A 57671-nucleotide genomic window follows, 5' to 3' on the forward strand; every position below is an offset into this window, starting at 1 on the left:
TTGCACGCACATCGCGTTGATCTTCTCGATCCCCACGCCATGCTCACCGGTCACCGTGCCCCCCAGCGCCACACAGGCTTCGAGAATGTCGCTGCCGAACGCTTCGGCGCGGTGCCACTCGTCGAGATCGTTGCCGTTGAACAGAATCAGCGGGTGCATGTTGCCGTCGCCGGCGTGAAAGACGTTGATACAGCGCAGGCCGTATTGCACTTCCATCGCTTCGATGCGCTTGAGCAGCGTGCCGATGGTCCGGCGCGGGATCGTGCCGTCCATGCAGTAATAGTCCGGCGAGAGTCGTCCGGCGGCGGGGAAGGCGTTCTTGCGTCCGGACCAGAAGCGCAGACGTTCGGCTTCCGATGTGGACACCTGGATGCGCGTGGCGCCCGACGCCCGCAGCACCGCCGAGACCCTTGCGATTTCCTCCGCGACTTCTTCGGGCGTGCCGTCCGACTCGCACAGCAGAATGGCGGCCGCGTCCAGATCGTAGCCTGCGTGAACGAACGCCTCCACTGCCTGGGTGGCTGGCTTGTCCATCATCTCCAGGCCGGCCGGGATGATGCCCGCCGCGATGATGGCGGCGACGGCGTTGCCGCCCGCCTCGACATCATCGAAGCTGGCCATGATGACTTGCTGCACCTGCGGCTTCGGCACGAGCTTCACGGTAATTTCCGTGACCACGCAGAACATTCCTTCGCTTCCGATGAACACGGACAGCAGGTCGAGTCCCGGGGCGTCGAGGGCGTGCGAGCCGAATTCCACGATCTCGCCGTCCATCGTTACGGCGCGCACACGCAGGACGTTATGCACCGTCAGGCCGTATTTCAGGCAATGCACGCCGCCGGAGTTCTCTGAGACGTTGCCGCCGATCGTGCAGGCAATCTGCGACGATGGATCCGGTGCGTAGTAAAGCCCATAAGGCGCGGCCGCTTCGGAGACGGCGAGGTTGCGCACACCGGGCTGAACGGTGGCGGTACGTGCGTAGGGATCGACTTCGATAATGCGTTTGAATCGGGCGAGCGACAGCACGATGCCGTCGGTGATCGGCATGGCGCCGCCCGACAGCCCCGTGCCGGCGCCGCGCGGCACGACGGGCACATTGTGCGCGTGGCAGGCCCGCAGGATGCGGCAAACCTGATCCTCGTCGGCAGGCAATACCACGGCAAGCGGGAGCTTGCGGTAGGCCGCCAAGCCATCGCATTCGTACGGCGTGATCTGTTCGCGGTCGGTCAGCCACTGAGCGTCGGGCACGGCGGCACGCAGTGCCGCCAGCCGGGCGGCGCGCGTGGTGTCGTCAATCGTCTCGAAGACCGGCTCGTCGTCGACGCGCATGGGCACCGGCGGCGAAGCTGACGACGACGGGACCGGGCGCGGCGGACTCAGCGGCGCGGAGGGAGGCGGGGGCAACGCATTCGATGTCATCAGGCGGGCTCTCGGACCATCGTTAACGTGGGGCGACGTTTCGCGGATTGTTGGTCTACTGGTAGACTGGTCGACCAGTTGTCGAATGATGCTATCGTAAAGGGAATGATCCGATTTCGACTACAGGGTAAACCCTTGGTATGAGGGGCATCCCTGAGCGAAGCCGGGCATCTGGCTGCGCGCCTGCCCTGAGCGAAGCGTCATCCTGTATCGTCGTGTCTGTGATTTTTCCGTCGAGAACCGAAGCCGACATGTCGTCCAACGAGTCGTCCTTGCCTATGTCTTCCTTCCCTGCCAGCGAATCTTCGGGCACCGCCGCGAGTTTTGCGCCGGTCACGCCGCCGCCGCGTCTGCGTCTGTCCGACATGGTGTACGAACAACTGGAGACGATGGTCGTCGAAGGCCGGCTCGCCCCCGGCTCGGCGCTGCCGTCCGAGCGCGATCTGGCGCAGCAGATGGGCGTGTCGCGCCCGTCCCTTCGCGAAGCGCTACTGCGACTGGAGTCGCGTGGCCTGATCGTGGGGCGCGCCGGTGGCGGGTATCTGGTCGCCAATGCCAGCCAGCCGCTGCTCGCGGAACCGTTGTCTCAATTGATGTCGCGACACAGCAAGACCGTCGACGACGTGCTGGAAATGCGCGAAGTGCTCGAAGCCAAGGCGGTCGAGCTGGCGGCCGCACGGGCAACGCCCGAGGACATCGCGCGGCTCGCACAAGCGCTGGAAGCGCTCGAAGCGGCCTATGCCGCAGGGCGCGATGGTCTGGACGGCGAGGGCGAGGCCAAGGGACAGTCGTTGCTCACCCGCGTACCCGAACTCGACGCGCATTTCCATCTGGCGCTGGCGGAAGCCACGCACAACCTTGTGCTGGTGCACCTGATGCACGCGATCTTCGAGCTGTTGCGCGGCTCGGTGGTCGACAACTACCGCGCCATCGTCGGCCATGGCGCGGATCTGGCCGAGCTGATCGAACAGCACCGTCGCATCTTCACCGCCGTGGCGTCGCACGACGCCACCGTTGCGCAACGTTCGCTGCGCGAACATCTCACCTTCATTCGCAACCACTCAGGCGACGTCGAGCCGGTCTAACGCAATTTTTCTTGCCGGCGAGTCACCTCGCCGACGGTTGGCGGCCCCCCCTAAAACATCATCGTTTTCCCTGAGCCTGCACCCGGCGGTGCGATACCGCCTGAGGGGGTGTCACGCCTCGTTCCGGCGCGCAATGTCCTGCAAGGCCCCGATTTCCGTGCGTTTGCCGGTTATCGGGCGCTTACCCCGACGCCGTCCAGGCGTCCGAATCGGGGCCGACGGCAACCGGAATGTGGGCGCTCTCGGGTTGACAGTGCCCCGGTCATGGACTACTTTTGGAACCATAAAAATACTTAATTCGATATATTGAATCTTGTATATCAGATGAAGAGCGTCAAAATGGTCCCGATAAGACTCGTGAATTCCTTCGGGCAAGGGCTGAATTGACGCCGTATTTTCTGGAGACATTCGTTGGGTAAGCACGCATTTCCTTTCGGGCAGCATTCATGCGACGGTTTATCCGCACCGGCTGCCCTGTCGTATCCGCCGTTGGCGTCTGAGTTGGTGGTTCAGCGCTACGGTCTTCCTCATCTCCCTGCCGCCCGTTGTGGGCAGGCGATCCGGCGATCACGCGTCTGCGAGGCGCGCTCGCCTGAGTGATGGGACGTGGCCTGCGATGTGACTCATGGGAATCCATCGCGACCCGCTGACAGCGCAGGCCGTTTCCCACTCGAATTGATTCACCCGTCACCCTTCGGCAGCCGGCAACTTGCCGGCGCGGGCCTAAAGCCTGCGTCGCCGCGCCGAAGTGGGGGCCGGAAGCGTCCTTTGGCGCTTCCGAAAGTCAGTCAGCCGGGGCTCAAGCCCTGCGAGCGCGCCGCCAGGCAGCGTTCCGTGATCAAGCGGCCACGCATGAGCCGCATGTAGCGCCAGGAGGCGTGTCGTATGCGCGATTCCCCCACGTTGGGGCGCGAGACGGCACGCGATGACGGCGGGTACCGCACAACGAAGCGCGGGCCGGCGTCAATCGTCTGACAGGAACAGGAGGCAAGTCATGCAAGCAAATGGACAACCGGAGGAGAAGACCTCTTTTCTGGGAGGGCGCTGGTCACAACTGGTGATCGGCATCATCTGTATGGGCCTGGTGGCCAATCTGCAATATTCGTGGACGTTGTTCGTCGAGCCGATGCAGGCGAAGCATCACTGGGGTGTCGCGGCCATTCAGGTGGCGTTCTCGATCTTCATCGTGGTGGAAACCTGGCTCGTGCCGATCGAAGGCTGGCTGGTTGACCGCTTCGGGCCTCGGCCGGTGGTGGCGGGTGGCGCGATTTGCGTTGGCCTGTCGTGGATCATGTACTCGTACGCCGAAACGCTCGCCGTGCTGTACACGGCGGCCGTGATCGCGGGTATTGGCGCTGGGTGCGTGTATGGCACCTGCGTGGGTAACGCACTGAAGTGGTTCCCGGACAAGCGCGGTCTGGCCGCCGGTCTGACCGCCGCCGGGTTCGGCGCCGGTGCCGCGATCACGGTGATTCCGATTGCCAATATGATCCGCGGATCGGGTTACGAGGCAGCGTTCTTCAACTTCGGCATCGTGCAGGGCGTGGCGATCTTCATCCTCGCGTTGTTGCTCGTGAAGCCGCGTGCGCCGAAGGGCCTGACCGTGTCGCGCCGCACTCTGTCGACGAAGGTGGACTACAGCTCGGGGCAGATGATTCGTACGCCGGTGTTCTGGGTGATCTATGTTTGCTTCGTCGCCGTGGCCGCTGGCGGTCTGATGGCGACGGCGCAGATCGGCCCGATCGCGAAGGATTTCGGTATTGCATCGATGCCGATGACCCTCTTCGGTGCGACGCTGCCGCTGCTCACGATGACGCTGTCGATCGACAATCTGTGCAATGGCTTTACACGCCCGCTGTGCGGCTTCGTCTCGGACAAGATCGGACGTGAGAACGCCATGTTCATCATCTTCCTGGGTGAAGGGCTGGCGATGCTGGGCTTGATGCACTTCGGTCAGAACCCGTACATGTTCGTGTTCTTCGCCGCGATGACGTTCCTGTGCTGGGGCGAGATCTTCTCGATCTTCCCGGCGCTGTGTGCGGACACGTTCGGTAGCAAGAACGCGGCGTCGAACGCGGGTACGCTGTACACGGCCAAGGGTACGGCATCGTTGCTGGTGCCGCTGGCCTCGGTGCTCGCCGTCGGCGGTCACTGGGATCGTGTGTTTATCGCGGCGGCGATCATCAGCATCGCCGCGGCCGTGGGCGCGAAGTTCGTGCTCGCGCCGATGCGCCGACGCTGGATTGAAAGCGTGAACAGCAACGAGGTGCAGACCTCGGCGAATCGCCCGGTCGCGATGGGGGCGCCCGCAAGCGAGTAAGCACGTTGTTCAGGAAGTCAGAGAGCGGGGCGCCGGAGACGGTGCCCCGTTTTTGTTTGCGCGCTCGGCGGGAGGGGGTGTTCGACCGATGCTGCGGGCGCCACCGAAAACAAAAAAGCCTCGCCGATCGGCGAGGCTTTCTGCGTTTTGGCTCCTCGACCTGGGCTCGAACCAGGGACCTACGGATTAACAGTCCGGCGCTCTACCAACTGAGCTATCGAGGATCAAACTTGGGTGCCGCACGCCGCTGTCACGGCGCATCGACTAAAACAAAAGCCTCGCGTGCGCGAGGCCATCGCTTTGAAATGCTTGGCTCCCCGACCTGGGCTCGAACCAGGGACCTACGGATTAACAGTCCGGCGCTCTACCAACTGAGCTATCGGGGATCAAAAGAGAAAGAGATTATAGGGGCGGCCTTCGCACACTGTCAACACCGGGTGCGCATTTTTCTGCGCGTGGCGCGCGACGTCCGCCCAAGTCGCCCGAGGCTTAGCGCTCGAGCAAATGAAGCTTTTCGGTGACGTCCTTCCACTGATCCGCGTCGGGCAGGGACGGCTTGGTCTTGGTGATGCTCGGCCAGTTCGGGGACAGTTCCACGTTCAAGGCGATGAAGGCTTGCTGGTCGCCCGGCACGTCTTCTTCGGCATAAATGGCGTTCACCGGGCACTCGGCCACGCAGACGGCGCAATCGATGCACTCGTCCGGATCGATGGACAGGAAGTTCGGGCCTTCGCGGAAGCAGTCCACGGGGCAGACGTCCACGCAATCGGTGTATTTACATTTGATGCAGCTTTCGGTGACAACGTGCGTCATGCCAACAACTCCAGAGTAGGGCGCGAAACGGCTTCGAACGGCCGTTAAAGGCGTTATTGTAACGCAGCCAGGGGCGGCAGGTGCGAGAGCCGAAGCGCTTCGCGCGCACGCCGCGGCGTCACCCGGTGCCCGGCGCGGACGTCATGCGTGCCACCGCTTTGCGGTACGATGTCTGCTCTTCCTGCGCGCCGCGTCGTGGCTGTCTTGCCGATCGGCAGCGTGCGCTGCTTTCTGTTGCGTGTTCCTCGCGAAGTCTGTCGTCATGATCATCACGTCGCTGCTCGATACCGATCTCTACAAGTTCACGATGATGCAAGTGGTGCTGCATCATTTTCCCGCAGCGCAAGTCGAATACCGCTTCAAGTGTCGCACCGAAGGTGTGGACCTCACGCCGTATGTCGACGAGATTCGCGACGAGATCCGCCTGCTGTGCGGGCTGCGTTTTACCGAGTCCGAACTTCGTTACCTCGGTGCGATGCGCTTCATCAAGAGCGATTTCATCGACTTTCTCGACCTGTTCCATCTGAACGAGAAGTACATCACGGTGCAGCCCTCGCCAAAGGGCAACGGCGAGATCGACATCACGATTCGCGGGCCGTGGCTGCATACGATCCTCTTCGAGATCCCGGTGCTCGCCATCGTCAACGAAGTGTATTTCCGCAACACACAGCGCAAGCCCGCCTACGACGAAGGCCGTCAGCGGCTCAAGGACAAGATCGGCATGCTGGCGGGCCGCGTCGATTATCGCGACTGCAAGATCGCCGATTACGGTACGCGACGCCGCTTCTCGAAGGAGTGGCACGAGGAAGTGATTCTCACGCTGCGCGACGAACTGGGCGAACAGTTCGCGGGCACGAGCAACGTGTACTACGCGCTCAAGCTCGGGCTCACGCCGCTCGGCACGATGGCCCATGAGTACCTTCAGGCCTGTCAGGCGCTCGGGCCGCGTCTGCGCGACTCACAGATCTTCGGCTTCGAGACGTGGGCGAAGGAGTATCGCGGCGACCTAGGCATCGCGCTGTCCGACGTCTACGGTATGTCCGCCTTTCTGCGTGACTTCGATATGTATTTCTGCAAGCTGTTCGACGGTGCCCGTCATGATTCCGGCGATCCGTTCGTCTGGGGTGAGCGCCTGCTGGCGCACTACGCAGAGAATCGCGTCGACGCGCATACGAAAACCATGATCTTCTCGGACGGCCTCGATATTCCGAAGGTCCTGCAGCTTTTCGAGCGGTTCCGCGACCGTTGCAAGCTCGCCTTCGGCGTGGGAACGAACCTCACCAACGATCTGGGCTATCAGCCGTTGCAGATCGTCATCAAGATGGTGCGCTGCAACGGTCAGCCGGTGGCGAAGCTCTCGGACTCGCCGGGCAAGAATATGTGCGACGACGATGCTTATCTGGCGTATCTGCGTCAGGTATTCGAGATCGCGCCGGCGTCAGCGGCCGGCGTGTGACGTTCGATGCCTGCCGCCTGGTCCGAGCGTCGCGCCAGAGCATTCCGATAGTGCGCGAACGCGCGTCGCGCCCGCAAGGGCAGCCGTTATAATTGCGCATCGCCCGCCGAACTTGCAACGGTGGCCTTTCGAGAGACGATAAGCGACGACGTTGGCCGCACACCGGCACGTCGGCTTCACAGGACAGCCCATGGATACCTCCGACGCCCGCAATCGCATCTTTGCCCGCATCCGCAATGCTCAGCATCGTCCCGATGCCGCGCGCGCGAACGAGCAGGCGGCGGCAGAGGACTACCTGGCACGGCATCCGCAGGGACCGCGTCCGGCCATGTCGGACGATCTCGTCGCCACGTTCATCGACAAGGCGCAGGCGCTCTCGACGACGATCGCGCGCGTGCCGGGCATGAGCGACGTGCCGCCCGCGGCCGCGACGTATCTGCAGGCCAACGGCCTCACGGACCAGGCGGTGGCGTGGCCGACCTTGCGCGAACTCGATTGGGCGAATGCGGGGTGTCGCGTGGAATTCCGCAAGCCGCAGGGCGACGATCTGGTCGGCATCACCGGTTGCTTCTGCGCCATCGCTGAAACCGGCGCGTTGATGATGATGTCGGGCCCCGAGACATTTGCGTCGGCCACCCTGTTGCCCGAAACGCATATCGCGGTTGTGCCCGCGTCGCGCATCGTCGCCGGCCACGAGGACGGCTTCGCGCTCATGCGTAGCGAGCGCGGTCAACTCTCTCGGGCCACGAACTTCATTGCGGGCCCGTCGCGGACGGCCGACATCGAACAGACGCTGGTGCTGGGCGCCCACGGTCCCTACCGAGTGCATCTCATCATCGTCGACGGTGCCTGAGGCACGACGCCGTCGCATCGGCCCGCGACCGCGGGCCAACACCCAATGACTCCTTGCACCAGCGCGAATGTCGATACGCGATGGGGGGAAGGCTTTCGAGAATCGCCCGCCCGCTTCGGTATTTGATCCGCCGGGCCGTGCGGGACCTTGGTTTGAGATATTTCCCAAGGTTGCGCCATTTCGGGCACTCCTGCTTTGCGGGCGACTCGTACATCGTCGACGATCAATCAATAGGAACCAAGAACAATGCATAAGGGGATAGGGCGCATATTGGGAGCGGCGGGGCTGGCATTGGCAAGCCCCGCGGCGTTTGCTGCCGGGCCGGACGGCGCACAACTCGTCGCCTGGTGGGGCGTGCCGTTTGCCGGACTGCTGCTCTCGATCGCGATTGGGCCGCTGCTGGCGCCGGCGTTCTGGCATCACCATTTCGGCAAGATCGCGGCGTTCTGGGGCGCGGCATTCCTGGTGCCATTCGCATTGGTGTTCGGCGTGGGCGCGGCCTGGTATGGCGCTGTGCATGCCGTTGTCGCGGAGTACATACCGTTTGTCGTTCTGCTTACGGCGCTGTTCACCGCGGCCGGCGGCATCTGCGTGCATGGCAACCTGCGCGGCGGGCCGTGGCTCAACACCGGGCTGCTGACGCTGGGCACCGTGCTGGCCAGCATCATGGGCACGACGGGCGCGGCGATGCTGCTGATCCGTCCGCTTATCCGCGCAAACGACAACCGCAAACACAACGTGCACGTCGTCGTGTTCTTTATCTTCCTTGTGGCGAACGCCGGAGGCTCGCTGACGCCGCTGGGCGATCCGCCGCTGTTCCTTGGCTTCCTGCAAGGGGTCGACTTCTTTTGGACGACCGCGCACATCTGGCCTGAGACGCTGTTCATCTGCGCGGTGCTGCTGGTGCTGTTCTTCCTGATCGATAGCTACTACTTCCGGCAGAAGAGCGAGCCTCTGATCGAGGCAATGGATCCGACGCCGCATTCCGCGCCGCTGCGACTCGAAGGCAAGCGCAACTTCGTGCTGCTTGCCGCTGCCGTGGGGCTCGTGCTGATGAGCGGGGTCTGGAAGCCGGGCGTCGAGTTCGACATCTTCGGTACACCGGTCGCGTTGCAGAACCTCGCGCGCGACGTCGGGCTGATCGTGGTGACGTTGATGTCGCTGGCGATCACGCCGCGCACGGCGCGCGAGGGTAACGACTTCAATTGGGCGCCGATGAAGGAGGTCGCCAAGCTGTTCGCCGGTATCTTCCTGACCATCATCCCGGTGGTTGCCATTCTGCGAGCGGGGGAAGCCGGCGCGCTTGGCTGGGTCATTCGTCTTGTCACGGGGCCGGGCGGTGCGCCGGACAACGTCATGTATTTCTGGGCGACGGGCCTGCTCTCGTCGTTCCTCGACAATGCGCCGACGTATCTCGTGTTCTTCAATACCGCTGGTGGCGATGCCGCAACGCTGATGACCACCGGTGCGGCAACGCTCGCGGCGATTTCGGCCGGTGCGGTGTTCATGGGCGCTAACACCTACATCGGTAACGCGCCGAACTTCATGGTGAAAGCCATCGCGGAGCAACGCGGCATTCGCATGCCGAGCTTTTTTGGCTATATGCTGTGGTCGGGCGCGATTCTGCTGCCGCTGTTCGTATTGACGACCCTGATATTCTTCTGAGCCGCGATGGTGTGACGCGGTCAACCTTTGCGAGACAACTGGTGAAACCGAAGATCCTGGTAGCCCGAGCCATTTTTCCCGACGTGATCGAGCGTCTGGCGCAGTATTTCGAGGTCGAGCGCAACGACGCCGATACCGTGTATTCGAGCGACGAATTGCGCGCACGTCTGGCCGACAAGGCCGGCGCGATCACCACGGCGAGCGAGCGCATCGACGCATCGGTGCTCGCCGGTGCGCCACAGCTGCGTGTGGTGGCCAATATGGCCGTGGGTTACAACAACTTCGATATCGAGGCGATGACCGCCGCTGGCGTCATGGCGACGAACACGCCCGACGTGCTCAACGAGACGACGGCCGACTTCGGCTGGGCGCTGTTGATGGCGACGGCCCGTCGCGTGACCGAGTCCGAGCGGTGGTTGCGCGAAGGACATTGGGATAAGTGGGCCTACGATATGTTTCTCGGCGCCGACGTGCACGGCAGCACGCTGGGCATCATAGGCATGGGCCGTATCGGACAGGCGATTGCGCGCCGCGCAATGGGCTTCAACATGCGTGTTGTGTACCACAATCGGTCGCGTCTCGATGCGGCAACGGAAGCGGCATGCCAGGCAAGCTTCGTCGACAAGGACACGCTGCTGCGCACGGCGGATCACGTCATCCTCGTGCTGCCTTACTCGGCCGCAACGCATCACACGGTGGGTACCGCCGAGTTGGCCCTCATGAAGCCGACGGCAACGCTGGTCAATCTGGCGCGCGGTGGCATTGTCGATGACGCGGCGCTCGCGGCCGCCCTTGCGGGCCGGCAGATTGCCGCTGCGGGCCTCGACGTCTTCGAGGGCGAGCCGAAGGTGCATCCCGATTTGCTCAAGGTGCCGAATGTCGTGCTGACGCCGCATATCGCGAGTGCCTCGGTGGCGACGCGTCGCGGCATGGCAAGTCTGGCGGCCGACAATCTGATTGCGGCGTTGGGATTCGGGGCGGCGGCGGGCAAGCCGCCGTGCCTGCTGAACCCGGCGGCGCGCCGATCGTAGCGGCACCCTGCAGGCATCGGCAGGTATGGGCCGGCATCGGCAGCAGGATCGAAGGGCATCAACGGGAGTCGCAACGCGATGGTAGAGATGGGGTGGGTGGCGCTGGCAGCGCTGAACTTGTTGGTGATGATCGCGATTGCGGTGAAGGTCTGGCAGCGCGGCGGCGATTCGACGTTGCGCGAGACGCTCGTCGACGCGCTGGCCCATGTCCGGGATGATTTGCTTCAGGCGGCCGATCGCAGCGAGCGTGGCCTGCGCCAGGAGTTCGCGGAAACGGCGCGTGCCGCACGCGGCGAGCAAAGCGCGCAGATGGCGCAGTTCCAGCAGACGCTGGCCGCGCAGATGACGAGCGTGGCGACGGTGCAGAACAACCAGATCGACGCGTTTGCACAACAGTTGGCGAAGCTTACCGAAACGAATGCTGCCCAGCTCGACGCGGTGCGTCAGAGCCTGGTGCTCAACGGACAGCAGATGCGCGAAGAGCAGGCGTCGACGTTGCGCCGCTTCGGTGAGGCGCAGCATGAACAACTCACACAATTGGCCGAGGGCAACGAGCGGCGCCTGGCCGAAGTGCGTGCCACACTCGAACAGAAGCTCAAGGACATCGAGGTCAACAACGCGGCGAAGCTCGAAGAAATGCGCCGCACCGTCGACGAAAAGCTCCATGCCACGCTCGAGCAGCGACTCGGCGAGTCGTTCAAGCTGGTCTCGGACCGGCTGGAGCAGGTGCATCGCGGCCTGGGCGAGATGCAGACGCTCGCCGCCGGCGTGGGCGATCTCAAGCGCGTGCTGACCAATGTGAAGACGCGAGGCATCTGGGGGGAAGTGCAATTACAGGCGTTGCTTGAGCAACTGCTGACGCCCGACCAGTTCGCCAAGAACGTTGCGACCAAGCCGGGCAGTGCCGAGCGGGTGGAGTTCGCGATTGCGCTGCCGGGACAGAACGGCGACAGCAACACGCCGGTCTGGCTGCCGATCGACGCCAAATTCCCGCGTGAGGATTACGAGCGCCTGCTCGACGCGCAGGAGCGTGCCGATTTGGCGGCAGTGGAAGAGGCATCGAAGGCGCTGGAGACACGCATCCGCCTGGAAGCGAAGTCCATCGCGGACAAGTATCTCGCACCGCCGCACACGACCGACTTCGCGCTGTTGTTCCTGCCGACGGAAGGGCTTTACGCCGAAGTGCTGCGGCGTCCGGGACTCTCGGATCTGTTGCAGCGCGACTATCGCGTGACCGTGGCGGGCCCGACAACGTTGACCGCGCTGCTCAACAGCCTGCAGATGGGCTTCCGCACGCTCGCGATCGAACGCCGTTCCAGTGAGGTCTGGCAGGTGCTCGGCGCGGTGAAAACGGAGTTCACCAAGTTCGGTGATGTGCTCGCGAAGACCAAGGCGCAACTGGAGACGGTGACCCGTTCGATCGACAGGGCCGAGGTGCGCACGCGCGCGATGGCGCGTCAGCTCAAGTCCGTGGAAGCCTTGCCCGGTGAACAGGCGGTCGAACTGCTCGGTGTGGAGATGGAGGCCGACGACGAGACGTGAGCGCCCGGTAGGGCGAGTCGCGCGGAGGCGCCTGCGGACGCGGGACGTTCAAGACGCGCCTGACAGTCCCGGCATGGATGACGTTCGCAGCGTTCCCGAATTTCCCAATCCGTGGCGTGCTCAGAACGCTCGGGGCGCTGGGGGTTCGCCGCGATTGGCGAACCGCTCGAGTGCTTCGCCTGTCATGCGCACCACGCGCCAGTCGGGCAGCACCGTCGCGCCTTGCGAGGTGTAGAAGTCGATCGCCGGCTGATTCCAGTCGAGCACGGTCCACTCGAAGCGTCCGCAACCTCGTTCGACGGCGATGCCGGCCAATTGACGCATGAGCGCCTGTCCTACGCCCTTGCCGCGCATCGACGGCTGTACGTAGACGTCTTCAAGGTACAGGCCGCGCCGTCCGAGGAACGTCGAGAAGTTGTGGAAGTACAGCGCGTAGCCGACCGCCTCGCCATCCCACTTCGCCATCAGGCATTCAGCTGCCGGCGCGGGCCCGAACAGTGCCTCGTGCACGCTCTGCGGCGTTGCTTCGAAAATATCCAACAACTTTTCATAGACGGCCAGTTCTCGCATCAGGCCGTAAATCGCGCCGACGTCGTCGGCCTTGGCGGTACACAGGGTCAAGGACATGGGGCAGGGAAATCCGTGTGAAGGTCAGCACTCTTCGTCGGGGATGTCGCTCAGGGCAACTTCGATGCCGCCGAAGCGCTCCGCCACCCAGTTGTAGGCATGGCAGGCGACCCAGAGCAGCACAAAACCGACGATGGCATTCAGGACCAGAGCGGAAATGAAGGCGAGACCCGGGAGTTCGCCGTAGCGGTAGAACGCTGCGAGGAAGGCCAGAAGCACCATCGGAATACTGAAAGTGAGATAGACCAGCACCAGCGCTTTGGCCGTCTGGCCAGGACTGATATACGTGATTTGCTTTTTTGTTGTCATTGACGTGTGCTTTCGGTTGGGTGCTGACATCGTCGAAGCGCCGACGCCGGCAATATATCGCAATTTCGCTGCTTCGCTTTAGGGGGGATTCGAGAGACTCGCGCTAAACCAATCCGTCGAACGCGATGACGTCGACCAATTCGCCCGCCGCGACATCGCCGCGAGCGGTGTCCAGCGTGACGAAGCAGTTCGCTTCGCTCATCGTGCGCAGAATGCCGGCGCTTTGTGCATCGGCCACCGTCACCTGCCAGCGGCCTTGCGCGTCGGCGGCGAGAATGCCGCGCAGGAATTCGGTCCGGCCGGGACGCTTGGCAATGGCCGTGGTCGTCGGCACCGGCAGGTTAGGCGTAACTTGCGGTTCGGCGCCCATCAGCGCGAACAGCCCGTCTCGAACCAGGTGGTAGAACGACGCCATCACGGCGGCCGGGTTGCCCGGCAAGCCGAAGAGCAGCGCGCGATGGCCGTCGGTCTCGAGTTCGCCGAAGGCGAACGGTCGGCCCGGGCGCATCGCCATCTTCCAGAAGACGACATTGCCCAGGCGCGTCATCATCTCACGGGTGAAATCGGCCTCGCCAACGGAGACGCCCCCCGACGTGATGACGGCGTCGGCGTCGCGGCAAGCGGTGCGCAGGGTGTCCTCGATCGCTTGCGGGTCGTCGCGCACGACGCCCAGGTCGAGCACCTCGGCACCCAGACGTTGCAGCATGCCGAACAGCGTGTAGCGGTTGCTGTCGTAGAGATTGCCCGGCGCGAGTGGTTCGCCCACCGAGCGGAGTTCGTCGCCCGTCGAGAAGAACGCGACGCGAATGCGGCGGCGCACCGGCACTTCGCCAATCCCCAGTGAGGCGAGCAGGCCGAGCGCGGCCGGGCGAATCCGCTTGCCCGCATGCAGCGCCGTGTGGCCGGCGGCCAGATCCTCGCCAACGTGACGCACGTGGCGTCCGGGCGTGACGGCGTTGGCCGCAAAGGTGACGATGTCGGTATCGCCTTCGCGCCGCACCTGTTCCTGGGGGACGACGGTGTCGCAGCCGGCGGGCAGCAAGGCGCCGGTCATGATGCGCACGCATTCGCCGGGCGCGGCCACGCCGTCGAACGGATGGCCAGCGAACGAGCGGCCGGCCACGCGCAGGCGCACGTCGCCCCCGGCGGCCAGTACGCTGCCGGCGAAGGCATAGCCGTCCATGGCGGCATTCTCGAAAGCGGGAACGTCGAGCGGCGACGTGACGTCGCGACCCAGCACACGGCCCAGCGCGCTGCGCACGGCGACCTGCTCGATGGCGGACACCGGACGCGCGGTGCGCGCAATGATGGCGCGCGCCGATTCGACCGTCATATGGTTGGGGTCGTAGTCCGGCAAGCCGGCCAGGGCTTCGTCAAGTGTAGTCATGGTGTGGCGTCGTCATCCGGCAAGTCCCCGGCATGAATCCCGTCAATGCGGTGGCGACAGATCGGGCCGCGTCGGTGTCCGCAATGTCAGGGCGCGCGCGGCGTGTCGGACGTATCGGGCCTATTGGAGGTATCGGGTTGGAGGTCGTCCAGCGTGTTGACATTGTAAAACGGACGCTCGTCGCCGAAGTGAACTTGTACGGCCTTGTGGCGTGCCAGCCACGCCCTGACGCGATGTTCGCCGGCCGCGAGCGTGGCGGCAAGATCGTCGGCGAGCGTGCGATGCAAGAGGGCGAAGACCGGATGCGGCCCCTGTGGCGTGACGGCATAGGCCGCCAGAGGCGGTGCGGCGGCGTCGGCGCCAGCGGCGCTCAACGCGGCCGCCAGTCGTTCGCCAAGATCCTCGGGGAGGTAGGGTGAGTCGCACGGTGCGGTGAGGAGGTAGTCCGAGCGCGTGGCGCGCAGGCCGGCCAACATGCCGGCGAGCGGGCCAGCGAAGTCCGGCGTCGCGTCGCACACGACTGGCTCGCCGAACGCGGCATAGGCATCGTGATGTCGATTGGCGCTAATCAGCAACGTCGCGACCTGTGGCCGCATTCGTTCGAGGACGTGCTCGACCAGCGTTCGGCCGGCGAATCGTTGCAAGCCTTTGTCGCGTCCGCCCATGCGTTGGCCTCGCCCCCCTGCGAGGACCAGGCCGGTCATGGCGCTACGAAGGATCGGCGCGGTAGTCATGGCGGCAGAATTCCAGGGCGATGGGCGGGCGGCGAACCGGTCAGGACCGATTGAGCGCGATGACGCGCCCGGACGCATCGAACCAGACGGCGCCGTTGCCCAGCATCACGCCCTGATCGCGCGCGAACATCAGGCGCGGCACGGCCGCGCCGATGGTGCGCACATAACCGTCGGTGAATATCTCGTTGTAGCGCGCGAGCAGCGATTTCGGGTTCCGAAGCATCATCGTCTTGCCGCGCAACGACACGCGCAACGGATAGCGAATCGATTGCGCAACGACGTCGCGCCGGTCGTCGAGAACCCCCTTGCGGAACTGCATGGCCGCACGATTGACCGTTTCGTCGTCGTCCACGCCGGCAACGCCGTAGAGGTGATCGAGCTTACCGTTCTGAACGCCGGCGAGCGCCAGCTCGAACGGCACCGAGCGCCCATTGCGAAGATCCTTCCATTGACCGGAAATGACCTCGCAGCTGGACGACACACCGCGTTGGCGGTCAACCTCGTCGTTGGCGGCGAAATCGCCGTCGAAGGTCGCTCGCGGCATGCCGCCCGCGTCGAACTCGGTCAGATGCAGACGCGACTTGTTCTCCAGCTTGCCCGTGAGGTACGTGTCGCCCAGCGATGAGGCATTGGCATAACGGCCTTCGAGCTTGCCGCCGAACGACGGACGCAGCACGAGCCGCAACGGATTGCGCTCGCCGAGCTGGCCGGTGTAGGTCATCACACGGTTTGCGACGTCGCGGCCGGCGGGGTCGCAATCGGCACGCGCCATCGCGGGCGCGAGGGCGGCCAACAACAGGGTCAGAGCGCTCAGGCTGACGGCGACGAAGCGTCGGGCCGCAAGGCGAGCGCGCGGGGGCGAGACACGCCGGGAAATCTTCAGGGAGTCTCGGACACAATGGGCGTCCGGGGCGTCAAAAATCATGAGTCGAGTGAGAGTTCGATATTACGAAAGCGTGCGGACGAGCGGACAGGCACCGTGCCCGGTCCGTTCAACCGCCGATGTAGGACATCTCCACTTTCGGAGGGGCGTTTTCGGGCAGGCCAGTCGCCGCCGTGCGCAAGGCGGAGTAACGGTCGGTGCGACCCTGCCAGATGTCGCCGATGACGGTCGAGATCTGCGCGTCGCTCGCGCCGTTGCGTAGCAGCGTGCGCAGGTCGTAACCGGCGCTCGCGAACAGGCATAGATACAACTTGCCTTCCGTAGACAGGCGTGCGCGCGAACAAGTGCCGCAAAAAGCGCGCGTGACCGATGAAATGACACCGACTTCGCCGCCACCGTCGCGATACTGCCAACGCTGGGCCGTCTCGCCGGGATAGTTCGGCTCGAGCGCCTCGAGCGGCAAGGCCTCGTTCAGCCGGGCGATGACGTCGGCCGACGGCAGCACTTCGTCCATCCGCCAGCCGTTCGACGTGCCGACGTCCATGTACTCGATGAACCGCAACATCACGCCGCTGCCGTGAAAATGCCGCGCCATGGGCACGATGTCGCCATCGTTGGTGCCGCGTTTGACGACCATGTTGACCTTGACCGGGCCCAGACCGACGCGTTGGGCTTGCGCAATGCCTTCCAGCACTGTGTCGACCGGAAAGTCGACATCGTTCATCTGCCGGAAAATCGTATCGTCGAGGCTATCCAGGCTGACCGTCACGCGCGTGAGCCCGGCATCCTTGAGCGATTGCGCCCGGCGCGCCAGCAGCGACCCGTTGGTGGTGAGCGTGATGTCGAGCGGTTTGCCCGACGGTGTGCGCAGGCGGGCGAGCATCTCGATCAGACGCTCGATGTGCTTGCGCAACAGCGGCTCGCCCCCCGTGAGGCGCAGCTTCTCCACGCCATGGTCGACGAACAGGCGCGCGGCCCGCTCGATTTCTTCGAACGACAGCAGGGAGGATTGCGGGAGGAATGCATAGTCCTTGCCGAACACGTCCTTCGGCATGCAGTAGACACAACGGAAGTTGCAACGATCCGTCACCGAGATTCGCAGGTCGTGCAGTGGCCGCGCCAGCGCATCTTCGAGATGGCCGGTGGCAGCGCGCACTTGCGCGGGCGCTTGCGGGGAATACGTCGCATAACGCGCGTCGCTACGCAGATCGGTAAGTCGGATGATCGTTTCGGTCATGGTAGGGCCTTGGCTTGCGTCTCCATTCTAACGAATTGGCCTGTTGGCCGCCGACGCCGACGAACTAAGCATCGGATATCGGTACCCAGGCATTCGCTGCGGGACGTCAAACCCGTTCTGAGCGTCACGATACGGGGCGGGCCGGGCGGGCACAAGTCGGGACAACGTGGGGTCGCAAGGCGAAAAGCGATCCCCAATGGCAAAAAAGGAGGCCGAAGCCTCCTTTTCCAACATCACGTCAGGCGGATGGTCGCCAGCGGAACGGGTGCCGCTGCCTGTGCGTCACGCTATGGCACGTTAGGCCACGTGATCCGACGAGCCGCGCGTTTCCACTTGCTCCATCGGGCCACTGCTGGCCGGCGTGGACGGACGGCGCTCGCGCGGCACATGCGGTGCCGGTGCAGCTTGCGCTGCGGCCTCCTTGGCGGCGCGGTGCTTGTCGGCGTCCGTGTGGACCCAGACCAGACCCACACTTGCGAGCGACGACTCCAGTTCGGTGCTTTCCAGCGCGGGCGCTACGGAGGTCGGGGCCGGCCGAGTCGTCGCGACTTCCGTCGCGGCAACGGTGGCTACCGCTGCGGTCGGTGCGGTCGGTGCCGGCGTTTGCACCGGCTTCGCCGTTTCGACCATCTCCACCGGCGTCGACGGTGCGGCGGGTGCCGTCGGCGCGGGGCTGACGTCTGCCGGGGTGCTGGCAATGGCTGCCGTGGCGGCGATCTCGGTCAGGGCCTCGGCCGGGACGGCAGGGTGCGCCGGGATCGGCGTGGCGGCAGGCAACGGCGCGCTGACCGGCGGGACCACCGGTGCGGCGACTTCCACTGCAGGCAGCGGTGCCACGTTGACCGGGGCGATCGGTTCGGCGATGACCGGCGACGAGACTTCCGGCAGCGCGAACGGCGCGGCTTCGGTCACGCGTGCCACGGGGACTTCCGCCGGCTCGACGTGAACCAGGGCGGGCGTCGATTCGACCTGCACCGTCGGCACATCGGCCGCCGTGACAGTCTCTGCCGCAATGACGGGCGCTGCAGCACGAGCCGGGACATCGATCGCGGTGGTGTCGACGGCTTCGTGCGTCAACACCGGGGCGTGCACACTTTCCTCGCCGGTCGATGTTGCGCCTTCGGCCTGCTCGCCTTCGCCATGGAGTTGCTGCTCATTGGCCTCACGCTCGCGACGGCCACCGCGGCGACCGCGACGACGGCTGCGGCGGCGCTCTTCACCCCCTTGCTCGCCTTCCTCGCCCGCGAGAAGCGGTGCGCCTTCGACCTGCGCCGTCAGACGATCCTGTTCGAGATCTTCCTGCTCTGCGACGAGCGGGGCGGCTTGGGCGATGCGTTGCGGCGTGGCTTGCTGGCCGTCTTCCCCTTCCCCTTCGGGCTGACGACGATCACGACGCTCGTTGCGGTCGCGACGATTGCCGCGTTCGCGACCTTCGCGCGGCTCGCGACCTTCCTCGGTACGCACGTCCTGAGCCGGCTGACGCGGCTGCGCTTCGTCGCGCTCACGCTTGTCACGGCCTTCCTGACGCTCGTTGCGATCACCGCGTTCGCTGCGCTCGGCACGTTCCGGACGGGCGGCGCGACCCTCACGGCCTTCGCGACCCTCGCGACCTTCACGACCTTCACGCGCCGGTTGGCCGGCGTTGTCCTTGCCGGACTTGCTGTCGTCGCGAGCATTGCCACGACGGTTGCGGTTTTGCTGATGCGGACGTTCGTGGCGCTCGCGCGGCGGACGAACGTTAGGCTTGGCCGGTTCTTCGACCTGAACCGGTGCCGGGGCCGCAGGCTCGAGACCCAGCAGGCGCTTCACGAAGCCGATGAAGCCACCGCTGCGTGCGGGGGCTGCCGGCGCGGGTGCGGTCGCGGCGACGGGGGCAGGGCGCGGTTGCGCGGCCGGTGCCGGCTGTTCAGGCGTAATGCCCTTGACGGCGGCTTCCTGGCGCGGGCGCACGTCTTCCTTCTTCTTGCTGTAAGCCGCCGGATCCTCTTCCAGGGCACGCGCTGCCTCTTCGGCGAGGACGTAGCTGGCCCTCGGGGTATCCAGACGCGGATCGTCGAAACGCAGGCGCTCGAGCTTGTAGTGCGGCGTTTCGAGATGCTTGTTCGGGATCAGCAGCACGCCGACCTTGAAGCGTGCCTCGATCTTGTTGATTTCCTGGCGCTTTTCGTTGAGCAGGAACGCGGAGACTTCGACCGGCACCTGGCAGTGGATGGCTGCCGTGTGCTCCTTCATCGCCTCTTCCTGGATGATGCGCAGGACTTGCAGGGCCGACGATTCAGCGTCGCGGATGTGGCCGGTGCCATTGCAGCGCGGGCAGGTCACGTGCGTGCCTTCCGACAGCGACGGACGCAGACGCTGGCGCGACAGTTCCATCAAGCCGAAACGCGAGATCTTGCCCATCTGGACGCGTGCGCGATCGTGCTTGAGCGAGTCCTTCACACGTTGTTCGACTTCACGCTGGCTCTTGGCCGACTCCATGTCGATGAAGTCGATCACGATCAGGCCGCCCAGGTCGCGCAGACGCAGCTGGCGCGCCACTTCATCGGCCGCTTCCAGGTTGGTGCGAAGCGCCGTTTCCTCGATGTCGGCGCCCTTGGTGGCGCGCGCCGAGTTCACGTCGATCGACACGAGCGCTTCGGTGTGATCGATCACGATCGCGCCGCCCGAAGGCAGCGGCACTTGGCGTGCGTACGCCGTTTCGATCTGATGCTCGATCTGGAAACGCGAGAACAGCGGCACGTCGTCGCGATATTGCTTCACGCGATTGAGGTGATCGGGCATGACCACCTGCATGAAGTTACGCGCTTGCTCGGAGATTTCTTCCGTATCGATGAGGATTTCACCGATATCGGGTTGGAAATAATCGCGGATGGCGCGAATGACGAGGCTCGACTCGAGATAGATCAGCGCCGAGTCGCGCGGCAGTTCGATGTTGGTGGCGGCGCCTTCGACGGCACGCCAGAGTTGCAGCAGGTAGTTCAAGTCCCACTGCAGCTCTTCGGCCGAGCGGCCGATGCCTGCGGTGCGGGCGATGATGCTCATGCCTTCCGGCAGTTCGAGCTGACCCATCGTCTCGCGCAGTTCCTGACGATCTTCGCCCTCGATGCGGCGCGACACGCCACCGCCACGCGGGTTGTTCGGCATCAGCACGAGGTAGCGGCCGGCCAGCGAGATGAAGGTCGTGAGGGCGGCGCCCTTGTTGCCGCGCTCTTCCTTTTCGACCTGAACGATGAGTTCCTGGCCTTCGGAGAGGGCGTCCTGGATGCGCGCATTGCGCACATCGGCACCTTCGCGGAAGTACGCGCGGGCGACTTCCTTGAACGGCAGGAAGCCGTGACGGCCTTCGCCGTAGTTGACGAAGCAGGCTTCGAGGGAGGGTTCGATACGGGTAATAATACCCTTGTAGATATTGCCTTTGCGCTGTTCGCGGCCGGCCGTCTCGATATCGATATCGATGAGTTTCTGCCCATCGACAATTGCCACGCGCAGTTCTTCCTGCTGCGTGGCGTTGAACAACATGCGTTTCATGAAAACGACTCCCACCCGCCGCAGTTGCCAATGTGCAGTGCGTCGGGCACGTATCACTCGAGTTATCCAACACGCGAGGTTCGAGCCGGGAGTGGAAGAATTGCCGGGGGGTCCGGGCGATGAGGCCAACGGACGCAATGGCGCCAGCGAATACGTTATCGCGCTCACCCGGATCCGCCGAGGCACCGGAAAATTCCGGCCCGGCGCGGATCACTTCGGGCTTGCAGTCCCTACCAAGAGATACTGGACGAGAAACTTCATCAGCGTTTTCTCGGGGCGCCTGCCGACACTTTTTCTTCTTGTGACGGCGCCTCACCAAGACTCTTGCGCGAACGATACTCAGCAAAGCGATCAGCCCAGACAATCGAACCCGGGCTGACCACCAAAAAATTCTATAACCACCAACTCTATCCGCATCCCGCGCGCTGCGACCGAAGCGGCCTATGGGCCCACTTCCTGCCGACGCTGCGTGATGTGCGTGCGCTCGCTGCTCCAGGGTCACCGGACGAGCAGCCTGCCCGGGGTGCAAGTAAAATACCGTTTTGAGGTCAGCACCGACAGAGGTGGGGATTTGGCATGATTCCCGCTACCGCCACCTCTGTTGGGCAAATTATATTCATAATGAATGAGTTAGGCAAAAATCGGCAGAAAATGGTTTCGCCGGCGTCTCCGCCGCAGGTTCGACTGGTCGAAGTCGACGACGGCTCGGCCGGCCAGCGGATCGATAATTTCCTCTTGCGCGAGTGCAAAGGCGTGCCGAAAAGTCACATTTACCGCATTTTGCGTAGCGGTGAAGTGCGCGTAAACAAAGGAAGAATAGATGCTACCTATCGCCTTGTGCTTGGCGATATCATTCGTATTCCGCCGGTTCGCGTTGCGGCGCCGGCTGCCGAAGCGCCGGCCTACGTTCCCGCCGCCACCTTCCCCGTGTTGTTCGAAGACGATTACCTCATGGCGATCGACAAGCCGGCCGGGGTGGCGGTGCATGGCGGCAGCGGCGTGTCGTTTGGGGTGATCGAGCAACTGCGCCGCGCTCTGCCGCACCTGAAGTTTCTTGAACTGGTGCACCGTCTCGACCGAGAAACATCCGGGATCCTGCTGCTCGCGAAAAAGCGCTCGGCGCTGGTCGGCATGCACGAGCAGATCCGGCACAACCGGATGGACAAGCGTTACCTGGCTTGCGTCACGGGCGAATGGCGGGACCGTCAGCGTGCGGTCAAGGCCCCACTGTATAAGTATGTGACGGCAGAGGGCGAGCGTCGCGTGCGTGTACAGGAAGACGGTCAGGCATCGCACACGGTATTTCGCATGATGGAGTCGTATCCGCCCTATACGTTGCTCGAAGCGGAACTGAAAACGGGGCGGACCCATCAGATTCGCGTTCACCTGGCGCATTGCGGTACGCCGATCGTCGGTGACGACAAGTACGGCGACTTCACGCTGAACAAGACATTGGCCCGTCCCGGCGCCCGTCCCGGCATCAAGCGGATGTTTCTGCACGCGTGGCGGCTGAAGTTCAACCATCCAGTTTTAGATACGCCGATTGCGTTGGAAGCGGCGTTACCGCCAGAATGTCAGCAATTTCTGAACCAACTTCGAGGCGCTTCTGCCGATGCCAAGCCCTGAGTTCGACCTGGTCGTGTTCGACTGGGACGGGACGTTGATGGACTCGACGCCCACCATTACCCGCTGCATCCAGGCCGCCTGCCGCGATCTGGGGCTGCCCGTGCCGTCCGACGAGATCGCGAGCCACGTGATCGGCCTCGGCCTGCGCGATGCCCTGCAAATGGCCGTGCCATCCCTTGACCCCGCGCACTATCCGCGCCTGTCTGAGCGCTATCGCTTTCATTATTTGATAGGCGACAAGGAGACCGTGTTGTTCACCGGAATCCGTGAGTTGCTCGAAGCCTTGCGCGCGCGGGGGCGTTTTCTTGCCGTGGCGACGGGCAAGTCGCGTGTCGGTCTGAACCGGGCGCTCGAAGCCGCCGGGCTGATGCGGATGTTCGACGCAACGCGTTGCGCCGATGAGACATTTTCGAAACCGCATCCAGCCATGCTGCAAGAGCTGACGCGCGAACTCGGTCAGGACCTGCGTCGCACGGTCATGATCGGCGATACCACGCACGATTTGCAGATGGCGCACAGTGCAGGAACGTCCGCCGTGGCCGTGGCTTACGGCGGTGCGCATCCGCGCGAGCAACTGGTGGCGCTGGAGCCCGCGTATTGCGCCGGGAGCGTGGCCGAGCTGCGCGACTGGCTGCTGGAGCGCGTGTGAGCGAGTCCGTCGTGCCGCTGCCGATCTGCGCGGGCGCCGCGCTCGAGGATGGGGGGCGCGGCGTGCGTTTCGAGGTATGCGTGAGCGGTCGTCGTACCCCAGCGTTCGTGATTCGCTATGGCGGGCACGTCTACGCCTATCTCAATCAGTGCGCTCATGTGCCGATGGAACTCGACTGGTCTGAGGGGCAGTTCTTCGAAACGTCCGGCTTATACTTGATGTGCGCGACGCACGGCGCAACCTATGAGCCCGATACAGGGCATTGCGTTGGCGGCCCGTGTCGCGGCGGTGCGCTGCAGCCCGTGCGCGTGGAGGAGCGCTCGGCTGACCCGAACGGGGGCGATGCCGCTCACACGACCGTCGTCTGGTGGCCCGATGCGTACATCGAAGCGCCCGGACCTTCGACACACTGACGACACGACATCCCGGTTTCAATCGCAGTTTTCGCTTTTTACCCAAAGTTCTCTGGATACTTTATGGCTGACGCCCTGCCGCCTGATTCGCCCCGCACCGAACCTGGTTTTCCTCCGCCCGGTGGGCGGTCGTCGTCGGCAGCGGGGGCCGGCGCGGGCCGCGATCCGGGCGAGGTGAAGCTCTGGGAGCGCGAAATGCTGGAAAAGGTGTTGATGGCCGGCATTCGCGAGCAACGCGCGTCGCGCCGCTGGAAAATCTTCTTCCGGCTGCTGGCGCTGGCGATCGTCGCGCTTGTCATCTGGTCGATTTCCGATTTCGATGGCGGTACGGCAACGGTCGGCGCGGGCTCCGGCAAACATACCGCGCTGGTCACGCTGAGCGGCGAGATCGCGCCCGACGGTCAGGCGAGCGCCCGGAAGATCAACGCGGCGCTCGAATCGGCTTTCGAAGACTCGTCGGCGGCGGGCGTGATTCTACGCATCAACAGCCCTGGCGGCAGCCCGGTTCAGGCCGGCATGATCTACGACGACATCATGCGTTTGCGGGCGAAGTACCCGAAGAAGCCGCTGTATGTCGTGGTCGAAGAGATTTGTGCCTCGGGCGGCTACTACGTTGCGGCGGCCGCCGACAAGATCTACGTCGACAAGGCGAGCATCGTCGGTTCCATCGGCGTGTTGATGGATGGCTTCGGTTTCACCGGGTTGATGGACAAGCTCGGCATCGAGCGGCGATTGCTGACGGCTGGGCGTAACAAGGGGTTCCTTGACCCGTTCTCGCCGCAGACGGATCAACAGAAGACGTATGCCCTCGACATGCTCGAGCAGGTCCATCAGCAGTTCATCGGCGCGGTGAAGAAGGGGCGTGGCAATCGACTGAAGGACGACCCGGATCTGTTCAGCGGCCTGTTCTGGACGGGCCAGCGTTCAATCGAGCTGGGTTTGTCGGACGGCCTCGGCACGGTCGATTCGGTGGCCCGCGACGTACTCAAGGCGCCGAATCTCGTCGACTACACCGTCAAGGAAAACTTGCCTGAGCGCGTGGCGCGACGTTTCGGTGCGGCCGTGGGTGCCGCGGCGATGAAGACGATGATGATGGGCGCGACCCTCTCGCTCAAGTAACGCCCACGCATCGCGGAACGCAAGCACGCAAGTGACAACGCCACGGAAGATCTCCGTGGCGTTGTCTTTTGCTGAGGCCGATAGCGGGCGTTACTGGCCCAGAAATAGGAAAATGGCGGGGCGCTTGTGCAGATCGATACGCGTCTGAGGCCATCCCTGGATCCGATGCGTGACAATCTGCTCGCCGTCCTGCGTGACGTCGACCGCGACGCACAGCAGGGTGGAGGCGTCGCAGGTCTGCAGTAGCGCATCGAGCATGGCCTTGTTGCGATAGGGCGTCTCGATGAAGATTTGCGTCTGCTTCTCCTTGCGCGAGCGTTGTTCGAGTTCGCGCAAGCGCTTCGCTCGATCGGCCGCGTCCGTCGGCAGGTAGCCGTGGAAGGCGAAACTCTGCCCGTTCAGTCCGCTGGCCATCAAGGCGAGCAGGATCGAACTCGGGCCGACGAACGGCACCACGCGCACCCCTTTCTCGTGCGCCCGTCGCACCAGCAGCGCACCCGGGTCCGCCACGGCCGGGCAGCCGGCCTCCGAGACGAGGCCGCCATCGGCACCGGCAAGCATCGGCGCGAGGAGCGCATCGATGGCCGCTGCCGGCGTGTTGACGTTCAACTCGCGAATGTCGATTTCCTGAATCGGCGTGGACACCCCGACCAATTTGAGGAATGCTCGCGTGCTCTTGGCCTGTTCGCCGACAAAATACGTCAGACCGGCCGTCACGTTGCGGACGTCTTCAGGCAGTACCGCCGGCAGGCCGCCGCGGGTGTTCGTGCCAAGCGTATTCGGGATCAGATACAGCGTGCCGCTCATGCTGGCGCTCCTGTTGCGTCGGGGCCGGGGCCTGGCAGGCGAATGCCGGTGTTCATCAACATGGTCGTGAGCGCAATCAGTGGCAAGCCGATGAGCGCGGTCGGGTCGTCATTCTCGATGGTTTCGAGCAGCATGATGCCCAGTCCTTCGGATTTGGCGGCGCCGGCGCAGTCGTAGGGTGTCTCGGCATGAAGATAGGCGGCGAGCACCTCGTCGGGCAGATTGCGGAACTTCACCCGTGTCACGACATCTTTGGCCTGACTTTCGCCGTTGCGGGCATCGTGCACGCACAGGGCGGAGTGAAACTCGACGACCTTGCCGCGCATGTCGCGCAACTGTGTCATGGCGTTCTCGAAATTGCCGGGTTTGCCGATCTGGCGGCCTTCGAACGTGGCGACCTGGTCGGCGCCGATGACGATGGCGCCCGGTCGGCGCCCAGCCACCGCCCGGGCCTTCTGACGGGCCAGGCGCAGCGAGGTATCGTGCGGCGTCTCGCCGGGGACGGGCGTTTCGTCGATGTCCGGGACGTCGACCGTAAAGGGCACGCGCAGGCGCTCGAGCAACTCACGTCGATAGCGCGATCCGGAGGCCAGGATCATGGGTGGCGGGGGATGTGCGGTCATCAGGTTTAAGTGTTTGACGAGAAACGAAAAACTATTTAGAATTCACGGCTTTTGCAATCTGGCGCTCGGTCCCGCCAGTCTGCGCGGTACGGGTCCAAACGTCCGGAAACGGTGTTGGATCAAGGCGCTGCGGGTGGCAGGGGACGTTGAAAACGCGCTCAGATGCGCCAAAGGCAAGGATGAGCGTGATGAACGAATATATCGTCGATCTGTTCGAATTCGCGCGTACCGGCCGGGTGGCGGAAGGTGACGTGCAACTTGCGGCATTGCCGCGCATGGTAACCGAAGTGCCTGCCGAAGTCTCGGCGTCGGGGCGCGCCCAGGGCGTGTTCCACTGGCGCGCCGCAGGCGTCGAGAAGCAGGTGCTGCGTGCCGACGGGAAGCCTGCGGTGGCGCAGTTCCTGACGCTGTCGGTCGAAGGCCCGATGTGGCTCGAATGCCAGCGATGCCTTACGCCGTACCAGGAGCCGCTCGATTCGGAGACGACCTTCGAGGTTGTGCGTGACGAAGCGGCCGCGGAAGCCCGGCCCCTCGATGAAGATGAGTTCGAGGCGTTGGTCGGCTCCAAACATTTCGATTTGCGCGAGCTGATCGAGGAAGAATTGCTGTTGGCTTTGCCGATCGTGCCCAAGCACGAGGTGTGTCCGACTGTGCACGAAAGCCTGGCCACGGGCGACGACGGGTTGACCGAACCTGCCCCGCCGCCCGAAGAAGAGGATAAGCCGTCTCCGTTCGCGGCGCTGGCAGCGCTCAAGCGCTCGCCGGACAAGGACGGAAAGTAACGTGCGGCCGGGTCTCCGGCGCACCAAAGTACAAGTTTGCGTTAGTCGCACAGGTCGGGCCGACAGGCCGACACCGTAGGGCGGCGCTCGAACTGTGTTAAAATTTCGCGATATTTTGAGGAGTTATCATGGCCGTTCAACAGAACAAGAAGTCGCCGTCGAAGCGCGGCATGCACCGTTCGCACGATTTCCTGACCGCGCCGGCGACTGCCGTCGAGCCGACGTCGGGTGAGACGCATATGCGTCACCACATCTCGCCGAACGGTTTCTACCGTGGTCGCAAGGTCATCAAGACCAAGAACGACTAACTCGGCCCTCCAGGCGATACGCGCCCATCATGGCGCTGTTTGATCGTCCGATGTGGCAAAAGCGGCACTCATCCTGCCGCTTTTTTTGTTACCTGTACCGCAAGCCAATCACGTCGACATGACAGTCACCCTGACGATCGATTGCATGGGCGGAGATCACGGCCCATCGGTGACGGTGCCGGCCGCGGTTCGCTTCGTGCAGTCCACCGACGATGTCGAACTTGTGCTGGTCGGACAGCAGGAGGTCATTAACGCGCAACTCGCAAAGTTGCGCGCGACGGATCACCCGCGCCTGTCCGTGGTCAACGCGACCGAAGTTGTCGCGATGGACGACTCCGTCGAGACCGCCCTGCGCAGGAAGAAAGACTCCTCGATGCGTGTGGCGCTCAACCTGGTCAAGGACGCGCGCGCGCAAGCCTGCGTATCCGCCGGCAATACCGGCGCATTGATGGCCGTCTCGCGCTATGTGCTCAAGACGCTGCCGGGCATCGAGCGGCCCGCCATCGCCACCGTGCTGCCGAACCAGAAGGGCGGTTACACCACGATGCTCGATCTCGGCGCGAACGTCGATTGCGAGCCGACCCATTTGCTGCAATTCGCCGAGATGGGTCATGCGCTCGTCGCGGCGGTCGATGGCAAGGAGCGTCCGTCGATCGGCCTGCTTAATATTGGCGAAGAAGTCATCAAGGGCAACGACGTCATCCGGCAGGCCGGCGAGCTGTTGCGCGGCTCCACGCTGAACTTCTACGGCAACGTGGAGGGCAACGATATCTATCGCGGCACGACCGACATCGTCGTGTGCGACGGTTTCGTGGGCAATGTTGCCCTCAAGACTTCCGAAGGCCTGGCACAAATGCTCGGCGACATGATCCGCGAAGAATTCACCCGTACGTGGTGGACGAAGGTGATCGCTGTCGTTGCGCTGCCGATTCTCTCCCGCTTCAAAAGCCGCGTCGATCATCGCCGTTACAACGGGGCAGCATTGCTCGGGTTGCGTGCGCTCGTGATCAAGAGCCATGGCTCCGCCGATGCCTACTCGTTTGAATGGGCCATCAAACGCGGCTATGATGCAGTTCGCAACGGCGTGCTCGACCGTTTGTCGCGCGCCATGCATGAGAATCAGACCCAGCTCCAGGACAACAAGCCGGTGGGCGCCATTCCGGCGCTCTGACGCCGGCGGCCTCGCTCCGGCGCTCTAACCGATCATAAGATGACTCAGTCCGCGATTCATTCCCGCGTCGTTGGTACCGGCAGCTACCTGCCGGCGCGCCGCGTGACCAATCAGCAGTTGGCCGACGAGCTGGCCACCCGTGGCATCGAGACGAGCGACGAGTGGATCGTTGCTCGCACCGGTATCCAGGCCCGCCATTTCGCCGCGCCCGATCAAACGAGCAGCGACATGGCGGTGGAAGCCGCCAGGCGCGCGCTCGACATGGCCGGCTTGAGCGCCAACCAGCTCGACCTCATCATCGTCGCCACGTCGACGCCGGATTTCGTGTTCCCGAGCACCGCCTGCCTCGTGCAGAACAAGCTCGGTATCGACAACGGCTGCGCGGCGTTCGACATTCAGGCGGTTTGCTCCGGCTTTGCCTACGCCATGGCGACGGCCGACAACTTCATTCGCACCGGTGCGTACCGCAACGTCCTCGTGATCGGTGCCGAGACCTTCTCGCGCATTCTCGATTTCACGGACCGCACGACCTGCGTGCTGTTCGGCGACGGTGCGGGCGCGGTCGTGTTGCAGGCGTCCAGCGAGCCGGGCATTCTGGCGAGCGCGCTGCATGCGGACGGCAGCCACGCGAACATTCTGTGCGTGCCGGGCAATGTGAGCGGCGGCGCGGTGCAGGGTGAAGCGTTCCTCTATATGGACGGCCAGGCCGTGTTCAAGCTGGCGGTGCGCGTGCTGGAAAAAGTGGCCAACGAGGCCCTTGAGAAGGCCGGTTTGGCGGCGTCGGCGATCGACTGGCTGATTCCTCATCAGGCCAACCTGCGCATCATGACGAGCACGGCCCGCAAGCTCGGACTGCCGGAAGAGAAGATGGTCGTGACCGTCGACCAACATGGCAATACGTCGGCCGCGTCGATTCCGCTGGCGCTCGACGTCGCGGTTCGTGACGGGCGCATCAAGCCGGGCCAGAACGTCATGATCGAAGGCGTGGGCGGCGGCTTTACGTGGGGCGCCGTGCTGTTCCGCATGTAAGTGGACCCGGCGCCAAGGCGCCACGCGGACCTGACGGTGGGCCTTCGGGGCGCCGCGTGGGGCGGCGCGCCCCACGCCGCCAGGTCGGTGCGCGACAGGGGGCCGCAATGTTTCTGAATCTGACTGCAAAACCAGGCGCTATGACATTCGCTTTCGTTTTCCCGGGACAAGGTTCCCAATCGGTGGGCATGCTCGATGCCTTCGCGGACAACGCGGTAGTGCGCGAGACCCTTGCCGAAGCTTCGGATGCCCTTGGGCAGGATATGGCCAAGCTGATCGCCGCCGGCCCGGCCGAAGACCTCAATCTGACGACCAACACTCAGCCGGTGATGCTCACCGCCGCCTACGCGATGTACCGCGCATGGTTGGCCGAGGGCGGTGCCAAGCCCGCGTTCGTTGCGGGCCACAGCCTCGGTGAATACACGGCGCTGGTCGCCGCGGGCGTCATCGCGTTCAAGGATGCCGTGCCGCTCGTGCGTTTTCGCGCGCAAGCGATGCAGGAGGCCGTGCCCGTCGGGCAAGGGGGCATGGCGGCCATTCTGGGGCTGGATGACGACACCGTTCGCAACGTCTGCGCCGAAGCATCGGCCGCGGGCGTCGTCGAGGCCGTCAATTTCAATGCTCCGGCACAGGTCGTGATTGCCGGCGCGAAGGCGGGCGTGGAAAAAGCCTGCGAACTGGCGAAGGCCGCCGGGGCAAAGCGCGCGCTCGTGCTGCCGGTGTCGGCGCCGTTCCACTCGTCGCTGCTCAAGCCGGCGTCGGATCGTCTGCGCGAATATCTGGCCGACGTGACGTTCAGCGCGCCGCAGATTCCGCTCGTCAACAACGTCGATGTCGCCGTCGAAACCGACGTGGCGCGCATCAAGGAGGCGTTGGTGCGTCAGGCCGCGGCGCCGGTGCGCTGGGTCGAATCGGTCAAATGGCTCGCGGCGCAGGGGGTGACCCAAGTCGTTGAATGTGGTCCGGGCAAGGTGCTGAGCGGCCTGACCAAGCGCATCGACGGCACGCTCACCGGGCTCGCGATCACCGATCCGGCGTCGCTCGGCGACGTGCGCGCGCAACTCTCGTAAGACACAGTCAAGGGTATTTCTCTCATGAGCAAGCAACTCGATAACCACGTGGCGCTGGTGACCGGCGCTTCGCGCGGCATCGGTCGTGCCATTGCCCTCGAACTCGCTCGCCAGGGGGCGACGGTTGTGGGCACCGCCACCAGCGAAGCCGGCGCGCAGGGCATTACCGCGTATTTCAGCGAGGCCGGTGTGACGGGCAAGGGCATCGTCCTGAATGTGACCGATGCCGAAGGCGTGGCTGCGGCACTCGACGACATCCTCAAGCAGTACGGCAAGCTCGACGTCCTCGTCAATAACGCCGGCATCACGCGCGATAATCTCGCCATGCGGATGAAGGACGACGAGTGGGACGACGTGATCGACACGAACCTCAAGGCGATCTTCCGTCTGTCGCGAGCGGTCATCAAGCCGATGATGAAGGCGCGCAGCGGCCGCATCATCAACGTGACGTCGGTCGTCGGCTCGGCGGGCAACCCGGGCCAGGCCAATTACGCGGCCGCCAAGGCGGGCGTTGCCGGGATGGCCCGTTCGCTGGCCGCTGAGATCGGCAGCCGAAACATCACCGTCAACTGTGTCGCCCCGGGCTTCATCGACACCGATATGACCAAGGCGCTGGGCGAAGCGCAGCACGAGGCGCTCAAGGCACGGATTCCGCTGGGCCGCCTCGGTGCGCCGGAAGACATCGCCAACGCCGTGGCGTTTCTCGCGTCGCCGCAGGCGGGTTACATCACCGGGACGACGCTGCACGTGAACGGTGGCATGTTCATGAATTAAGGGAATTTCGTCGGAATTGTGCTAATAATGCGCAATTTTGAGCGATATTGAACATTATTTGGCGCAGGCTAACTTTGCTTGGCAAACCTGTTAAAATGCGCGCACTTGTCTGAACTAACTACCCCGGAGGGTTTGAATGGATAACATTGAGCAACGCGTCAAGAAGATCGTCGCCGAACAACTTGGTGTGAACGAAGCTGACGTCAAGAACGAATCCAGCTTTGTGAACGATCTCGGCGCCGACTCGCTCGACACGGTTGAGCTGGTGATGGCACTGGAAGAAGAGTTCGAGACGGAAATCCCGGACGAGCAAGCTGAAAAGATCACCACGGTGCAGCAAGCCATCGATTACGTTCAAGGCAATTCCAAGGCCTAAGAGGCCCGCGGAGGATCGCCTGGACGGCCGGGGTGCCGACCGGTTCCCGGCGCCAGGCATGCCTGTCAGCCGCAGGGAGCACAGGGTCGAACCCTGTCGCCTCTGTGGCTTTTGTTTTGTAAGACCCAGCAGAAGAAGGGGAGTATCGTGAGTCGTCGTCGCGTCGTCATTACCGGTCTGGGCCTGATCTCGCCGGTCGGCAACACTGTTGCCGAGGGTTGGGAGAATCTGGTCGCAGGCCGTTCGGGCATCGCCAACATCACGAAGTTCGATGCGAGCGAATTCAAGGTGCAATTCGCCGGCGAAGTCAAAAACTTCGAGACCGAGAAGTATCTGTCGGCCAAAGAAGCGCGCCGCATGGATACCTTTATCCATTACGGCCTCGCCGCAGGCATTCAGGCGTTCGAAGACAGTGGCCTCGCCGTCACCGAAGCGAACGCGGAACGTATTGGCGTGCTGGTCGGTTCGGGCATTGGCGGTCTGCCGATGATCGAAGACACGCATGACGATTTGCTCAAAGGCGGCCCGCGCAAGATTTCCCCGTTCTTCGTGCCGGGCTCGATCATCAACATGATCTCGGGCCACCTGTCGATCAAGTACGGCCTGAAGGGGCCGAACCTGGCGATCGTTACCGCCTGCACGACCGGTCTTCACTGTATCGGTCAGGCCGCGCGCATGATCCAGTACGGCGACGCCGATGCGGTGCTTGCCGGTGGTGCAGAATCGACGGTGTCGCCGCTGGGGATTGGCGGTTTTGCCGCGATGACCGCGCTGTCCACGCGCAACGACGATCCGGCGACGGCCAGCCGTCCGTGGGACAAGGATCGCGACGGCTTCGTGCTGGGCGAAGGCGCCGGCGTGATGATGGTCGAAGAGTACGAGCACGCCAAGGCGCGCGGCGCGAAGATTTACGCCGAGCTGACGGGCTTCGGCATGAGCGCCGACGCGTATCACATGACGGCCCCGTGCGAAGACGGCGACGGCGCGCTGCGCGCCATGACCAACGCGCTGCGCGATGCCGGCATCAATGCCGATACCGTGAACTATGTGAATGCGCACGGCACGTCGACCCCGCTGGGCGATATCGCCGAGACGGTTGCCGTCAAGCGCCTGATGGGCGATGCCGCCAGGAACGTCGTGGTGAACTCGACCAAGTCGATGACCGGTCACCTGTTGGGTGGCGCGGGCGGCCTGGAGTCGGTGTTTACCGTGCTGGCCGTTCATCATCAGAAGTCGCCGCCGACGATCAACATCTTCAATCAGGACCCCGCTTGCGACCTGGATTACTGCGCAAACGTGGCGCGCGATCTGAAAATTGACGTCGCATTGAAGAACTCTTTCGGATTCGGCGGGACTAACGGCACGCTGGTCTTCCAGCGAGTCTAAGTTCGCGGGACGCCGCGCAGGCGTCCCGTTCCGCTGACCCACGCTCCGGTGAGTGTGCCCGGGCGTGCGGCGTAACAGACACTTCCCGCCGCGGTGGCCCGTGCTGCCGTGGAGCCATCAGGCCCGACCGGGGCCTGGCCGCCAGAGAAAATACGGATCCCAATCAGGTGAGTGAACGAGAAATCGACCAGGCGCTCGTCGAGCGCGTGCAAAAAGGCGACAAAGCCGCCTTCGAGCTGCTGGTCGCGAAATATCACCGCAAGATCATCCGCCTCGTATCGCGGCTCGTGCGCGACGCCGCCGAGGTCGAGGATGTGACGCAGGAGGCCTTTATCAAGGCCTACCGTGCCTTGCCGCAGTTTCGCGGCGAGTCGGCGTTCTATACCTGGCTGTATCGTATTGCTGTCAACACGGCAAAGAACCACCTGGCAACGCAGGGACGCCGTGCACCGACTTCGACTGAAGCGAACGCTGAAGAAGCGGAAACTTTTGCCGAGGCTGATCAACTAAGGGATATCAACACGCCTGAGTCGTTGCTGATGAGCAAGCAGATTGCTCAAACGGTCAACGCGGCGATGGAGGCTTTGCCCGATGAGCTTCGAACGGCCATTACCCTGCGGGAAATCGAGGGGTTGAGCTACGAAGAGATCGCCGAAGCCATGGGGTGCCCGATCGGAACGGTCCGTTCGCGAATTTTCCGGGCGCGTGAAGCGATTGCCAGCCGGCTCAGGCCGCTGCTGGACACGCCTGACGGCAAGCGCTGGTGAGCGCGCCGCCGGGGAAGTTATTTTCGTTAGGGGATATCATGGGATCAGCGACGGTGCAAACGCAGCGGGGGCTGCAAGCCGAGCGAATTTCCGCGTTGGTGGACGGGGAATTCGATTCGGACGAGCTGGCTGCCCTGCTGGATGAGGCTGACGCTTCCGGCCGGCCTTTGTGGGACGACTACCACCTGATTGGAGACGCCTTGCGTTCCGATGAGTTGACGTTGCCGCGATCGGAGTCGGCCTTCATGGCGGCCTTCTCGGCGCGCCTCGAAACCGAGCCTCACCTCCTCGCGCCGGCCGCACTGGCCGATGCCCAGGCAAGCGCCGCACAGGGCGCCAAGACCGCGGGCTCGCGCGTCACCCGTATCAATCCGTTCCTGCGCGTACGCCGCGTGCTGCCAACGGCGGCTGCCGCGGCGGCCGTGGCGGCGCTGTCATGGGTCGTGGTGCCGCGTCTACAGGATCACCCAGCCGGCGGCACGCAGCCGCAGGTGTTGGCTCAGGCCGCAACGCCGGCCGCCGGGGGCAGTAACCTCACGCGCGTTACGCTGTCGCAACCGTCGCAAGCCGCCGTGGCGGCCAACGGCGCGAGTGCGGGGGCGCCGAACGATCTGATCGTGCTGCGCGATGCGCGGCTTGACCAGTATCTGGCGGCACATCAGCAATATGCCCCGACGCCGATCGGCCAGGGCGTTTCCCCTTATATGCGAGCCTCGGCGCAAGCGGACGAATAAATGCAGCGCCTGAGTATCGAATCCTTGCCACGTGCGCCCATCGGGCGCACCTTCTTCCTGTTCGCCTTGCTGCTGGCGACCACGCTGCAATCGCAGGCGTGGGCCCAGGCTTCCGCGCCGACGAACGACCCGCTGATCGAGCGGCGCGAAGTCGGCGCGTGGCTCAACAAGATCCATCGCGCGGCGCAGACGCAAAACTACATCGGTACATTCGTTTATCAGCGTGGTTCGACCATGCGCTCTTCGAAGATCAGTCACTTCGCCGAGAAGGGTAACGAGTACGAAGCGCTCGAGACGCTGGACGGACGTCAGCGCCGCATTCTTCGGCAGAACGACGATGTCTACACGCTCATTCCCGAGCAGAAGACCGTGTTTCTGGAAAAGCGCGAGAGCAAGGACTCGTTCCCTGCCTTGCTCGCCACGCCCAATCGCGATGTGCTCGACTATTACGCACCGAAGCTGCTGCCGAATGAGCGCATGGCGGGCTTTGACTGCATGGTGATCGAACTCACGCCAAAGGACGAGTACCGCTTCGGCTACCGGCTGTGGGCCGATCGCAACACCGGCCTGTTGCTGCGCGCACAGACCCTCGATGCCGAAGGCCATTTGCTCGAGCAGGCGGCGTTCTCGCAGATCTCGATCGGTGTGCCGAGTGAGAAGGCGCGCATCGTGCACGCCATTCAGGCAACGCATGGCTGGCATGTCATCAAGCCGCAAATCGTACCGATGCATCTGTCCGATGCCGGCTGGAGCATCGACGTCGACAAGAAGGTGCCGGGGTTCAAGGCGGTGCGCGAAGTGCGTCGCACCATGCGATCGACGGCCGACGGCAAACCGTTGGAAGTCCAGCAGGTGGTATATTCAGACGGCATGGCCGGACTTTCGGTATTTATCGAACCGGCCACGCGAGAGCGCAAGGAAGGCCACGGCAGCGCCGGCGCGACGAATATTCTCATCAAGCGCTTTGGTGACTACTGGCTGACCTTGCTTGGCGAAGTGCCGCAGGCAACCTTGCAGCAGTTTGCTTCCAGTATCGAGTACAAACAGCCGGCGAAGTGACCGGCTGTCGGGTGGGCCGCGACCGGTGACGGTGCGGTCCGGGCAGCGAGGCACCGACAGACGCAATGCCCTGTCGGAGGGCTGGACTGCCTTCAAGCATTCCGAGACTATCGCGCACCACGATCTTCCAATGAAGAAGACCTTCCTGCTTCGTGTCATCCTTGGCGGTGCCATTGCCGCGCAATTGGCGGGGGCACCTGCTGCTTTTGCCGCCCCGGCCTCGGGGTCGGCGGCGCCACTTGTCAGCAATCTTCCCGATTTCACCCAGTTGGTCGACCGAGTCGGCCCGGCCGTCGTGAACATTCGGACGACCGAGCGCGTCAGCCGCAGTCAGAGTGGCTTGCCGCCCGGCATGGACGGCGACATGGCCGAGCTGTTCCGCCGCTTCTTCGGTGTGCCCCTGCCGCAGCAGCCGGGCCCGAAGGGCGGTACGCCCCGACGCGGCCAGCCGCAGCCGGATGAAGAGCAGAACAGCGGCGTCGGATCGGGCTTCATCGTCTCGGCCGACGGCTACATCCTGACCAACGCGCACGTGGTCGATGGCGCCGAAAGTATCTACGTCACCCTCACCGACAAACGCGAGTTCAAGGCGAAGCTGATGGGGGCGGACAAGCGCACCGACGTCGCCGTGGTCAAGGTCGACGCCAAGGACCTGCCGACCGTGCCGGTGGGCGACTCGAACAAACTGCGCGTTGGCGAATGGGTGGTGGCGATCGGTTCGCCGTTCGGTCTCGACAATACGGTAACGGCGGGCATCGTATCGGCCAAGGGCCGCGATACGGGCGATTACCTGCCGTTCATTCAGACGGACGTGGCCGTGAACCCAGGCAATTCGGGGGGGCCGCTCATCAACATGCGCGGCGAGGTGGTCGGCATCAACTCGATGATCTATAGCCAGACCGGTGGCTTCATGGGCATTTCGTTCGCGATCCCGATCGACGAAGTCATGCGCGTAGCCGACCAGCTCAAGAAGAGCGGCAAGGTCGTGCGCGGCCGGATCGGCGTGGCGATCAGCGAGGTCAGCAAGGAGGTCGCCGATTCGCTGGGGCTGCCGCGGGCGCAAGGCGCGCTGGTTCGCAGCATCGAGCCGGGGAGTCCGGCCGAGAAGGCGGGGGTGCAGCCGGGTGACATCATCATGAAGTTCGAGGGCCGGGCCGTCGATCATGCGACCGACCTGCCGCGCATGGTCGGCGAGACCAAGCCCGGTTCGAGCGCGATGCTGCAGGTGCTGCGCAAGGGCAAGAACCAGGACTTGCGCATCACCGTCGCGGAAGCCGATACCGATACGCCGAAGGCGTCCAAGGCGCAGAGCGGGAGTGCGGACACGCCCCACCCAAATGCGCTGGGCCTGGTGGTCTCCGACCTGACCGAGTCGCAGAAGAAGGACATGAAGCTGCGCGGTGGCGTGCAGGTCGAACTGGCCGAAGGTTCGGCGGGACGGGCCGGTTTGCAGCAGGGTGACATCATCCTGCGCGTGGGCGATGCAGACATCGTCAGCGCGAAGCAATTCGAGGACGTGGTCAAGGCGCTCGATCCGAAGCGCCTCGTGCCGATCCTCGTGCGGCGCGGCGATGCCACGCAATTCGTGCCGCTGCGTCCGCGCACGCCCGGCAAGTAATACCGCTGTCTCATGCATACGCCGGCGCTGACGCTCTATGGCCGCAAGTGGTGTCATCTTTGCGATGACATGCTTGCGGCGCTCGAAGCGATGCGTCCGGCGTGGAATTTCTCCGTCACCGTCATCGACGTCGACAGTGACCCGGCGCTGGAAGCGCAATACGACGAGATCGTGCCGGTGCTTGCGCTTGGCGAGCGCGAGTTGTGCCGGTATCGTTTCGACGCAGCGGCGGTCGCTGCCGCATTGCGCTCAGGTTGACGTTTCGCGCTATCCGCTCCCTGCCTCGAACGACGCCCGATCGTCTCAAGCTTCCCGCCATTTCCGATGGACTGCCGCGATACATGCGATTCCAGACGGCATCGCCACGCTTTCGGCTAAAATATCGTGTTTGCCGATTCTCTCGAAAGTCGCTGCCGAGCCGAATCCGATGGCACCGACTCTTCTCTAGCCTCGCCTCATGGACCATATCCGCAATTTTTCGATCATCGCCCACATCGACCACGGGAAATCGACCCTGGCCGATCGCATCATCCAGTTGAGCGGCGGTCTGTCCGATCGTGAAATGGAATCCCGGGTCCTCGACTCGATGGATCTCGAGCGAGAGCGTGGCATCACCATCAAGGCACAAACGGCCGCCCTGGAATACAAGGCGCGTGACGGCAAGGTGTACAACCTGAACCTCATCGATACGCCGGGCCACGTCGACTTCTCGTACGAGGTGAGCCGCTCGCTCTCCGCATGCGAGGGCGCACTGCTCGTGGTGGATGCCTCGCAGGGCGTGGAAGCGCAGACCGTGGCGAACTGCTACACGGCGATCGAGCTGGGCGTGGAAGTCGTGCCGGTGCTCAACAAGATTGACCTGCCGTCGGCCGAACCGGAGAACGCGATCCAGGAGATCGAGGACGTGATCGGTATCGAGGCAACCGACGCCGTGCGCTGCTCCGCGAAGACCGGCTTCGGCGTGGAAGAGGTGCTCGAAGCGCTCATCGCCAAGGTTCCGCCGCCCAAGGGCGATGCCGCCGCCCCGCTGCAAGCGTTGATCATCGACTCGTGGTTCGATAACTACGTGGGCGTGGTCATGCTGGTGCGCATCGTCAACGGCACGCTCAAGCCGAAGGAAAAAATTCAGTTGATGGCCACGGGCGCGACCTACCCGGTCGAGCAAGTGGGGGTCTTCACGCCGAAGTCGCAGCCGCGCCCGTCGCTGTCGGCCGGCCAGGTGGGCTTCATCATCTCGGGCATCAAGGAACTGGGCGCCGCGAAGGTCGGCGATACCGTCACGCATGCGCTGACGACCACGACCAAGCCAGCGCCCGAGGCGCTTCCGGGCTTCAAGGAAGTCAAGCCGCAGGTGTTCGCCGGCCTCTACCCGGTCGAGGCGAACCAGTACGACGCGCTGCGCGAATCGCTCGAAAAGCTCAAGCTCAACGACGCCTCGCTGCAATACGAACCTGAAGTTTCGCAGGCACTGGGATTCGGTTTCCGTTGCGGCTTCCTGGGCCTGCTGCACATGGAAATCGTGCAGGAGCGTCTGGAGCGCGAGTTCGACATGGACCTCATCACCACGGCGCCGACCGTGATCTATGAGGTGGTCGAGCGCGATGGCACGGTGACCACGGTGGAAAACCCGTCGAAGATGCCGGATCCGGGCCGTATTGAAGAAGTGCGCGAGCCGATCGTCACGGTCAACCTGTACATGCCGCAGGAGTATGTCGGCTCGGGGGGGACCCTGTGTCAGCAAAAGCGCGGCGTGCAGATCGATATGCAATACCACGGCCGTCAGGTGCGCCTCATTTACGAAATTCCGATGGCCGAGATCGTGCTCGACTTCTTCGATCGTCTGAAGTCGGTGTCGCGCGGTTACGCGTCGATGGACTACGAGTTCAAGGAGTACCGCACGTCGGACGTCGTCAAGGTCGACATGCTGATCAACGGCGACAAGATCGACGCGCTGTCGATCATCGTGCACCGTTCGGAGAGCCGCCGTCGCGGCGCGCAGGTCGCGTCGAAGATGCGCGAAATCATTCCGCGCCAGATGTACGATGTGGCGATTCAGGCGGCTATCGGCGCAAACATCATTGCCCGTGAGAACATCAAGGCTTTGCGCAAGAACGTGCTGGCCAAGTGCTATGGTGGCGACATCTCGCGCAAGAAGAAGCTGCTTGAGAAACAGAAGGAAGGTAAGAAGCGCATGAAGCAGGTGGGGAGTGTCGAGATTCCTCAGGAAGCGTTCCTTGCCATTTTGCAAGTCGAAGACAAATAACGTAGCGACAGGTCCCGCATGAATTTCGCCCTGATTCTTTTTGTCCTGGTGCTGGTGACCGGGGTGGCCTGGTTGGCCGACAAGTTGGTGTTTCAACCGGCGCGCCGCCGGGCAGCACAGGACGCCCTGGCGCAATTCGATCAACAGCAGCTTGCCACGCAGGGGTCTGGCATCCAGGGCTCCGGCTCACAGGATAGCGGCGTGATCGCAAGTGCGCGTGCGAAAGTGCGCGACGACAAGCTGCGTCAGCCATGGTGGCTCGAGTATTCGGCGAGCTTCTTCCCCGTGATTCTCGCGGTGTTCGTGCTGCGCTCGTTCGTGGTCGAGCCGTTCAAGATTCCGTCGGGCTCCATGATTCCGACGCTGCTCGTGGGCGACTTCATCCTCGTGAACAAGTTCGACTACGGCATTCGCCTGCCGGTGGTCAACAAGAAGATCATCTCGATCGGTGAACCGAAGCGGGGCGATGTGATGGTGTTTCGCTACCCGAAAGATGAGTCGATGGACTACATCAAGCGCGTGATCGGCCTGCCGGGCGACGTGGTGGCCTACGAGAACAAGAAGCTCACGGTGAACGGCCAGCCGGTGTCGGAGACCGCCATGCCGGACTACTTCGACGAGGAGCATATCGCCTACTTCAAGCAGTTCGAAGAGACGGTGGGCGGCGTGAAGCACCGCATTCTGAACGACCCGAACGTGCCGCCATACATCCTGGGCGCCGACGACTTTCCGAACAAGCAGAACTGCCAGTACAACAGCCAGGGCGTGATCTGCAAGGTGCCGGAGGGCAACTACTTCATGATGGGCGATAACCGCGACAATAGCGCGGACAGCCGTTACTGGGGCTTCGTGCCCGAGCAAAACATCGTGGGCCGGGCCTTCTTCATCTGGATGAATTTCTCGAACCTCAAGCGCTTGGGCGGCTTCCAGTAAGCTTGCCGGTCGACGGGGAGGCCATCCCCCCCCCGGGCGACGGTTTGATTAATGCGGAAATTGGCGATAAAAAGCCGATTTCCGCATTATTATTTTCAATTTTGAATTAAATGATGCGACGGGAAAGGGACACGGGGGAGATCGATGTATCGTCACCCCGGAAATGTCCGATCCCGCCCCCTCTCGCGAGTCCGAAAAGCCCGCCGCAAGGCGGTCCGGCCCGTCGTTTCTTGGCGACGACGCGCGCCGGGGCGGGAGCGTCGCGCTATACTTGCGCCATGCCTCAATCTCTGAACCCACTGGAAGAACGTCTCCAGTACCGCTTCCACGATGCGGAATTGCTTTGCCAAGCACTGACGCACCGTAGCCATAGTGCCGCCAATAATGAGCGGTTGGAGTTTCTTGGCGATTCCATCCTCAACTGTTCGGTCGCAGCGATCCTGTTCCGTCGCTACGGCAAGCTCGACGAAGGCGACCTCTCGCGTGTGCGCGCCAATCTCGTCAAGCAGCAATCCTTGTACGAAATCGCGCAGACATTGGGCGTCTCCGAATTCCTGCGCCTGGGCGAAGGCGAACTCAAGAGCGGTGGTTTCCGTCGCCCGTCGATTCTGGCCGATACCCTTGAAGCGCTGTTCGGGGCAATGTATCTCGATGGCGGGTTCGAGGCGGCGTATGCCGTGATCGAGCGGTTGTACACGCCCGTGCTTGAACATGTCGATCCGAAAACGCTCGGCAAGGACGCCAAGACGCTGCTCCAGGAATACCTGCAAGGCCACAAGATTGCGCTGCCGCAGTACACGGTGACCGCGACGCACGGCGCTGCGCACAACCAGCAGTTCGAGGTGGAGTGCACGGTGCCGAAGCTCGACATCAAGGCCGGCGGATCGGGCGCGAGCCGACGAGCGGCCGAGCAGGCGGCTGCCAAGAAGGCGCTGGAGGAAGTGCAGAAGATGCCGGCACTTGCCAAGCCGAAGGCCGAAAAGAGCGCCAAGGCCGCAAAGAAGCGGGCGGCGAAGGCTGCGGCATCCGAGGCGAAAATGGCGGAGAGCGTCGGGCAGATGCGCGCTGCGCCGGCCATGACGGCGCCCGTTGGCAACGGTGCCGCTCGCACGGCGACAGCGCCCGCGGAAAAAACGGCCGACAAGGCAGCCGATAAGGCCACCGACAAGTCTGCCGAAAAACCTGCGGCTGAGAAGTCGGACGCCGCCAAGCAGCCCCCGGCCGCCGCCTGAGCCCCATTCAGGGGAAGGGCGCAACGCGCCGCCCCCTTTCAAGAGAGTTTCCAAACATGAACGATAAGACGGATTTTCGCTGCGGGACCGTGGCGATCGTCGGGCGTCCGAACGTCGGCAAATCGACACTGCTCAACGCCCTCGTCGGTCAGAAGATCAGCATCACCTCGCGCAAGGCGCAGACGACGCGGCATCGCATTACCGGCATTTGCACCACGGACGATGCGCAGTACATCTTCGTCGACACGCCGGGGTTTCAGACGCGTCACGCCACTGCGCTGAACCGATCGCTCAATCGCGCCGTGACCTCCACGCTGTCCAGCGTCGATGTCGTCATGTTCGTCATCGAAGCGGGCAACTTCGGGCCGGACGACGAGAAGGTGCTCAAGCTGCTGCCCGACAACACCCCGGTGCTGCTCATCGTCAACAAGTTCGATCGCATTGCCGACAGAGCGGAAATTCTGCCGTTCCTGAAAAGGGTGGGCGACCTGCGCGACTTCCGCGAGATCGTGCCGCTGTCCGCGAAGCGTCCAGACGATACCCAGCGGTTGCTTGGGGTGTTGCGTCCGTACCTGCTCGAAGGCGAGCCGATCTATGGCGAAGACGATCTCACCGACCGAAGCGAGCGGTTCATGGCGGCCGAGATCCTGCGTGAGAAGGTGTTCCGCTGGACGGGCGACGAGCTGCCGTACACAAGCACGGTGATCATCGACAAATTCGAGCAGGAAGGGGATCTGCGCCGCGTGTTCGCAACGATTCTGGTCGATCGCGACAGCCACAAGGCGATGATCATCGGCAACAAGGGGGCGAAGCTCAAACAGATTTCCACCGATGCCCGTCTCGATATGGCGAAGCTCTTCGACGGGCCCGTGTACCTGGAAGTCTGGATCAAGGTGAAGGGTGGCTGGGCCGACAACGAGGCCGGCCTGCGGGCGTATGGCTACGAGTGAACCGGACACCTTACGTGACGAGATTGCACCGCCGGACGATGTGACGTTGGCGGAAAGCAGCGCCTCGGCTGCCGGTGCGCCGCTGACGTCGGTCCCTCGTACCTCGCACGCCGGGGCAATCGGAGCGCGGCCGGCTCGCCAGGCGCGCAGTGCGCGCGCGCGGAGTGTCGACGACGATGCGTCGGACGCATTCCAGCACGCCGAAGCCACCGCCGATACCGTCAAGCGCGAAGCGAAACGCGTGCGCCGTGCGCCATCGCCCGCCCGGGCGGCCGAGCGCGAGCAAAGCCGCGTGACCGAGCAGCCCGGCTTTGTGCTGCACAGCTATCCCTACCGCGAAACCAGCCTGATCATCGACGTGCTCACGCGCGACCACGGCCGCGTCGCGCTCGTGGCGAAGGGGGCCAAACGTCCGCACTCGGCGCTGCGTGGCGTACTCCAGACGTTTCAGCCGCTCTCGCTCGCCTGGCTTGGCAAGGCAGAGCTGCGTACGCTGACCAAGGCTGAGTGGGTTGGCGGATTGCGTCCGCTTGAAGGCGATGCGCTGCTCAGCGGCTTCTACCTGAACGAATTGCTGGTGAAGTTCTGCGCGCGCGACGATCCGCACGACAAGCTCTTCCAGCACTATCTGACCACGCTGCATCATCTCGCGCATGGTGAGCCGGCGGGTATCATCCTGCGGGCATTCGAGCGCGTGCTGCTGCGTGAGACCGGTTACGCCGTGGCGTTCGACCGCTGCACGCAGACGCGCGGCAAGGTCGCGCCCGAGCGCCGCTACGTGTTTCATCCAGACCGGGGGGTACGCCCGGCGGGCGGCGATGAACCGTCGGACTGGCCGGTCGTCATCGGGCAGACGTTGCTCGACATGGAGCAAGACGATTATTCCCGGGCGCAGACCGTGCAGCAAAGCAAGCTGCTCATGCGCTTTCTTCTCAACCACCACTTGGGCGGCGTTCCGCTCAACACGCGGCAGATCCTGCTCGACCTGCAAAAACTATGAGCCTCTTCTTCCACGGCAACCCCATCGACCTCGGGGTGAACATCGATCACGTCGCCACGGTGCGCAACGCGCGCGGCACGGCCTATCCCGACCCGGTCAGGGCGGCATTGCTGGCTGAAGCGGCGGGCGCCGATGTCATCACGCTGCACCTGCGTGAAGACCGTCGTCATATTCGCGACGACGATGTGGCGAATCTGCGCGACAAGTTGCTCACGCGGATGAACCTCGAGTGTGCCGTGACGGACGAGATGCTGGCGATCGCATGCCGCACCAAGCCGCACGACGTTTGTCTGGTGCCGGAGCGTCGTCAGGAACTGACGACCGAAGGCGGGCTGGACGTCGTCGGTCAGTACGACCGTGTGGCTGCCGCGACGCAGCAACTCGGCGAAGTGGGCAGCCGTGTGTCGCTGTTCATCGATCCGGACGAAGCGCCGATCCGCGCGGCGGCGCGCATGGGCGCGCCGGTGGTCGAGCTGCACACCGGCCGCTACGCGGAGGCGCACGACGAGGCCACGCGCGAGGCCGAGTTCGCCCGCATCGAACGCGCCGTCGCGCTCGGTCTGTCGTTGGGCCTGCGCGTCAACGCCGGACATGGCTTGCATTATGAAAATGTGCAGCCGATCGCCGCGATCGAGGGCATTTCCGAACTGAACATCGGACACGCGATCGTCGCCCACGCCCTTTTCGTGGGCTGGGAGAACGCCGTGCGCGAGATGAAGGCCATCATGGTCGCCAGCCGCATCGCGGCGCGCGGCTGAGTCACGACGCCTTTCCCCCCCCACCATCAGGCGCTGCCCATGAGCGATCCGACGATGCCGTCGCCTTCGTCCCCCGACGTGCCGCCACCAGGCGAGCGTGCCGCTGGCCCTGAGTCCGGGGGCACGGCGATTTACGGCGTAGGCACGGACATCCTCCAGATCAGCCGTGTTGTCGGCGTCATGACGCGCACCCATGGGCGGTTCGCCGAGCGCGTGCTGGGGCCCGAGGAACTCAAGGTTTATCACGCGCGTCAGAGCCGGTCCGCCGTGCGCGGACTCGCGTATCTGTGCACGCGCTTCGCGGCGAAAGAGGCCGTGTCGAAGGCCATCGGGCTGGGTATGCGGTGGCCGATGACGTGGCGTGCCGTGCAAACGCTCAATGCGCCGTCGGGCAAGCCGGTCGTGGTGGCGTCGGGGGAGTTGGTGCAGTGGCTGGCCGAGCGGCAACTGTCGATCGAGATTTCGATCACGGACGAGAAAGAGTATGCGGTCGCCTTTGCGATCGCATCACGTAACGTAGGCAACATTCGCAATATTGCATCGGAGAAAACGCAATGACGAAGCGCAGGCCGGGCCCGGTGATGCTGGACGTCGTCGGGCTGACCCTCAGCGAAGACGACGTCCGTCGCATCGACCATCCGTTGACCGGGGGGGTGATCCTGTTCGCCCGCAACTTTGACGATCGCGCGCAACTGTGCGCGCTCACGAAGCAGATTCGCGACCTGCGCGACGACATCGTGATCGCTGTCGATCATGAGGGCGGGCGCGTGCAGCGCTTTCGTACCGACGGCTTCACGCACCTGCCGGCCATGGGCAAGCTGGGCAAGCTCTGGCACGACGACGTGTTCAAGGCGACGCGCGTGGCGACGGCCGTCGGCTATGTGCTGGCGGCCGAATTGCGCGCGTGCGATATCGACCTGAGCTTCACCCCCGTGCTGGACCTGGACTACGGAACGTCGGCGGTCATCGGCGATCGTGCGTTTGACGCCGACCCGCGCGTGGTGGCCATGCTGGCCAAGAGCCTCAATCACGGCCTGCTTCTCGCCGGGATGGCGAACTGCGGCAAGCACTTCCCGGGGCATGGTTTCGTGGCGGCCGACTCGCACCACGAAATTCCGGTTGACGAGCGCTCGCTCGACGAGATCCTCAGCGTCGATGCGCAACCGTATGACTGGCTCGGCATGTCGCTGGCGGCGGTCATGCCGGCGCACGTGATTTATCCGCAGGTCGATTCGAACCCCGCCGGATTCTCGGCCAAGTGGCTCAAGGAAATCCTGCGCGGCAAGTATGCGTTCGACGGTGTGATTTTCAGCGACGACCTGTCGATGCAAGGGGCGAGCGCCGCTGGCGATGTCGTGACGGCGGCGCATGCCGCCATGGCGGCCGGCTGCGACATGGTCCTCATCTGCAACAGTCCGGAAAAGGCGGACCGATTGCTGCATGAGATGAAGTCGGTGCCCGATACCGCGTCTCAGCGCCGCATCAAGCATCTGCAGGGCCGCGGCAAGGTGCACGGCTGGGAAAAGATGCTCGCGCAGCCGGAATATCAGGCGGCGAAGCGTCTGATCGTGGAGACGTTCGGCGCGTAAGCGAGACACGCCCGCCAAGCAAAAAAGCGCTCAACCCTGACGGGAAGAGCGCTTTTTTTGTTGCCTGACGGTCGCGGATCGCGCCGCGTCGTCCGTAGACGGCGCGGGCGGCGTCGCAATCGTTTAGACGCGGCTGCGGTACTCGTCGGTACGCGTATCGATTTCGATCTTGTCGCCGGTGTTGACGAACAGCGGCACCTGGATTTCCAGCAGATCGTTGATCTTGGCGTTCTTCAGCACGCGGCCCGACGACGTATCGCCCTTGACGGCCGGTTCGGTGTATTCCACAACGCGCACGAGCGAGGTCGGCAGGTCGACCGAGATGGCCTTTTCATTGTAGAAAACGACTTCGCACTTCATGCCGTCTTCGAGGTACTTGATCGCGTCGCCCATGTTTTCGGCTTCGACTTCGTACTGGTTGTAGTCGGCGTCCATGAACACGTACATCGGGTCGGCGAAGTACGAGTAGGTCACTTCCTTCTTGTCGAGCACAACGACGTCGAACTTGTCGTCGGCCTTGTAGGCGAATTCGCCACGGCCTTCGCCCATCAACTTCTTGTACTTCATCTTGACGACGCTGGAGTTGCGGCCCGACTTGACGTATTCGGTCTTCAGCACGACATTGGGCTCACCGTCGATCATGACGACGTTACCGACGCGGAGTTCTTGAGCGGTTTTCATAAAAAACGAGATCCTGTGACGAAATAAGCGATTTGCCGCTTGTTGAGCGCTTCCATACGCCCACTCGCCGCTTGATTCCCGCGCCCGCCTGGAAACGGTCCGGTGCAGCAGGTTCAGCAGCAAAGCGTTGAAAAACCAGCTATTTTACCTGATTTTCGGCGAAGCTTGCCAACTGTCGCGCGAGGTCGGGGAGGGCCGCCTGCCTGCCTGCCCACGCCCGCGCATGGCGATTCAGTTCGGGCAGGACGGCGGCCAGTGCCGGCCAGTCGGGCGGGGGGCTGGCGTAGCCGTTCCAGAGATGCCAGAAAGTGCGCAGCGCCTCGCGTGCATCGTGTCCCAAGGCGCCGGTTGCCGGCGAGTCGGCGCTCGGATCGCTCAGATAGCGGTCGAGAAACGCGTCGAGTTTCACGTGGTGCGCGTTGTCGTCCTGCGGATAGATATGCCAGACGAGCGGCTTCGCCGCCCATTGCGCGCGCACGAACGAATCTTCTCCACGCACAAAATTGAGATCGCACGCCCACAGCAGCGCGTCGAACTCGGATTGCGCAACGAATGGCAGTCCATACGCCGTCAGTGCTCCTTGCGTTGCACAGTCGCGTGGCGCCAGTACCTCGCGGCCAAACCACGCGCCGACCGACGGTGCGATCCGACCTGGCGGGACCAGGCAGACGATGGGCGTCTCGCTGGCGGCCCATTGCGCAAGCAACCCCGGAAGCGCGGCGTTCTCATACGTGAAGAGCGATACCACCAGCGTGTCCCTCGGTGCGCCCGGGAGTCCGAGCGTGCGCTGCCACCAGGCGTCGCGAAGCGCCGGCGATGCAAGGAAGGCGTCTCTGCGCGAGAACAGCTCCCGTTCGCGCGCGAGCCCACCCGTGCGTTCCGTGAAGCCCGGGAAGAAGAACGTTTTGACGAGCCCCAGTTGCGGGTGTATCGACTTTTGCAGATGACATCCCTCGACCCAGTCTTCGGCGCTCAGGTACTCGAGGTTGATCCACACCGGCGCGTGTCCCGCCTGTTTGCGCACATGCATCGCCTGAACGCAGGCGTCGGGAATCTGGCAGGCAAACGCTTCGATGACGACATCGCCCGGCGCATTGTCGTCAGTGATCGGGCCGAAGTCGGCATCCCATCGGCGTACGTCCACGCCGTCGCAGCGTTGTCGGGCCAGGGAGGGATCGATGTCGGGACGCAGGTGACGGAAGCTCGCGAGGTCGTCGACCCATAGCCGCACCGACCAGCCATGTTCGCGCACGAGTTGTCGCGCGAGCCGCCAGCACACGCCGATGTCGCCGAAATTGTCGACGACGGTGCAGAACAGATCGCAGCGCGGCACCGGAGGCAGGGTGGTTGCGGCGGGCGAGAACGTAGTGGGCAGGGACATTGAGAGGCGGCAACCCGGATTGGTCTAAACTTCGGATTCTAGTCCCTGCGCCTGCTGGCGACGCGTGACGATGCCGTCGCACACAATTTGCGTGCCGCCGCGATCGCACGGTTTCGCCCCCGGGGACGCTCCGATGCCTGAGTTCATGACTGAAGACGCCCACGACGTCACGCCGCCGCGCAAGTCCCGCAAAGCCAAATCCGCCACGGCCCCCGCGGTCGCCACGACGGCGGATGCCGCTCAGCCCCCCGCCGAGGCGTTGCCCGACAGCGCGGCGTTCGACGCCCGCACGGTGCTTGCCCAGTTGCCGAACCTGCCTGGCGTCTATCGCTACTACGACGCAGCGGGCAGCGTGCTGTACGTCGGCAAGGCTCGCAATCTGAAGAAGCGCGTGTCGAGCTACTTCAACAAGACGCAGCTTTCCCCACGCATTGCGCTCATGGTTGCGCGCATCGCGAAGCTCGAGACGACTGTCACGCGCTCGGAGACCGAAGCGCTGCTGCTTGAGAACAATCTGATCAAGGCGTTGCATCCGCGTTACAACATCCTGTTTCGCGACGACAAGTCGTATCCGTTTCTCAAGCTCACGCAGCACAAGTATCCGCGCATGGCCTACTATCGCGGCTCGGTGGATCGCCGTGGACAGTATTTCGGACCATTTCCCAGCGCTTGGGCCGTGCGCGAGAGCATTCAGATCCTGCAGAAAGTATTCCAACTGCGTACCTGCGAGGACTCCGTCTTCACGAATCGCACGCGGCCGTGCCTGCTGCATCAGATCGCGCGGTGCAGCGCGCCTTGCGTGGGCGCCATTCAGGATGAAGATTACGCACGCGATGTGAATAACGCGGCGGCGTTTCTCTCGGGGCGTCAGAGCGAAGTGCTCAGTGCGCTCGAAGCGAAGATGATGACGTACGCTCAGGCGCTCCAGTTCGAGCAGGCCGCCGTGGTGCGTAATCAGATGCAGGCGCTCTCGGGCGTGCTGCAACAGCAGTCCGTCGAGACGGCGGGGGATGTCGATGCCGATATCCTCGCCGTCGCCTATGCGGGCGGGCGCGCGTGTGTGAACCTCGCGATGGTGCGGGGTGGGCGCCATCTTGGCGACAAGGCGTATTTTCCGGCGCACGTGGAGCGCGGTGTCGAAGGCGGGATTGCCGACGAATTCGAGCCGGACGAGGCGCTCGCGCCGGACACGTCCGAGGCCAACGCGGACGATGCCGCCACACAGGCGCGCGAGATCGCCAACGACATGCCGTCGGATACCCCGTTGGCATCGCTCGAATCGCGTTTGCTCGAGGCCTTCGTCGCGCAGCACTACCTGGGCCAGTCGGTGCCGCCGGTACTGGTCGTGAGCCATGCGTTGCCGAGCGACGAGTTGCTCGCCGCGTTGTCCGAGCAAGCGGGCAGGCGCATTGCGATGGTGCGTCAGCCGCAGGGGCAACGGCGTGCCTGGCTCGACATGGCGCTGCAGGGCGCGCAGCTCGCGCTCACGCGATTGTTGACGGAGCAGGGGAGTCAGCAGGCGCGCACGCACGCGTTGGTGCAAACGATCGGACTCGACATCGACGATCCGGCGCGGTTGCGGGTGGAGTGCTTCGACATCAGCCACACGCAAGGCGAGGCGACGCAGGCGTCGTGCGTGGTGTTCCATCATCACAAGATGCAGACGAGCGAATACCGGCGCTACAACATCGCGGGCATTACGCCGGGCGACGACTATGCGGCAATGCGCCAGGTGCTCACGCGCCGCTATGGTCGTTTGATGGAGGCGGCCGCTCACGTGACCGATGCGGCCGATCCGTCCTCCGTGGCCGCCGACGTGGCGCGCGCCGAAGCCGAGACGCGCGTGCTGCCGGACGACGGGGCGGCGCTGCCGGCCGGCGAGTCTGCCGATGCAGGCGCCGCAACGGCCGCGCCCGAAGCGTCTGACGGGGAAGCGAATTTGCCGCAGCTCGTGCTGATCGACGGTGGCAAGGGGCAGGTCGAGGTGGCGCGCCAGGTGTTCGTCGAACTGGGGATCGACATCGGTCGATTGGTCGGCGTGGCGAAGGGCGAGGGCCGCAAAGTGGGGCTTGAGACGCTGATCTTTGCCGATGGACGCGCGCCGCTGGAATTGGGGCGCGAGAGTGCCGTGCTGATGCTGATCGCGCAGATTCGTGACGAGGCGCACCGGTTTGCGATCACGGGCATGCGGGCCAAGCGCGCGAAGGCGCGTCAGACGTCACGGCTTGAGGAGATCGAGGGCATCGGAGCGAAGCGCCGTCAGCGCCTGCTGATGCGGTTCGGCGGGTTGCAAGGGGTGGCGTCGGCCAGCGTGGACGAACTGGCCAGTGTCGACGGCATTTCGACAACGCTCGCCGAGCAGATCTATCGCCAACTGCACTGACGCGCGCAGCGCGTCACGTATCGCCGTGGAACAGCAGGCGCATGACGGTCTCGTTGTCGACGGTCTCGCCGGACAGCGTGCGGGCGAGCAGCTCGCCGCCGACGACGGGCGGCGCAAAAATCATGTCGGGCTGAACACGTTTGAGTTTGCTCAGGTGCTTGCTGTCGTTGACGGACGCGATGGTGCGCACCGTTGGCGCGATCTCTTTCGCGGCGAGCACGATGAAGGCGTTCTCCGAGTCGTCGGCCCGCAGGGCGAGCACGGCCTTGGCGTGTTCGATGCCGGCGTGGGTGAGCACGGTGTTGTCGCTGGCATCGCCGTGCATGACATCCGCCTCCTCGGGATACGGGTTATCGCTCCCGCTCGCGATGATGACCGTGACCGACCAGCCGCGCTTGGTGAGTTCGTGGTGCACGTTGATCGCGAGCGGCGATACGCCGGCCACGATGAAGTGGTTCTTTCGTATCACGTGAGTGAACCTCCCCGAGAGAATTTTCTTTAGGTTGCCGCCGACGAGCGGGCCGATGACGACGGTCAGCGACGTTGCGAAGACACTGATCCCGAAGACGATGACCGAGGCGGTGAACAGGCGTGCGTCGACGCTGTGCGGCACGATGTCGCCGTAGCCGACGGTCGTCATCGTGACGATGGCGAAGTAGAACGCCGTGGCCAGGTCGGTGACGGGCGGCGCGAACTCGTGGCCGAGATACATGGTGCCGAACGTCGCGTAGACGAGCAGCGCGAACACGGCGACGAGCGTGTAGAGCGTGGCCGCCGCGAAGCTGGCGCGGTCGAATTCCCGCCAGTACCAGAGCAAAAGCGCAACGCAGGCGAGCGAGAGCGCGAACGTCAGGTCGAAGCGAAGGTTCAGGTGGAAATTGATGGCGGCGGCCAGCACGAGCATGACGAGCGTGAAGGCCCAGGCGGTGCGCGCGCGGATGACGAGTCCGCAGGCGAGCGCGATGAGCGACAGGCCGGAGAGCGCACGGGGCAGATGCGAGAAGTCGATGCGCTCGATGGCGTTCAAGCCGAAGAGCAACCGCGGCAGGTGGCTGGCTTCGATGCGCGCGAGCGCCGAGAGGTCGCCGCGCACGAAGAGATCGATGAGCAGTGAACCGGGCACGCGCAGCAGCACGGAGGCGACGAGCAGCAGGCCGTCGATCCCGACCAGTGCCGCGATGAGGATGTGGGGTGACAGCAGCGGTCGTCGTAATGTGGGCAAGGGCCAGGGCGGTTTCACGAGATCGGCGCTATTGGCGGAGGGTTGCAAGCAAGATAGGGGCACACCGACGCACATGTCAACCGCTGCGCGGCGCCTCGGCCTTGTCGCTACGGGGCAGACACGGCACAATGCGGGTCTGGTACGGCTGCCGAGGGCGCCGTGTGTCGACCGCCGTTTGCCGAACTCATGCTGCCATGCCCTTTAACGTCCCGATATTACTGACCTGGCTCCGGATCGTGCTGATCCCGCTGGTGGTCGGCGTCTATTACGTGCCGCCGACCTGGTTGTCGCCGGTCGAGATGAATTGGGTGGCCTGCGGCGTGTTTGTGCTGGCGGCGCTGACCGACTGGTTCGATGGCTTTCTCGCACGGCGCTGGAACCAGACGTCGGCGTTCGGCGCGTTCCTGGACCCGGTGGCGGACAAGCTGATGGTCGCGGCGGCGCTGCTGATGCTGTTGCAGATGGGGCGGATCAATGCGTTGGTGGCGTTGATCATCATTGGCCGCGAGATCACGATTTCGGCGTTGCGTGAGTGGATGGCGCAGATTGGCGCGTCGCGCAGCGTGGCGGTGCATCAGTTGGGCAAGGTCAAGACGGCGGCGCAGATGGTGGCGATTCCGCTGTTGCTGTTCAACGGCACGGTCGTCTGGGGGGCGTGGCACTTCGACTCACGGTTCTGGGGGACATGGTTGATCTACGTGGCGGCGATTCTCACGTTGTGGTCGATGATGTATTATCTGCGCCGCGCGTGGCCGCAGATTCGAGAGCGGGGCGCGGGCAAGATGTGAGTGCAAGTCCCTGAAGACGCGGGATTTGCGCGGTCGGAGAGAATAATCTTCACAAATTTTCGGTGCGGATGCTTGACACTGAATCACGGTTTAGACATAATCTCCTTCTCGCTGCTACGGCGCTAGCCCAGCAGCGAAGTTTTAAGAAACGGTTGGATTGGTAGTACGCATGACAATGCGGGAGTAGCTCAGTTGGTAGAGCGCAACCGTGCCAAGGTTGAGGTCGCGAGTTCGAGACTCGTCTCCCGCTCCAGTTTTCACACTGGACATTGAGTGAAGCAATCCTTGGTGTTCGGTGTCATGCGGGAGTAGCTCAGTTGGTAGAGCGCAACCTTGCCAAGGTTGAGGTCGCGAGTTCGAGACTCGTCTCCCGCTCCAAATCCAGAGGGAAGCCTGGCTTCCCTTTTTATTTGCCGAAAAGCCCGCGGCGATCGATCCGAAGGGCGCCCTCGATGGCAACACCGAGCGGTTACAATGCGGCATATCCCAATGGCGGGATGGCAGAGTGGTCATGCAGCGGCCTGCAAAGCCGTGTACGCCGGTTCGATTCCGACTCCCGCCTCCAAAATTCAAAAGCCCTGACTTGTCAGGGCTTTTTCTTTTTCCGCCGTTGATACGGCGCGTCCATGCAGATGCTGGTGCGCTGTCAAGTGCCGCTCGTTCATAGCGTTGCGCGGCTCACCCATGTCAGCATCATGGTCCGTTGAGAATTGCCGCATTAATATTCTGAGAACGATCCCAGGCATCGGAAATCGATGAAAGACATGACCGTCCCGAAACTGTTTTGCGTGAGCGCATTTTTGACGAGCACGCATTGCCGATGCTGGAACGGGCTAGTGATGCACGTGTTTGCATTGGCCAGACACGCACGGATTGCCCGCCAGCTTCGCAAGCGCTTGGGCATGGCGCAGCACCTCGCGAACCTCCAAAGGCCCACCGTGACCCATGTGGAACCGCTTGCCGCCGCTCTGCACCATCCGAATCAGTTCACGCGACACCGTGGCGGGGTCATCTTCAAACGGCGGTCGAATGGCTCGCCCCTTTCGAATCACGCCACCGATAAGGATGCCTGAGGCGATCAGGTCGCCAACCATCATGTCCTGGGACGACAACTCCACGGCAATCGAGCCGGGCGTATGGCCGCCCGTATGCCGCACGATGCCATCAACCCCGAAGTCGAGCAGGTTCACCGTGTGGCCGTTGCTCATCATGATGTCCGGGACAAAGCCGTCGTATGGTTCATGCGGAACTGGCGTCTTGAGAAACAGCTTGCCGACCCAACTCGTCGTGCAATAGGTCATCGGCTCCTTGCGGCTGTAAAAATCCGCGTCATTCTGATGCGCCAGAATGGGCGCGCCCGACAATGCGCGCACACGTGCCGCGCTGCCGGCGTGATCGGTATGCGCATGCGTGACAACGATCAACTTGATGTCGCGAAACGTCAGGCCGTGTTCGGCGAGCACCTTGCCGATCTTGAGCTCCGATCCGGGAATGCCGGTGTCAATGAGTACACAACCGGCCTCGCTGCGGATGAGATGGGCGTTGACCATACCGAAAGGCAAGATCGGAATGGTAATGATCTGGGTCTGAAACATGACGTAATCCTTGGATAGGCAAGTAGACGGTGGCATGCGGTCTATGGTGTCGTGGCGAAGTCTTCGTCATCGCTGCGATGCGGTGCGAAGCGTTGCGTGGTGCCCGCGATCATGTTGCGCTCGGCAGGAGGCGCTTCCGCAGGCTCGATCAGTGCGGGCGTTGCAGCTGCTAACGGCGTGGCAAAGTCCCGGATCAGGTCTGACAGGTCGCCCGGTGCTTCCAGGGGCGAGAGATGGCCGATGCCCGACAAAATATGCAAAGTGGCGTGCGGTATGCGCGTCATCAACTCCTGCCGCAGCACAGCAGGGGGATCGACCTGATCTTTTTCGCCTGAAATGACGAGTGTGGGAACGCGAATCAGTGCGGCTTGCGCGCTGATGTCTTCCTGGCTGGCGGCCAGCGGCCACGCCACTTTGGCTGCGGGCGCTCCGCGCAGGCTGTCCTGCACGACGGTTTCCAGATCGTCCGGCTGAAGCGGACTGGCTGCCAGCACCTGCCGGACGGTGGCCAGGATGCTTTCCCGGCTATCGTAGGCGCTGACCATGTCTTGCCTGACGGCAAGCGGCACGCGCATCGGCGATGGCGGCGATGGTGCCACCAGCACCAGTCCCGCCAATCCTGCCGGGTGGCGCGATGCCAGCAGTTGCGCGACTTTGCCACCCATCGAATGCCCGACCAAGAGGTAATGGTCGAGGCCGAGGCTTTCGATCAGCCGTTGGGCATCGTCGGCCAGCGTCGCGAGCGTATAACCACTGGATGGTTTGTCCGACTGGCCCCAGCCGCGCTGATCGAGCGCGATGGTGCGAAAAGCGGGCCTGAGGCGCTGGGTGACATGCCGCCACGTGCGCGACGACCCGCCCCAGTAATGCAGGAACACGAGCACCGGAGCGGTTATCCCGAGATCCTCGACATGTAGTTGGACGGTGTCCGAAAGGGTGTTCATGAAACGGCTCCTGAAACAGGCTGGCAGTGAGGATATTGCGGCTGTGGTGATCTCAGGCGGCGGCCTGAAGGATGAAGTCAGCGACGACAACGGGATGCGACAACATCGGCACATGGCTGGAAGCAACACGCTTGACCGTTGCATTCATGCGCGCGGCCATGCGTTCCTGATCCACGCGCAGGATGGCCTGATCGTCTTCGCCAATCAGGTAGAAGGTGGGACGACTGCGCCATGCGGCCTGTGTCAGCGTGCCGCCGAGCGCCGCGCCGTTGATCGGGCCTTGCGTGGCATGGACGACTGTCTGCTCGGCGGGGGCGAGGTCCTGTGCGAACAGGGTGGCGACGCCTTTGGCGGTGAGCGACAGGAACCCTTGCGCGTCGGGCCTGATTTCGTCGTTGAGCGGGGCGGCTTCGAACTGGGCGAAGAGCGAGCCGGCTGATTCGCCCGCATCCGGCGCAAAGGCGTCGATGTACACGAGCCGTTTGACCTTGGGATCGTTGCCTGCCTGCCCGATCACCGCGCCCGCATAGCTGTGACCCACCAGAACCACATCGCCCTGCGCCAGCGCGATGGCACGGCCAACCGCCGCGACATCGGCCTCGAAACTGGTGAGCGGAAGCTGGACGGCAGTCACGGCCATGCCCTTGGCGGCCAGCAGAGGGATGATCTTGGCCCAGCTGGAGCCATCAGCCCAGGCGCCGTGAACGAGGATTACGTTAGAGATCGAGTTGGATACAGAGACAGTCATCGTATTTCTCCTTGAATATATGGTTTGGGGGAAGAGGCTTAGCCGTGCCAGTGTGAGCAGCGGATGACGGAGCAGAAATTCCCGCGATGGAAATGCGGCGCCTTGTCGGCGATCACATCTGCCTTGACGTTGCCGAATGTGGTGTCGGGCTTATGCTTGATGCCGTCGTAGAAGGCCTGGATGATGTCTTCCTTGAAGGCGGGGGTGCGTGGAAAGGCGGCGACCACGGCCTCACGGATGTCCTCGGGATAGCGGTCATAGGTCAGGCCGAGCACGTCCATCTCAACGCCTGCGGTGGTAAGGGCGATCACCGGATGCATGAATTCGGGTACGCCCGGCGTGGTGTGCAGCGCAATGCCGGTCCACACCTTTTCAATGTCGGCGGGGTCGAGCTTGTAGCTTTGCAGGAAGTCGCGGGCGGCGTTCGCCCCATCCACTTCGAAGCGCAGGTCGGCGCTGCTGTGCGACGGCATCAGACCGACATCGTGGAACATCGTCGCCGCGTAAAGCAGCTCCGGATTGAAGGTCAGTCCGCGTTGCTGCCCGGCGAGGGCGCCGAAGAAATAGACCCGGCTCGAATGGTTGAACAGCAGCTCGGTCTCGGTATCGCGCACAAATTCGGTGATCGCCCGGGCCAAGGCGCTGTCGGGAATGGCAATGCCATTGATGGCCGGCGTTGCATGATGATGGTGGGTCAAGATGGTTCTCCGTAGGTAGCGAACTTGGCGGGTATCGGATGAATGCGCCAGCGACGGTGCTGACGGCCATTGCCGTGGATCGAATGCGTGGTTTGGCTGGCGCCCGACTAGGACCTCGCAGCCGACCTAGTCATCATCGCGACAATCCGGTGTGGCAGCAATCGCATTGATCCGCGAAAAACCGCCAAGCGTGAGTGATAAACTGCCAGCGGCGTTTCGGGCGAATGGGAGTCCGAAAAACGGATCAATCTTGGCGCGGGGGCACGGGTACTGATGGCAAAGCGAGAAGTTGCAATCGTCATTTTCGACGGCGTTCAAGCGCTTGACGTAGCCGGCCCACTTGATGTCTTCACGGCAGCCAATGGCTTCTTGCCGGAGCAGGACCATTACCAATGCGTTCTGGTGGCAAGCAACACACAGCGCCTGCGCAGTTCCAACGGAATGTGGATGATGGCTGATCTGAGCTTCGATCAGGCAGACCGCGCTTTTGACACGGTGCTGGTGGCAGGCGGCCCGCACCTTCCCGCAAGTCCACCCGACGATGCCTTGTCGGCATGGCTGAGGCGATGGGGTGTCGCGGCCCAGCGATATGGCTCGATTTGCACGGGCGCTTTTGCGCTAGGCCATGCCGGACTGCTCGATGACCGAACCGTCACGACGCATTGGATTTGTTCGGAGCAGCTCGCAACGCAGTTCCCTGCAGCGCGGGTGGAGCATGACCGGATCTATTCTCGTGACGATCGCTTGGTGACCTCCGCCGGCGTGACGGCCGGCATTGACCTCAGCCTCTCTCTGGTGGGTGAAGATCACGGACCTGCGCTTTCTCTCGCATGCGCCAAGGCGCTCGTTGTTATCGCGCAGCGCCAGGGAGGCCAATCTCAGTTCAGCCCCCTGTTGATCTCGGCCCGTGACCCGGAAACTCCGCTGGGCAGGGTGCAAACCTACGTAATGGAACATATCCGCGAGGCGTTCCCGGTTGAGCGGCTCGCTGATATCGGCGGTGTAAGCCCGCGTAGTATTGCGCGGCTCTTCGTGAGTGAACTGAGCGTAACCCCGCATGAATTCGTGGAAGGGGTTCGCCTGGATCAAGCTCGCAAACTTCTGGAGTCCACCGAGGCGGCCCTCAAGACCATCGCTTTCGACTGTGGTTTTACCAGTCCCGACCATATGCGCAGCGCGTTTCAGCGGCGACTCAACGTCACGCCTCAGCAATATCGAGGAAGCTTCAAAACCGTGTAGAAGAATTTGCCTCGGTGAAGTTGGCCCTTCGTTGTTGAACGGCTCACTCGCCGGCAGTTTCGCGCAA

The 57671-nt window shown here is 63.5% G+C and carries 52 protein-coding genes, 5 tRNA genes and 1 pseudogene; 38 read left to right on the forward strand and 20 right to left on the reverse strand.

What is annotated here, in order from left to right:
* On the reverse strand, positions 1–1329 hold a 1329-nt coding region (locus A985_RS24425), incomplete at its 3' end, for an FAD-linked oxidase C-terminal domain-containing protein (RefSeq protein ID WP_232424536.1).
* A 368-nt stretch (positions 1330–1697) separates the two neighbouring features.
* Between A985_RS24425 and A985_RS0105910 the strand changes: the two genes are divergently transcribed.
* Together A985_RS0105910 and oxlT are read left to right on the forward strand one after the other, a co-directional pair.
* Entirely contained in the window at positions 1698–2504 is an 807-nt protein-coding gene (locus A985_RS0105910) for a FadR/GntR family transcriptional regulator (RefSeq protein ID WP_017232478.1), read from the forward strand.
* Between the two features lie 994 nt (positions 2505–3498).
* Positions 3499–4824: an oxalate/formate MFS antiporter gene (gene oxlT / locus A985_RS0105915; RefSeq protein ID WP_017232479.1), complete on the forward strand. Its 1326-nt coding sequence runs from the start codon at positions 3499–3501 to the stop codon at positions 4822–4824.
* 148 nt (positions 4825–4972) lie between these two features.
* On the opposite strand, the gene A985_RS0105920 is transcribed toward oxlT, so the two are convergent.
* From A985_RS0105920 to fdxA, 3 genes are all read right to left on the reverse strand, one after another.
* Positions 4973–5048 (reverse strand) — tRNA-Asn (locus A985_RS0105920).
* Positions 5049–5134: 86 nt separating this feature from the next.
* Positions 5135–5210, reverse strand: a tRNA-Asn gene (locus tag A985_RS0105925).
* Positions 5211–5313: 103 nt separating this feature from the next.
* Entirely contained in the window at positions 5314–5637 is a 324-nt protein-coding gene (fdxA, locus tag A985_RS0105930) for a ferredoxin FdxA (protein WP_017232480.1), read from the reverse strand.
* A gap of 262 nt (positions 5638–5899) precedes the next feature.
* Between fdxA and pncB the strand changes: the two genes are divergently transcribed.
* The 5 genes from pncB to rmuC all read left to right on the forward strand — a co-directional run bounded on the left by pncB (position 5900) and on the right by rmuC (position 12184).
* On the forward strand, positions 5900–7093 hold the full coding sequence (pncB, locus tag A985_RS0105935; RefSeq protein ID WP_017232481.1) for a nicotinate phosphoribosyltransferase: 1194 nt from the start codon (positions 5900–5902) through the stop codon (positions 7091–7093).
* Between the two features lie 190 nt (positions 7094–7283).
* Complete coding sequence (locus tag A985_RS0105940; protein WP_017232482.1) at positions 7284–7946, forward strand: lactate utilization protein C; 663 nt, start codon at positions 7284–7286, stop codon at positions 7944–7946.
* A 246-nt stretch (positions 7947–8192) separates the two neighbouring features.
* On the forward strand, positions 8193–9611 hold the full coding sequence (locus A985_RS0105945; RefSeq protein ID WP_026131691.1) for a sodium:proton antiporter: 1419 nt from the start codon (positions 8193–8195) through the stop codon (positions 9609–9611).
* Positions 9612–9649: 38 nt separating this feature from the next.
* The gene (locus A985_RS0105950; protein WP_026131692.1) at positions 9650–10642 is read left to right on the forward strand and encodes a D-glycerate dehydrogenase; all 993 of its coding nucleotides are present in this window, start codon (positions 9650–9652) and stop codon (positions 10640–10642) included.
* Positions 10643–10729: 87 nt separating this feature from the next.
* Positions 10730–12184 carry a DNA recombination protein RmuC gene (gene rmuC, locus A985_RS0105955; RefSeq protein ID WP_017232485.1) on the forward strand — a complete coding sequence of 485 codons (1455 nt, stop codon included), beginning with the start codon at positions 10730–10732 and terminating at the stop codon, positions 12182–12184.
* A 120-nt stretch (positions 12185–12304) separates the two neighbouring features.
* Here rmuC and A985_RS0105960 read toward each other — a convergent pair whose 3' ends face one another.
* The 7 genes from A985_RS0105960 to A985_RS0105990 form a co-directional block, all read right to left on the reverse strand.
* On the reverse strand, positions 12305–12811 hold the full coding sequence (locus tag A985_RS0105960) for a GNAT family N-acetyltransferase (RefSeq protein ID WP_017232486.1): 507 nt from the start codon (positions 12809–12811) through the stop codon (positions 12305–12307).
* A 24-nt stretch (positions 12812–12835) separates the two neighbouring features.
* Entirely contained in the window at positions 12836–13120 is a 285-nt protein-coding gene (locus A985_RS0105965) for a hypothetical protein (RefSeq protein ID WP_017232487.1), read from the reverse strand.
* A gap of 103 nt (positions 13121–13223) precedes the next feature.
* On the reverse strand, positions 13224–14507 hold the full coding sequence (glp, locus tag A985_RS0105970; protein WP_017232488.1) for a gephyrin-like molybdotransferase Glp: 1284 nt from the start codon (positions 14505–14507) through the stop codon (positions 13224–13226).
* 86 nt (positions 14508–14593) lie between these two features.
* Positions 14594–15241 carry a molybdenum cofactor guanylyltransferase MobA gene (gene mobA / locus A985_RS24430; protein WP_051060075.1) on the reverse strand — a complete coding sequence of 216 codons (648 nt, stop codon included), beginning with the start codon at positions 15239–15241 and terminating at the stop codon, positions 14594–14596.
* 40 nt (positions 15242–15281) lie between these two features.
* The gene (locus A985_RS0105980) at positions 15282–15965 is read right to left on the reverse strand and encodes a hypothetical protein (RefSeq protein ID WP_150563689.1); all 684 of its coding nucleotides are present in this window, start codon (positions 15963–15965) and stop codon (positions 15282–15284) included.
* Positions 15966–16233: 268 nt separating this feature from the next.
* Positions 16234–17361, reverse strand: a complete 1128-nt coding sequence (gene moaA, locus A985_RS0105985) for a GTP 3',8-cyclase MoaA (RefSeq protein WP_017232491.1) — start codon at positions 17359–17361, stop codon at positions 16234–16236.
* A 297-nt stretch (positions 17362–17658) separates the two neighbouring features.
* The gene (locus tag A985_RS0105990; protein WP_017232492.1) at positions 17659–20889 is read right to left on the reverse strand and encodes an Rne/Rng family ribonuclease; all 3231 of its coding nucleotides are present in this window, start codon (positions 20887–20889) and stop codon (positions 17659–17661) included.
* A 621-nt stretch (positions 20890–21510) separates the two neighbouring features.
* On the opposite strand from A985_RS0105990, the gene A985_RS0105995 reads away from it, so the two are divergent.
* The 4 genes from A985_RS0105995 to A985_RS0106010 all read left to right on the forward strand — a co-directional run bounded on the left by A985_RS0105995 (position 21511) and on the right by A985_RS0106010 (position 24696).
* Complete coding sequence (locus A985_RS0105995; protein ID WP_026131693.1) at positions 21511–22515, forward strand: RluA family pseudouridine synthase; 1005 nt, start codon at positions 21511–21513, stop codon at positions 22513–22515.
* Entirely contained in the window at positions 22502–23164 is a 663-nt protein-coding gene (locus A985_RS0106000) for an HAD family hydrolase (protein WP_017232494.1), read from the forward strand. The genes A985_RS0105995 and A985_RS0106000 overlap by 14 nt, the downstream gene beginning before the upstream one ends.
* Positions 23161–23577 (forward strand): Rieske 2Fe-2S domain-containing protein, encoded by a 417-nt coding sequence (locus tag A985_RS0106005; RefSeq protein ID WP_017232495.1) that lies wholly within the window; start codon positions 23161–23163, stop codon positions 23575–23577. Before A985_RS0106000 ends, A985_RS0106005 begins: the two co-directional genes overlap by 4 nt.
* 63 nt (positions 23578–23640) lie before the next feature.
* Complete coding sequence (locus A985_RS0106010; protein ID WP_017232496.1) at positions 23641–24696, forward strand: S49 family peptidase; 1056 nt, start codon at positions 23641–23643, stop codon at positions 24694–24696.
* Positions 24697–24786: 90 nt separating this feature from the next.
* On the opposite strand, the gene A985_RS0106015 is transcribed toward A985_RS0106010, so the two are convergent.
* Positions 24787–25503, reverse strand: a complete 717-nt coding sequence (locus A985_RS0106015) for an SAM-dependent methyltransferase (protein WP_017232497.1) — start codon at positions 25501–25503, stop codon at positions 24787–24789.
* Positions 25500–26126, reverse strand: a complete 627-nt coding sequence (locus A985_RS0106020; protein ID WP_026131694.1) for a Maf-like protein — start codon at positions 26124–26126, stop codon at positions 25500–25502. The genes A985_RS0106015 and A985_RS0106020 overlap by 4 nt, the downstream gene beginning before the upstream one ends.
* 179 nt (positions 26127–26305) lie before the next feature.
* On the opposite strand from A985_RS0106020, the gene A985_RS0106025 reads away from it, so the two are divergent.
* From A985_RS0106025 to nagZ, 21 genes and pseudogenes are all read left to right on the forward strand, one after another.
* Positions 26306–26908 (forward strand): YceD family protein, encoded by a 603-nt coding sequence (locus tag A985_RS0106025; RefSeq protein ID WP_017232499.1) that lies wholly within the window; start codon positions 26306–26308, stop codon positions 26906–26908.
* A 128-nt stretch (positions 26909–27036) separates the two neighbouring features.
* Complete coding sequence (rpmF, locus tag A985_RS0106030; protein WP_017232500.1) at positions 27037–27216, forward strand: 50S ribosomal protein L32; 180 nt, start codon at positions 27037–27039, stop codon at positions 27214–27216.
* A gap of 118 nt (positions 27217–27334) precedes the next feature.
* On the forward strand, positions 27335–28387 hold the full coding sequence (gene plsX, locus A985_RS24435; protein WP_051060079.1) for a phosphate acyltransferase PlsX: 1053 nt from the start codon (positions 27335–27337) through the stop codon (positions 28385–28387).
* 39 nt (positions 28388–28426) lie between these two features.
* On the forward strand, positions 28427–29416 hold the full coding sequence (locus A985_RS0106040; protein WP_017232502.1) for a beta-ketoacyl-ACP synthase III: 990 nt from the start codon (positions 28427–28429) through the stop codon (positions 29414–29416).
* 140 nt (positions 29417–29556) lie between these two features.
* A complete protein-coding gene (gene fabD, locus A985_RS0106045; protein WP_017232503.1) occupies positions 29557–30486 on the forward strand; it encodes an ACP S-malonyltransferase in 930 nt (309 codons plus the stop codon).
* A gap of 24 nt (positions 30487–30510) precedes the next feature.
* Positions 30511–31260 carry a 3-oxoacyl-ACP reductase FabG gene (fabG, locus tag A985_RS0106050; RefSeq protein WP_017232504.1) on the forward strand — a complete coding sequence of 250 codons (750 nt, stop codon included), beginning with the start codon at positions 30511–30513 and terminating at the stop codon, positions 31258–31260.
* A 136-nt stretch (positions 31261–31396) separates the two neighbouring features.
* On the forward strand, positions 31397–31636 hold the full coding sequence (gene acpP, locus A985_RS0106055; RefSeq protein ID WP_017232505.1) for an acyl carrier protein: 240 nt from the start codon (positions 31397–31399) through the stop codon (positions 31634–31636).
* A gap of 147 nt (positions 31637–31783) precedes the next feature.
* Positions 31784–33022 (forward strand): beta-ketoacyl-ACP synthase II, encoded by a 1239-nt coding sequence (fabF, locus tag A985_RS0106060; RefSeq protein ID WP_017232506.1) that lies wholly within the window; start codon positions 31784–31786, stop codon positions 33020–33022.
* Positions 33023–33189: 167 nt separating this feature from the next.
* Positions 33190–33789 (forward strand): RNA polymerase sigma factor RpoE, encoded by a 600-nt coding sequence (gene rpoE / locus A985_RS0106065; protein ID WP_017232507.1) that lies wholly within the window; start codon positions 33190–33192, stop codon positions 33787–33789.
* A 38-nt stretch (positions 33790–33827) separates the two neighbouring features.
* Positions 33828–34523, forward strand: coding sequence for a sigma-E factor negative regulatory protein (locus A985_RS0106070; protein ID WP_017232508.1), 696 nt, complete (start codon positions 33828–33830; stop codon positions 34521–34523).
* A complete protein-coding gene (locus tag A985_RS0106075) occupies positions 34524–35582 on the forward strand; it encodes a MucB/RseB C-terminal domain-containing protein (RefSeq protein WP_017232509.1) in 1059 nt (352 codons plus the stop codon).
* 130 nt (positions 35583–35712) lie between these two features.
* A complete protein-coding gene (locus tag A985_RS0106080; protein WP_017232510.1) occupies positions 35713–37200 on the forward strand; it encodes a DegQ family serine endoprotease in 1488 nt (495 codons plus the stop codon).
* Between the two features lie 12 nt (positions 37201–37212).
* Positions 37213–37458, forward strand: a complete 246-nt coding sequence (locus tag A985_RS0106085; protein WP_017232511.1) for a glutaredoxin family protein — start codon at positions 37213–37215, stop codon at positions 37456–37458.
* 199 nt (positions 37459–37657) lie between these two features.
* Complete coding sequence (gene lepA / locus A985_RS0106090) at positions 37658–39463, forward strand: translation elongation factor 4 (protein WP_017232512.1); 1806 nt, start codon at positions 37658–37660, stop codon at positions 39461–39463.
* 18 nt (positions 39464–39481) lie between these two features.
* Complete coding sequence (gene lepB / locus A985_RS0106095) at positions 39482–40396, forward strand: signal peptidase I (RefSeq protein ID WP_017232513.1); 915 nt, start codon at positions 39482–39484, stop codon at positions 40394–40396.
* A 278-nt stretch (positions 40397–40674) separates the two neighbouring features.
* Positions 40675–41625 (forward strand): annotated as a pseudogene (gene rnc / locus A985_RS24440) (ribonuclease III); the annotation flags it as partial.
* A gap of 59 nt (positions 41626–41684) precedes the next feature.
* On the forward strand, positions 41685–42578 hold the full coding sequence (gene era / locus A985_RS0106105; RefSeq protein ID WP_017232515.1) for a GTPase Era: 894 nt from the start codon (positions 41685–41687) through the stop codon (positions 42576–42578).
* On the forward strand, positions 42565–43578 hold the full coding sequence (recO, locus tag A985_RS24445) for a DNA repair protein RecO (RefSeq protein WP_017232516.1): 1014 nt from the start codon (positions 42565–42567) through the stop codon (positions 43576–43578). The genes era and recO overlap by 14 nt, the downstream gene beginning before the upstream one ends.
* Complete coding sequence (gene pdxJ / locus A985_RS0106115) at positions 43575–44336, forward strand: pyridoxine 5'-phosphate synthase (RefSeq protein ID WP_017232517.1); 762 nt, start codon at positions 43575–43577, stop codon at positions 44334–44336. The genes recO and pdxJ overlap by 4 nt, the downstream gene beginning before the upstream one ends.
* A 39-nt stretch (positions 44337–44375) precedes the next feature.
* Positions 44376–44894 (forward strand): holo-ACP synthase, encoded by a 519-nt coding sequence (acpS, locus tag A985_RS24450; RefSeq protein ID WP_017232518.1) that lies wholly within the window; start codon positions 44376–44378, stop codon positions 44892–44894.
* A complete protein-coding gene (gene nagZ, locus A985_RS0106125) occupies positions 44891–45925 on the forward strand; it encodes a beta-N-acetylhexosaminidase (RefSeq protein ID WP_017232519.1) in 1035 nt (344 codons plus the stop codon). The genes acpS and nagZ overlap by 4 nt, the downstream gene beginning before the upstream one ends.
* A gap of 123 nt (positions 45926–46048) precedes the next feature.
* Here the strand turns inward: nagZ and efp are convergent, their stop codons facing one another.
* Both efp and earP read right to left on the reverse strand, forming a co-directional pair.
* Complete coding sequence (gene efp, locus A985_RS0106130) at positions 46049–46606, reverse strand: elongation factor P (protein WP_017232520.1); 558 nt, start codon at positions 46604–46606, stop codon at positions 46049–46051.
* Between the two features lie 139 nt (positions 46607–46745).
* Positions 46746–47987 carry an elongation factor P maturation arginine rhamnosyltransferase EarP gene (gene earP / locus A985_RS0106135; protein ID WP_017232521.1) on the reverse strand — a complete coding sequence of 414 codons (1242 nt, stop codon included), beginning with the start codon at positions 47985–47987 and terminating at the stop codon, positions 46746–46748.
* 145 nt (positions 47988–48132) lie between these two features.
* Here earP and uvrC point away from each other — a divergent pair, with 145 nt between their 5' ends.
* The gene (uvrC, locus tag A985_RS0106140; protein WP_157211368.1) at positions 48133–50370 is read left to right on the forward strand and encodes an excinuclease ABC subunit UvrC; all 2238 of its coding nucleotides are present in this window, start codon (positions 48133–48135) and stop codon (positions 50368–50370) included.
* Positions 50371–50383: 13 nt separating this feature from the next.
* Here the strand turns inward: uvrC and kch are convergent, their stop codons facing one another.
* Positions 50384–51610, reverse strand: coding sequence for a voltage-gated potassium channel protein (gene kch, locus A985_RS0106145; protein ID WP_198288662.1), 1227 nt, complete (start codon positions 51608–51610; stop codon positions 50384–50386).
* A gap of 176 nt (positions 51611–51786) precedes the next feature.
* Between kch and pgsA the strand changes: the two genes are divergently transcribed.
* From pgsA to A985_RS0106165, 4 genes are all read left to right on the forward strand, one after another.
* The gene (gene pgsA, locus A985_RS0106150; protein WP_026131696.1) at positions 51787–52380 is read left to right on the forward strand and encodes a CDP-diacylglycerol--glycerol-3-phosphate 3-phosphatidyltransferase; all 594 of its coding nucleotides are present in this window, start codon (positions 51787–51789) and stop codon (positions 52378–52380) included.
* 177 nt (positions 52381–52557) lie between these two features.
* A tRNA-Gly gene (locus tag A985_RS0106155) sits at positions 52558–52633 on the forward strand.
* 49 nt (positions 52634–52682) lie between these two features.
* Positions 52683–52758 (forward strand) — tRNA-Gly (locus A985_RS0106160).
* Positions 52759–52871: 113 nt separating this feature from the next.
* Positions 52872–52945 (forward strand) — tRNA-Cys (locus A985_RS0106165).
* Between the two features lie 268 nt (positions 52946–53213).
* Here A985_RS0106165 and A985_RS0106170 read toward each other — a convergent pair.
* The 4 genes from A985_RS0106170 to A985_RS0106185 are packed head-to-tail and all read right to left on the reverse strand — an operon-like array spanning position 53214 to position 56365.
* Positions 53214–53975 (reverse strand): MBL fold metallo-hydrolase, encoded by a 762-nt coding sequence (locus A985_RS0106170; protein WP_017232525.1) that lies wholly within the window; start codon positions 53973–53975, stop codon positions 53214–53216.
* 41 nt (positions 53976–54016) lie between these two features.
* On the reverse strand, positions 54017–54919 hold the full coding sequence (locus A985_RS0106175; protein ID WP_017232526.1) for an alpha/beta fold hydrolase: 903 nt from the start codon (positions 54917–54919) through the stop codon (positions 54017–54019).
* Positions 54920–54971: 52 nt separating this feature from the next.
* The gene (locus A985_RS0106180) at positions 54972–55667 is read right to left on the reverse strand and encodes an alpha/beta fold hydrolase (protein ID WP_017232527.1); all 696 of its coding nucleotides are present in this window, start codon (positions 55665–55667) and stop codon (positions 54972–54974) included.
* A gap of 38 nt (positions 55668–55705) precedes the next feature.
* Complete coding sequence (locus tag A985_RS0106185) at positions 55706–56365, reverse strand: HD domain-containing protein (RefSeq protein ID WP_017232528.1); 660 nt, start codon at positions 56363–56365, stop codon at positions 55706–55708.
* A gap of 273 nt (positions 56366–56638) precedes the next feature.
* Between A985_RS0106185 and A985_RS0106190 the strand changes: the two genes are divergently transcribed.
* A complete protein-coding gene (locus tag A985_RS0106190) occupies positions 56639–57604 on the forward strand; it encodes a GlxA family transcriptional regulator (protein WP_026131697.1) in 966 nt (321 codons plus the stop codon).
* Positions 57605–57671 lie beyond the last annotated feature (67 nt).

Origin of the sequence: Pandoraea sp. B-6 (genome assembly GCF_000282835.1) — a bacterium.
GTDB classification, from domain to species: domain Bacteria; phylum Pseudomonadota; class Gammaproteobacteria; order Burkholderiales; family Burkholderiaceae; genus Pandoraea; species Pandoraea cepalis.

What these genes read in the sequence shown, in the direction of transcription:
- A985_RS0106190 (WP_026131697.1), top strand. Translation starts at nt 56,639, where the DNA reads ATGGCAAAGCGAGAAGTTGCAATCGTCATTTTCGACGGCGTTCAAGCG.
- era (WP_017232515.1), top strand. Translation starts at nt 41,685, where the DNA reads ATGAACGATAAGACGGATTTTCGCTGCGGGACCGTGGCGATCGTCGGG.
- A985_RS0105910 (WP_017232478.1), top strand. Translation starts at nt 1,698, where the DNA reads ATGTCTTCCTTCCCTGCCAGCGAATCTTCGGGCACCGCCGCGAGTTTT.
- A985_RS0106170 (WP_017232525.1), bottom strand. Translation starts at nt 53,975, where the DNA reads ATGTTTCAGACCCAGATCATTACCATTCCGATCTTGCCTTTCGGTATG.
- A985_RS0105940 (WP_017232482.1), top strand. Translation starts at nt 7,284, where the DNA reads ATGGATACCTCCGACGCCCGCAATCGCATCTTTGCCCGCATCCGCAAT.
- A985_RS0106070 (WP_017232508.1), top strand. Translation starts at nt 33,828, where the DNA reads ATGGGATCAGCGACGGTGCAAACGCAGCGGGGGCTGCAAGCCGAGCGA.
- A985_RS0106175 (WP_017232526.1), bottom strand. Translation starts at nt 54,919, where the DNA reads ATGAACACCCTTTCGGACACCGTCCAACTACATGTCGAGGATCTCGGG.
- lepB (WP_017232513.1), top strand. Translation starts at nt 39,482, where the DNA reads ATGAATTTCGCCCTGATTCTTTTTGTCCTGGTGCTGGTGACCGGGGTG.
- nagZ (WP_017232519.1), top strand. Translation starts at nt 44,891, where the DNA reads ATGACGAAGCGCAGGCCGGGCCCGGTGATGCTGGACGTCGTCGGGCTG.
- A985_RS0105990 (WP_017232492.1), bottom strand. Translation starts at nt 20,889, where the DNA reads ATGAAACGCATGTTGTTCAACGCCACGCAGCAGGAAGAACTGCGCGTG.
- mobA (WP_051060075.1), bottom strand. Translation starts at nt 15,241, where the DNA reads ATGACTACCGCGCCGATCCTTCGTAGCGCCATGACCGGCCTGGTCCTC.
- A985_RS0105945 (WP_026131691.1), top strand. Translation starts at nt 8,193, where the DNA reads ATGCATAAGGGGATAGGGCGCATATTGGGAGCGGCGGGGCTGGCATTG.
- A985_RS0105965 (WP_017232487.1), bottom strand. Translation starts at nt 13,120, where the DNA reads ATGACAACAAAAAAGCAAATCACGTATATCAGTCCTGGCCAGACGGCC.
- A985_RS0106040 (WP_017232502.1), top strand. Translation starts at nt 28,427, where the DNA reads ATGACTCAGTCCGCGATTCATTCCCGCGTCGTTGGTACCGGCAGCTAC.
- fdxA (WP_017232480.1), bottom strand. Translation starts at nt 5,637, where the DNA reads ATGACGCACGTTGTCACCGAAAGCTGCATCAAATGTAAATACACCGAT.
- pgsA (WP_026131696.1), top strand. Translation starts at nt 51,787, where the DNA reads ATGCCCTTTAACGTCCCGATATTACTGACCTGGCTCCGGATCGTGCTG.
- glp (WP_017232488.1), bottom strand. Translation starts at nt 14,507, where the DNA reads ATGACTACACTTGACGAAGCCCTGGCCGGCTTGCCGGACTACGACCCC.
- rpmF (WP_017232500.1), top strand. Translation starts at nt 27,037, where the DNA reads ATGGCCGTTCAACAGAACAAGAAGTCGCCGTCGAAGCGCGGCATGCAC.
- fabD (WP_017232503.1), top strand. Translation starts at nt 29,557, where the DNA reads ATGACATTCGCTTTCGTTTTCCCGGGACAAGGTTCCCAATCGGTGGGC.
- A985_RS0106015 (WP_017232497.1), bottom strand. Translation starts at nt 25,503, where the DNA reads ATGAGCGGCACGCTGTATCTGATCCCGAATACGCTTGGCACGAACACC.
- A985_RS0106085 (WP_017232511.1), top strand. Translation starts at nt 37,213, where the DNA reads ATGCATACGCCGGCGCTGACGCTCTATGGCCGCAAGTGGTGTCATCTT.
- plsX (WP_051060079.1), top strand. Translation starts at nt 27,335, where the DNA reads ATGACAGTCACCCTGACGATCGATTGCATGGGCGGAGATCACGGCCCA.
- earP (WP_017232521.1), bottom strand. Translation starts at nt 47,987, where the DNA reads ATGTCCCTGCCCACTACGTTCTCGCCCGCCGCAACCACCCTGCCTCCG.
- pncB (WP_017232481.1), top strand. Translation starts at nt 5,900, where the DNA reads ATGATCATCACGTCGCTGCTCGATACCGATCTCTACAAGTTCACGATG.
- acpP (WP_017232505.1), top strand. Translation starts at nt 31,397, where the DNA reads ATGGATAACATTGAGCAACGCGTCAAGAAGATCGTCGCCGAACAACTT.
- A985_RS0106080 (WP_017232510.1), top strand. Translation starts at nt 35,713, where the DNA reads ATGAAGAAGACCTTCCTGCTTCGTGTCATCCTTGGCGGTGCCATTGCC.
- fabG (WP_017232504.1), top strand. Translation starts at nt 30,511, where the DNA reads ATGAGCAAGCAACTCGATAACCACGTGGCGCTGGTGACCGGCGCTTCG.
- recO (WP_017232516.1), top strand. Translation starts at nt 42,565, where the DNA reads ATGGCTACGAGTGAACCGGACACCTTACGTGACGAGATTGCACCGCCG.
- A985_RS0106075 (WP_017232509.1), top strand. Translation starts at nt 34,524, where the DNA reads ATGCAGCGCCTGAGTATCGAATCCTTGCCACGTGCGCCCATCGGGCGC.
- efp (WP_017232520.1), bottom strand. Translation starts at nt 46,606, where the DNA reads ATGAAAACCGCTCAAGAACTCCGCGTCGGTAACGTCGTCATGATCGAC.
- pdxJ (WP_017232517.1), top strand. Translation starts at nt 43,575, where the DNA reads ATGAGCCTCTTCTTCCACGGCAACCCCATCGACCTCGGGGTGAACATC.
- uvrC (WP_157211368.1), top strand. Translation starts at nt 48,133, where the DNA reads ATGACTGAAGACGCCCACGACGTCACGCCGCCGCGCAAGTCCCGCAAA.
- moaA (WP_017232491.1), bottom strand. Translation starts at nt 17,361, where the DNA reads ATGACCGAAACGATCATCCGACTTACCGATCTGCGTAGCGACGCGCGT.
- acpS (WP_017232518.1), top strand. Translation starts at nt 44,376, where the DNA reads ATGAGCGATCCGACGATGCCGTCGCCTTCGTCCCCCGACGTGCCGCCA.
- A985_RS0106180 (WP_017232527.1), bottom strand. Translation starts at nt 55,667, where the DNA reads ATGACTGTCTCTGTATCCAACTCGATCTCTAACGTAATCCTCGTTCAC.
- oxlT (WP_017232479.1), top strand. Translation starts at nt 3,499, where the DNA reads ATGCAAGCAAATGGACAACCGGAGGAGAAGACCTCTTTTCTGGGAGGG.
- A985_RS0106025 (WP_017232499.1), top strand. Translation starts at nt 26,306, where the DNA reads ATGAGCGTGATGAACGAATATATCGTCGATCTGTTCGAATTCGCGCGT.
- rmuC (WP_017232485.1), top strand. Translation starts at nt 10,730, where the DNA reads ATGGGGTGGGTGGCGCTGGCAGCGCTGAACTTGTTGGTGATGATCGCG.
- A985_RS0105995 (WP_026131693.1), top strand. Translation starts at nt 21,511, where the DNA reads ATGAATGAGTTAGGCAAAAATCGGCAGAAAATGGTTTCGCCGGCGTCT.
- A985_RS0106010 (WP_017232496.1), top strand. Translation starts at nt 23,641, where the DNA reads ATGGCTGACGCCCTGCCGCCTGATTCGCCCCGCACCGAACCTGGTTTT.
- lepA (WP_017232512.1), top strand. Translation starts at nt 37,658, where the DNA reads ATGGACCATATCCGCAATTTTTCGATCATCGCCCACATCGACCACGGG.
- A985_RS0106000 (WP_017232494.1), top strand. Translation starts at nt 22,502, where the DNA reads ATGCCAAGCCCTGAGTTCGACCTGGTCGTGTTCGACTGGGACGGGACG.
- A985_RS0105960 (WP_017232486.1), bottom strand. Translation starts at nt 12,811, where the DNA reads ATGTCCTTGACCCTGTGTACCGCCAAGGCCGACGACGTCGGCGCGATT.
- A985_RS0106020 (WP_026131694.1), bottom strand. Translation starts at nt 26,126, where the DNA reads ATGACCGCACATCCCCCGCCACCCATGATCCTGGCCTCCGGATCGCGC.